Here is a 57,070-nt window from a genome sequence, read left to right as displayed (position 1 = left end):
CCGGCGTTTCTGACTCGGGGTTATAAGATAATAAGACTGGTTTAGAAAATTTCATTCCATCTACTGCACCTTCTATAATAACGGTTTCTTGAATAATCACACACCCACCCCTTTTCATAAAATTCTAAATATTGTAATAATTTCTCTGTTGATTTGTATATACCCTTGTAACAAAAAAGTAATCATCTTTTAATTTAATGGATGATTTGTTTGCTTCATACAAAGAATATTGCCATGCTGCAAATACTGTGACAGAGGCTATCATTGTTTCTCTAGACTTATCCACGAAGGCTTTGGTAAGCTATTTATGCTCGACAGCCTAAATTGCGGAGGCATTACGATGAATGAATATGAAAACCTGAAACGAGGAGAAAAAGGGGCATGGCTCAGTATCATCGCCTACCTTGTTCTGGCAGCAGTAAAATTGACCATCGCTTATATCGGGGGCTCTTCAGCTCTGCGCGCCGATGGATTAAATAATACGACGGATATCATCGCGTCACTCGCCGTCCTGATTGGCTTGAGAATCTCACGAAAACCCCCGGATGAAGACCATCATTACGGCCACTTCCGCGCAGAAACAATTGCCTCGCTGATCGCGGCTTTTATTATGATGACCGTGGGGCTCGAAGTACTTTTCGGTACCTTCCAGGCAATGTGGTTAAATGAATATAATCAGCCAAGCATGCTGACCGCCTGGACAGCCTTAGGCGGGGCTATTGTCATGATCGGTGTCTACCGCTTCAATCTATCTTTATCAAAAAAAATCGACAGTTCTTCCCTTTATGCCGCAGCCCAGGATAACCGCTCCGATGCCCTTGTCAGTCTTGGAGCTTTCACAGGTATCATTGGAGCACAATTCGGCCTGTTTTGGCTCGACCCACTCGCCGGTTTCATTGTCGGTATCATCATTTGTAAAACAGCATGGGATATCTTTTACGATTCTACACATACATTGACCGATGGATTTGATGAAGACCTGCTGCAGGATATCCGATATCATATTTCCAGAAATCAAGGTGTCTGGGAAGTAAAAGATGTTAAAGGGCGGCTGCAGGGCAACATTATCCTGATTGATGTGACCATTCTTGTCGATCCCCATATCAGTGTTCAGCAAGGCCATAACATCACGGATGAAATCGAGGATATGCTCGAGAAAGAGTTGAATATCCGTTATGCCCAAATCCACATTGAACCATATGAAGAAAAATAAAGCCATGTCCCAGGGAGGTCATTTCCCGGCGACATGGCTTTATTACTAGCACTAGAAGTTACATTCCCTTTCTGTAAAGGTAAACGGGGGTGTTAATCATATTTGGTGGTTTCTTTCACTGACAAAACAGTCTACCAGCTCATCGATATTCTTCCAGCCAAAAGCGGTCTCCTCATACGTACCTTCTCCAATTGTCACCATTTCGGCTTCAACCTGCTTCGCTCCGTATTTACGGTAAAATTCGCTGGATGGGTTATTCGTAAGCACCCAAACGAGAAGCGAGTGATAACCAGCTTCCTTCATCTCTTTCCCGAATGCTTCTAATAGCATTCCGCCAAGTCCCTTTCTTTGATAGGAATCGAGCAAATATATGGCATAGATTTCTCCATCATAACCGTAATGCTTGGTCCGCTCTTTCCCGCCTGAAACAAACCCCACGACTTCTCCCTGATCATTTTCAACGACAAGAGCAACCTGGCCGTTCACCGGCACCTTCAACACCGCTTCCCACAAGGCGATTCGGTTTTCAACGGTAATATTACTTACATCTTTTTCATCTATCAGATCTTTGTATGTAGATTTCCAGCTGCTGACATGTACATGAGCTATTTTTTCTGCATCTTCAAATACAGCTTTTCTTACTTTATACATGGGATGTCCTCCTTTTACATTAAATAGGAATGCCGGCAGCATTCGAGAAACGCTGCCAGCGATCATTCATGTTAACACTGAAAGCTGACAATACGGTCGGTGTCGATACCGAAATACACCCATTGTCTGCGACGGGGACGCCAGCGATATCCTGCAACAGATTGACGGCCAATAAACACCGGATAAAACCAGAACCGCTGTCCGTTACGTAATCTTACACGCGTCATCCGGTATAAACAGCGGTAAAAAGCAACCGGATCTACTGCATAAACGCCTGGTCCTCCCTGATATGTCTGCGGACCAAATTGAGGGACATCGGATGGTGGTGGTGGCAATTGCATTGTCTGACCTGGTCCTCCGCCTCCTGGACCCGGGAATCCGCCTGGTCCTTGACCGGGAAATCCGCCTGGTCCTCCTGGAAAACCGCCCGGTCCGCCAGGGAATCCTCCTGGTCCGCCCGGAAATCCTCCTGGGCCTCCACCGGGACCCTGACCTGGAAAGCCGCCTCCTCCTGGGCCTAAACCAGGAAATCCACCAGGACCCTGCCCCTGACCTGGGCCGCCAAAGCCTGGTAAATTAAAAAATCCTCCTTGTTGTCGATCCATATACGATCAAACTCCTTTATAGGAATAATCTCTACACTATATGCATCTCAACAAGGCGTGTGACTAGAGCGTTACCAAAAAGACAGTAGCAATCGCTCCCACTACCACAAGGATAATGTTCAATCCAAACCAAGCTAAAGCAATGGCTACTGCTCCACCGATCAGGCCGACATGAGGAGCATCGGGCTTCACCGTCATTATACCTGGAAAAATGAGAGCGCCAAGTGCTGCGTATGGAATAGCATTCAACCACCTGTCCACCCAGGCAGGGAAATTCAATTTATCTACAATGAAGGCCGGCAAAAAACGAGGTACTGCCGTTACAACTGCCATACCTATTATCACCCAGATCATTGTTCTTCCTCCCCTTTCAGCACGAAGATCCCACAGCTTCCTCCGATGATGGTGCCAAGCACAATCGCCCAGCCATCACTCATAAATAAGGAAAATAGAAAATTGATCAGCATGGCGAGTATGGCTATAAGGGCTACCTTCGTCTCTTTTTTTACGGATGGGATCAACAAACCGATAAACATTGCATATAAGGCAATTCCCATACTTTGACTGAGTCTGTCTGGTATCACATCTCCCAGTACTCCGCCTAAGAATGATCCGCCTACCCAGGATATATAAGCAGTTAAGATTAAAGCTCCATAGAACCAGGTACCATAAGGTTCCTTCGCTTCTTTATTATGCAAGGAAGAAACGGTGAACGTCTCATCGGTAAGGCCAAGTGACAAGGGCACCTTCCACTTCAAGCTAATATCACGAAGGCGGTTCATAAAAGACAAACTCATAACAAAATGACGGAAATTCAATACGAAAGTAGCGATAACAATTTCGACCATGCCAGTTCCAAGCGCAATCATATTCGCCCCCATAAACTGCGCAGCACCAGCAAAAACAAGAATACTCATTAATGTCAGTTCCAGATTAGTAAGTCCTGATTGTCTTGCCAGCACTCCATATGTAATCGCAATCGGCAAATAGCCGAGCATGATAGGAAATCCTGCAGCAATTCCCCGTTTGATCATCATCAAGCGTGCAGATTGGTTGGTTACAGCAACAGCATTAGGTTCCACGACATTCCCTCGCAATCATTAGAAAAAATTGGCATGCTGCCTTTAATTTTAACGAAATATGACATATGCCTTCTTTGTTTATAAATTGGTTTTCTTCTCAACGATAGAAAATTTCCACTATTATACACAATTATAACGGAACTTGAAAGAATTTATAGTAATTACGCTTACGAAGAAAATTTTGACATCAAGATATGCATTGACAACAATCCTTGCTTTCCTTTATATTTACTTTACAACATAAAAGCGTTTAAGTATAAAAGATTTGCATAGGAATGCCGCAGTAGTATAGTCAGAAACAGCAGTCAGAGACTGGGTGTACGCTGAAAACCCAGGTTTCTTTCTTTTACGAAATACAGCATTCGTTAAGCGTGTTTTCTTTTTCAAGAGTGGATGAACATTTGTCATCAAACAGGGTGGTACCGCGGAGTAAGCTTCGTCCCTACAGAGGGATGAAGCTTTTTCTATGTCTGCGTGCCAAATACCCTCCTGGCACATTCGCTTGATAGACCTTATTTATTAGTGGGAGGAATTGTCTTGTTACATTTACAGCCTAAGAACTTACCTCGGTTAATGGAATCTATCGGCATGCTGGCCGTCATTGTCATCCTGATCAGTTATTTCATTATCGAACTGCAGAGTGTGCCCCATGTACCGATTTTACTGGCGGTGCTGATTATGATTACGTATGGATTTGCAAGAAAGTTTTCCTTTAAGCACCTCCAGGAAGGTATGGTGCAGGGAGCTCAATCCGGGATGGGAGCTGTACTGATTTTTTTCCTGATTGGTATTCTGATCAGCAGCTGGATGGCAAGCGGGACAATCCCAGCGCTTATGGATGTATCGTTTGCTCTTGCAGGCGGCTCCTGGTTTTTGGCAATCGTATTTACAATTACAGCCATTACCGGCGTTGCACTCGGCAGTTCATTCACAACAAGCGCAACATTAGGCGTCGCTTTTCTTGGGGTAGCCCAGTCTATGGATGCTTCTCTTGCCATGACTGCCGGAGCGATTGTTTCCGGAGCATTTTTTGGAGATAAAATGTCTCCTCTCTCTGATACGACCAACCTTGCTTCTACAGTGGTCAAAGTAGATTTATTCGAACATATCAAAAACATGACCTGGACGACAGTCCCGGCCTTCATTATTAGCTTTATCTTGTTTGCTGTCTTGTCTCCTCAAAAACAGGTAGAGTCCGAAAATTTAAAAACGATCCACCAGACATTGAATGATTCTGGTCTGGTCCATTGGAGTTCATGGATACCAGTACTTGTTTTACTTGCCATGACTGTTACCAAACGGCCGGCATTCGTCGCCTTAGCTGTGAGCAGTATAACAGCGACACTCATCGCGGGAGTTCGCGATGTGTTGCCATGGGGAGAATTATGGAGTACGTGGTTCGCCGGATACAGTGCCAGCACAAATAATGAAATGGTAAACGAAATGCTTTCCCGAGGTGGGATTGAAAGCATGCTATTTACTATATCACTTGTCATTATTGCCCTGGCCCTTGGAGGATTACTCTTTGTGACCGGCGTCATTCCAGCTGTTTTATTCCATGTTCAGCGCCTGCTGCAATCCGTACGGACAATCACTTTATCGACTGCTTTTACTGCAATCGGCATCAATGTGTTTATTGGTGAACAGTACCTGTCCATTTTGTTGACTGGTGAAGCCTATCAGGACGTCTATGATCGGGCAAAGCTTGCCAGAAAAAACTTGTCACGTACACTGGAAGATGCCGGAACAGTAATCAATCCGCTTGTACCTTGGAGCGTCTGTGGTGTATTCCTTGCTGATGTCCTTGGAGTAGCAGTCATCGATTATCTTCCATTTGCGTTTTTCTGTTTGTTAAGCCCAATACTGACAATCATTTATGGACTGACCGGCAAAACAATTACAAAACAAGCATAGTTTATTTTAAAAGATAAGAAAGTATAAAATTTTAGCTGGCTAGCTTCAGCGCCCAGACTCTCGCGACATAAGCACCCCGTCTTGCGGAAGGGAAGCACACCTTCCTCCAGCCGTTTTGCTTATGCGTGTCGTGTCTTTCAGGGCGCTTACGCTTTTCCTATGCATAACATCTTTGTTTTCAATGAAGACTAAAAGAAAACAAGGAGTATGATATATGGATAAGCATGAGGAACATTTACAAGAAGGCTGGAAAATGGACCATGCGGAACCCGATATCATCAAAGAGGACCTGGCGATATACCAGACGCTGGTTGCCAATGTCTGTATGATTGGTGCTGAGGGCTCAGACGATTGGGTGTTGATTGATACCGGGATTGCCCGCTATGGAGAACGGATACAGGCAGCATGTGAAAAGCGGTTCGGAAACCGTCCTCCCAAAGCAATCATATTGACCCATGGCCACTTTGATCATGTAGGATCTGCCAAATACCTATGCAAACATTGGAATGTCCCTTTGTTTGTCCATCCAATGGAATGGGATTATGTCATTGGAAGACGGGATTATCCGGTCGGGGATTCAACCGTAGGAGGCGGGACGATCGCTTTACTCTCCCCGTTCTTCCCATCACGTGGAAAAAATCTTGCCAAGTTTGCGGAAAAATTGCCAGAAGACGGATCATTACCATTTTTACCGGATTGGCGTTATATCCATACCCCAGGTCATACACCGGGACACATTTCATTATTCCGGGAAAAGGACCGGGCCTTGATTGCAGGCGATGCTTTTGCCACCGAAAAAACGGAATCCAGTTTATCTGTTTTCACCCAGGCCCAGCATGTACACGGGCCACCTGCGTATTATACGCACAACTGGAGGGAAGCAGAAGCCTCCGTCAAACTTCTGGCGGAACTTGATCCTTCCGTCGCCATTACCGGACATGGTCTTCCAATGGAAGGAGAAGTCCTTAACAAACAATTGAATGAACTGGCAGATAATTTTCGCGAACTTGCAATCCCTAAACATAAGCGGAACATCCATTAATTCCACTCTGTTTCAGGATGAAGCAGTTCGGCAAGCTTTTTTAAGCCTTCCAATAACCGTGGAGACGGTCTGCAGTACAGTGATTCTTCGAGAACATGAATTCTATCCTCTTTTATTGCAGGCATCTCCATCCAGCCCGGTCGCTTTTTCACAAGCGCCGGGTTCATTTTTTCTTCTTTCACTCCTACCCATACCATACAGATATGGTCCGGGTTACGTTCTAAAACATCATCCCAATCTGTTTTAACATTCGCTTCCGTTTCTGTGCGGAAAATATTATACCCCCCGGCAAGTTCACTGATTTCTGTCAGCCAGTTCGCTTTGCCAGGAGTGAAAATTGGTTTCGGCCACCACTCCCAATATAATGAAGGGCGATCTTTTAGCTCCTCCGCCTTGTTACGGTAAATAGTAATCGTTTGTAAAAACTCTTCTTTCCTACCCCTGGCCTCAGCTTCTATCCCAATCGCCTCCCCAACAGTGACAAGATCCTCTCCGATCTCTTCTATTGTATTAGGATTGAGAATAATGAACGGCAGCCCCTTTTCTTTTAAGCCTTCGATGTTTTTTTCCATTCCTGGCACACTCAGTGATGCCAGTACAAGGTCGGGTTCCAGTGCTGCGACTTTATCGATATCAATCGATAAGTCAGGACCGACGCGCGGAAGCTGATTAACGCTTTCCGGCCAATCCGAATAGTCATCTACTCCGACCAGCCACTCCGTTTTCCCTAGATATTCAAGTAATTCTGTATTACTGGGGCAAATCGACACAATACGCAAAACGTCCCCTCCCATTTCTGAATTGTCAGGTATTTCATTTTCTTCCATTATAGCTTATATTTAAAGTATCGATAAACGAAAGGAAAGGGTGAAAGGATGAAGCCGGTATTATTGGAAACTTCAAACGGACTGGTTGAATTCAGGTATGAAGGACAAGGACCAGTGATATTGTTACTGAAAGGTGGCCATTGCAGCCGTGATACGGACCTTTCCCACCAAAGTCTGATCCACGAAGGTTATAAACTGCTGACCGTTTCTCGTCCAGGTTATGATAAAACCGATATTAAAGCCGGAAAGACACCGGAAGACTTTGCAGACACCCTGATAGAAATCCTGGATCACCTGGCAATCCCATCTGTCCAGGTGATCGCTGTATCCGCAGCCGGTCCAACAGGACTTGCCCTGGCTTATTATTACCCTGAGCGTGTTACTTCTCTTATATTGGAAGCTGCACTTGTCACTCCTTGGGAGGTAAGGTTTAAACGCAAAGGAAAGCTGTTGTTTGGTCCGGCGGGGACCCTCGTCTGGAAAGGACTCCGGGGATTATTGAAAGTACAGCCGGATTTCGTCATGAAAATGATGCTCAAAGAACTGACAACGGAAGATCCTGAAAAATTACTAAAACAGTTATCCAGTCAAGATCGTAAGTTCGTCTATGAGATGTTAGCCACTTCCCATTCCGGAAAGGGATTTTCCGCGGATTTGGAGCACCAGCCGATTGATTTATCTAAACTAACCGTCCCTGTATTAGGTATGTACGCCAAGAAAGATGGCAGTGTTCATTATTCGAATGCTATTCTGCTGCAATCACTTGTCCCCCATAGTGAAATTTATGAAGTACCGGCAGACAGCCACCTAATCTGGATTGGAGAACACGCAAATGCTGTCTGGCGAAAACGACTGGACTTTTTACAGCAGCATACGAAAAAGCCATCTGCAAAACAAACGGTGGAGAGCCGTTAAAAAAAGCTGTTTCCAATGGCTTAGATCAGCCTTTTGGAAACAGCTTTTTATTAATCATCTTGTTCGGTCAAAATCACAGGGCCATCGGCGGTGATGGCAACTGTATGTTCATACTGGGCCGACAAGGAACCATCAACCGTCCGTGCCGTCCAGTTGTTGGTGTCCATCTTGCTTTCCCAGCCTCCGATATTTACCATGGGTTCAATGGTTATTACCATACCCTCTTTTAAGCGAGCGCCTTTTCCGGCTTCACCAAAGTGAGGGATGTATGGATCCTCATGAATCGTTTCACCGATACCATGACCGGTGAAATCGCGGACCACTGAATACCCTTCGCCTTCCACATAACTTTGAATCGCATGACCAATATCACCAATACGGTTGCCGACACGAGCCTGCTCAATCCCTTTATATAAAGATGTCTTGGTTACGTCCATTAATTTCTGTGCTTCTTCACTGAGGTTGCCGACTGGATGGGTCCATGCGGAATCCGCCAATCCGCCGTTTAAGCGAATGACCATATCGACCGTCACAATGTCTCCATCTTTCAATTCATCTTTTCTCGGGAAACCGTGGCAGATCTCATCATTAATCGAAGCACAAGTAGCAAATTCATAGCCTTGGTAGCCTTTCTGTTCAGCTGTAGCTCCGTGCTTCTCTAAATACTTTTCGACGAAATTTTCTATATCCATCGTCGTGATGCCAGGCTTGATAAAAGTCCGCAATTCTTTATGCACCTGTGCCAGCAGTTTACCAGCTTCGTGCATTAATTCGATTTCCCGTTTGCTTTTTCTTTTTATCATATTCTGTTCCCCTCTTTCCAATATATCAATATCCTTCAACTATTATAGATAATAACGAAATATAATGTGATAGGCTAACCATACGCTATTGTATCAGATTGAGTGCTAAACACCACAATACACGCAGCTGACATACCTGTGAACGCACCAGAATCCCATCTTACTCAATTTTTACTATTTCCTCTATTTACAATAACAAAAAGATAGGCTACTGTATTCAATAAAATAAAAGAGGTGGATAACAATGGAAATACGTCGTTTGTATTCGGAAGATGCCGCCGCTTACTGGGACCTTCGCATAGAAGCACTACAGACTTCTCCTGATGCATTTATCACTACCTATGAAGATGCTGTGGCCAAGGAGAATCCCATCGCACAGGCAGCAGACCGGATGACTAGTAAAAATAATTTTACATACGGAGCTTTTATCAATTCCAATCTGGTCGGCACGGTAACCATGCTGCGTCAATCCCACAAAAAGTTTTCTCATAAAGCGGATATTCTTGCTATGTATGTCTCCCCTCACTCTCGTGGAAAGAATATAGGAAAGTGGCTGCTGCAGCAAGCTATTGAAGATGCAAGACAAACAGGCATAGAACAGTTACTTTTAGGCGTTGTGTCTACTAATGAACCAGCTGTTCGTTTATATCAATCCCTCGGATTTATGGTGTTTGGAACTGAAAAGAACGCCATTAAAGATGGCAGTATTTATTTTGATGAATATATGATGGTCCTATTTTTAACGTAATTACTATTTTCTAACCATCACTACCATACACAATGAAACTTATTTCCAGAGAAATCGTATATTAACAGGAACATAAAGAAGGTGGGATACGATTGATAACAATTAAAAACGTGACGAAAGAATATGCCGGAAAAACAGCAGTCAAAAACCTGGACTTAGTCGTCCCCGACGGAAAGATTTTCGGGTTCCTCGGTCCGAATGGAGCCGGGAAATCAACGACAATTAAAATGATTACCGGTATACTCCCAATCGACGATGGGATAATTACCGTGAACGGTTATGATATTGCCAGCCAGCCGATTGAAGCGAAGAAAATTTTTGGGTATGTACCAGACAGCCCGGACATTTTCCTCCGCTTAAAAGGGATCGAATATTTGAACTTCATCGGAGATATATTTGATATTCCAAAAGATACCCGCGAGGAAAAAATCGAGGATTTGACGAAAAGCTTCGGGATATATGAAGCGCTTGACGACCATATCCAAACCTATTCCCACGGAATGCGACAAAAAATTGTTGTCAGTGGTGTACTGCTGCACGACCCTGATGTATGGATACTAGATGAACCGTTGTCCGGACTTGACCCAAAGTCATCCTATACGTTAAAAGAAATGATGAGAGAACATGCTGCCAAAGGAAATACTGTCTTTTTTTCCACCCATGTCCTCGAAGTAGTGGAGCAATTATGTGATGAAGTAGCCATCATTAATAAAGGTAAGCTTCAGTTCAGAGGTAATATGAAGGAAATGAAGGAACAATTTGAAGCTGATGAAACACTGGAGAAAGTCTTCCTGGAGCTGACCAGTAATGAATAAGACGCTCCGCTTAATCCGAACGATGTTAAAAATGCAGTATTCTTTGGCAGGCAAAAGCAGCGGAGAAAAAATCGGATATGTTTTGTTAGCAATATTTTTGATTCCTTTCTCAGGCATTATCATCAGTGTTCTGAATGCCATCGTAGAAACACTATACGACCAGCTGGCGCCGACAGGAAATGAAAACGCACTGCTTGGTCTATTGTTCGTCGGGATGACCATTGTTCTGTTGTTTGTCAGCTTGAGCTCGGTCCTAAGCTCCTTTTATTTTGCTGAAGATATTGAGGGTTTTATTCCCTACCCTTTCCATCCCTACCAGCTGCTTGCCGGAAAAGCCGCGGCACCATTCATCAACCTGTATGTGACGAGCGGTGTCCTGATGGTACCTATCTTGACGTTATACGGAATCCATAGTGGCGCAGGATTCACCTATTACATATTTGCCCTATTACTGTTCCTTGTTTTTCCAGTCATTCCTTTTACGATGATGGCCATTCTATTGATGTTTTTCATGCGCTTTGCCAATATAGCAAAAAATAAAGATCGCACTAAAGTGTTCGCCGGTCTGCTTACTTTTGTATTTATAATCGGCTTCAACGTTATCATCCGTCTGAATCAAAATCCCGAACAGACCGCTGAAGGAGCCGCACAGCTCATTGAGCAGCAAAATGGACTATTGAATGTAATTACTGGCATGATTCCTACCGCTTATTTCAGCACAATGGCATTACAAAATGCAAAAGGGTTAAATGGATTATTTTTCCTGATGCTGATGCTCGCTATTTCTGCAGGAGCTATCTTCTTATTCCTAACTGCAGGTCAAAAGTTTTATTTCAAAGGTGTGCTCGGCCTTACAGCAGGAAGTACGAAAAAATTCGATTCTGGGAAGGTCGCTAAAAAAATTAAATCTCAGCCCGTATTTTTGGCATTACTTTTAAAAGAGTTACGGATCATTTTCAGAACACCGACATTCTTCATGCAGATTGTTGTGCAGAGTTTATTTGGACCGGTCTTTTTGATCGTTATCCTGGTTTTTGAAAGTTCCTCGGGATCAATCGGAGCACTTGGCTCCATGCTAGAACAGTTCGATGGTAAAGCTCCCCTGTTGTTATTATTTATCTTTACGTTGTTCATTTTAGGGGTCAATCCAGCCTCCTACTCATCTATTTCAAGAGATGGTCGAAGCTGGCCCGCTAATTTGTACTTGCCTGTCTCCGCAAAAACTGTAATTTTCAGCAAAGTGATGACAGCATGGCTGATAAATTTGCTTTCGATCATTTTATTAGCAGTAGTAGGCCTAACGGTCGTTCCGATGCCCCCTGCATTATTTACTGCCTGGATTGCGTTGACGTTTTTAGCAAGCTGGTTCACCAGTCTGGTAGGTACAGCGCTCGATTTGAACGACCCTAAACTCAATTGGACAGATGAACAGGAAGTATTCAAATCACGGTTTATCAGTCTCATAGCATTATTAATTGAAATGGGGACGTTCGGATGTATCGTTCTGCTATTGTGGAATATTGACTCCCTTCAAAGTCTGTGGATGACATCGCTCTTACTTGCCTTATTATTGGGCCTTGCTATTGTCATCAGTCACATAGTACTACAAAAACTAATCCGTACTAAGTTCCTTAAAACCCGTTAAACGTACAATAGCGCAAGCGCCTTGCTCACCCGCGACAAGCTGGAGCTGGATGTAACCCACTACTTAAAGTTATCTACAAAAAAGAAATTTTATAATTTCCTAGACTAAAAAACGCTTGAGCCCTCGAGAGGTTCAAGCGTTTTTATATGATTCATTTTACAATCATGACCGGACATTCGGCGCGTTTCGCCACTTTATGGCTGACACTTCCTAACACCATTTCCTGAAGCGTATTAAGACCTCGGCTTCCGATAATAACAATGTCAATATCCTCTTCATTGGCATACTTGACGATCGTTGGTCCTGGTTCTCCCCGCTTTAGAACTACTTCATAGTTGACGTTCGCTTTTTCCAGACGTTCCTCTATGGGCTTCAGACGTTCAAGCCGTTTCATATCGATCGTAGCCTGGTTCCCTTCCGCAAGTACGTCATGTTTAGAAGTATCTCCATCGACAACATAAATGACCGTAATATGGGCATTCCCCTGCAGCCTTGCAAGCTCAGCTGCCTGCTCTGCTGTACGGATCGAGTGATCTGAACCATCAGCTGCAATTAAAATATTCTTGTACATAGCTTTCTCCTTCTCAATTAAATTCATCTTTTCATTTTATCACGTTTTAACTTAAACAAAATATTTTTTTCTTATGAAATTTTTACTCCATAAACAGTAGAAACTTGATTTTGCCTTATATACGAAAGTAAAACGGAGTATATGTAAGCATGTGTCGAAATCATGCGCTTACATGCGATTACCACTTATTGTTTATGCGTGATATAATCAGTTTCGTTCTTGCCGGAAATAGCACTGTTATGGGCAGTGCGATAGTTTTAAAATATAGAAAAGAGGTGCAGCATTGAACGTAGAACCAATTAAAAATCAATGGTTTGGAAACGTGAAGAACGACGTGTTGGCAGGTCTGGTCGTAGCCATGGCTTTGATTCCAGAAGCTATCGCCTTCTCGATCATTGCCGGAGTCGATCCGATGGTGGGTCTTTACGCTTCCTTCAGTATTGCTGTTGTCATCGCTTTTATGGGTGGACGTCCGGGAATGATATCCGCTGCGACAGGAGCTATGGCGTTATTAATGGTGACATTAGTAGCAGAGCATGGATTGCAATACCTGCTGGCCGCCACTATTTTGACAGGTATTATTCAATTCGCATTAGGTGCTTTGAAAATTGGACAATTTATGAAATTCATCCCACGTTCCGTTATGATCGGTTTCGTAAACGCACTTGGGATACTGATTTTCACTTCCCAGCTTCCTCACTTTGTCGGTGAGAGCTGGCCAATGTATGCTTTAGTTATCGGGTCTTTAGGTATCATTTATCTTTTTCCTCGAATCACTAAAGCCGTACCAGCTCCGCTAGTAGCTATCATTGCTATGACAATCCTGGTCACTACCACGGGAATGAATGTGAAGACTGTAGGAGATATGGGAGAACTGACTAGTACCTTGCCAATCTTCTTGATTCCTGATATTCCGTTGACGTTCGAAACATTGCAAATCATTTTCCCAACAGCTTTAGCATTAGCTTTTGTCGGTTTGCTGGAATCTTTATTAACTGCGCAAATCGTCGATGATATGACGGATACACCAAGTGACAAAAACAAAGAAGCACGCGGACAAGGTGTTGCTAACGTCGTTACTGGTTTCTTTGGCGGTATGGCTGGCTGTGCAATGATCGGACAATCTGTCATTAATGTAAAATCAGGCGGACGCGGCCGGTTATCAACGCTTGTTGCTGGTGTGTTCCTGATGTTGTTAATTATCGCTTTCCAAAATGTATTAGTACAAATACCAATGGCCGTACTTGTCGGCGTCATGATCATGGTTTCCATCGGTACATTCGATTGGAGCTCTTTAACGAAGCTTCACATTATGCCGAAAACCGATGCCGCTGTCATGATTGTTACCGTTGTAACGGTTGTTAAAACGCATGATTTATCCAAAGGTGTCCTCGCTGGTGTCATCTTAAGTGCCATTTTCTTCGTAGCAAAAATTTCTTCGGTTCATGTTGCAAAGAAATTCGAAGAACAAACACGTACGTTGACCTATACAGTAAAAGGACAAGTATTCTTTGCTTCTGTCGATAATTTAATCAAACATTTTGATTTCAATGCAGACGCAGATTACGTTAAAATCGACTTCAGCCATTCCCATGTATGGGATGATTCCGCTGTGGCAGCCATTGATAAACTCGTGTTGAAGTTCCGTGAACAAGGTAAAGATGTCGAAATAACCGGGTTAAACGAAGACAGTTCAAAGCTTGTTAAACGACTTGGTGTTCATAATAAACCAAACGCTTCCTTATCTAACCATTAAGTGAATTTGCAATTAAATAAACAAAAGCTTAGAGTTTTTATATACTCTAAGCTTTTTTATAATGACATGAAATGTTGCATTTGACCTCCTAAAGACCATCCATTACTAGCTATTTTTTAGCTTTCTCACCCGGCTGAGCACCATCTGATACTCTTCTTCTAACTGACTGATATCCTCTCCTTGCGCTCCCATACTGATTTTACTGATCAGTTCGGTTAACTTCGTTTCAAGCGCCATTAAATCATACTCCTGCTCATCTACCTGTTTCGGCTTTCGTTTCTCTTTTTCATAAGCTTGAAGACTCCCTTCAAAACTATTGACCGTTTTGTTCTCCAGCACCCATAGATGGGTGGCTGTACGGTCTACAAACCGCCGATCGTGCGTAACGTATAAAACGGTACCCGGATAGTCACGCACGAGACCTTCCAGTGCCTCGATCGCCTCCAGATCAAGGTGGTTGGTAGGTTCATCAAGTATTAATAAATTGTAGTCGCCGGTCAGCAACCGCGCGAGAGCTACTTTGACACGTTCCCCTCCGCTCAGGACGCCAATCGTTTTATGAACATCATCCTCTTTAAAACGCAGCCTTCCAAGTATGATTCGTAATATATGTTCCGGAAGCTGGCTAGTTGACCTGACAAATTCCAGCACACTTTGCTGATTCGGTAGTTTTTCCAAAGACTGATCAAAATGCCCGACTTTCGTCCGGGCGGCAAAATCAATGGTATCTCCGCCTGCAATCAGCTGGCGGATCAATGTCGTTTTCCCACTGCCATTTACGCCAATGAGCGCTGTTTTCGACCCTGTCTTCAACTTCAAGGATGAGACCTCGTATAATTTCTTTTCTTCTATTGTTCCAACAACCTCTTTCGCAATAAGCAGCTGCTTGCGGTGGATTGGTGATTGAAGGATATAGTCCATTTTTACTTCATCCCACTCAAAAGGTTTATCTACGTTTTCCATCCGTTCAATCCGGCGTTCGATAACCTTTGATACCCGCTCAATTTTCTTTTGCTGACCGGCGGCTTTGTTTTTACCAAGCTGCCATTCCGAGTTACCCATCCTGGACGGGGGTTTACGCATTCCTTTTGCCTGGTTCCGCTTGATAGTCAACCGTTCCGTCAAACGCTGCTTCTCTTTTAAAAATTTTTCATGCGCTTCCTGCTGCTGCCTTCTCTGCTTTTCTTTTTGTGCCGCATAAAAGCTGTAATTACCCGCGTAACTTGTGATTTTCCCATCTTCCAACTCCCATATTGCGGTACATACCCTATCCAGCAAACTTCGATCATGAGAGACAATGACAAACGCTCCGTAATGGTTTTCCAATTGCTGTTCCAGCTGTCCGATGTGGTGCCAATCCAAATTATTGGTCGGCTCATCTAAAAACAATAGCTCCCTCTTTTCAGTAAATATCCGATCCAGCTTTGCTAACGTTTTTTCGCCTCCACTTAAAGAGTTCCATCTCTTGTTCTGACTACCGATATCGTCCAATTGCTGAAAACAGCTATATTGCGTATGAAAATCAACTTGCGGTTTCATTTCTGTGGCTCCGGTCAGATAATTCAATAGCAGCGTTTTTCCCTGACCATTTTTCCCTACCAGGCCGATCCGGTCGCCTTTATGAATCTTCAACTCATCTATATCCAGTAACTTTCTGATACCAATACTATATTCAATATTCATCGCCCTCATAAAAAGCATAAAAAAACCTCCCTGATTATTCAGAGAAGTGGTGTCACATCATTACTTATACAGATAGACGGAAGGACAGAATCCCTCTGCGGCGACTGGTCAAGCAATGATATCCGATTTTGGACAGACTAACCCCATCTCCGAACGAGTGAATGTGTTTATTCAAATCTCGTCTAAGTAATAGGATTAGTACTTCATTGCTCTAAACTTCAGTCCCTTCTTTTTCGTTACAACTATTATATGATGATAATGTATGCGGTTGCAACTGATTTTTGTATCACAGTTGAAGCAGGAGAGTGCGTATGGTCACAGACTCCTGCTCATTCCAGAAATCAACATTAAATTTATAAACTTTATTCCTTAATTAAATCATAGAGCTTATAAACTTTTCCGTTTTCTATTTCGTTTGGTTTATTCAAAAGATCCATTAACACAGCAGATACCGTATCAGGTCCTCGGAGTTGCCCTTCTTCTTTCAGCTGTCTGAATTTCTCTACATCCCGGAACGCTTCTTTAGGTGCGGAACGAATGACATCCTGCATGTCCGTATCCATCACCCCCGGGCTGTAGGCCAGGATATGATGATCGCTGTCTTTCAATTCAAGTTCCGCTGCCACCGTGGCTGTAAATTGATTGATTGCCGCTTTTGTGCTGTTATAAGTACTCCATCCTGGTGTTGATTTTTCAGCAGCACCAGAAGTTATGTTGACCATAGTCAGCTTTACATCATGAGTCTCGGCATATGATAAGAGACTGTTCGTCCATACAATGGGCGCCACCAGATTAACCTGAACATGCTTCGTCACCTGATCCGTATCCAAATTCCCAACCGTCTCAATCGGCTCAATCATACCAGCATTATTAATCAGATAAATATGATAGGTCTCATTGTTAAAGTGATTTTCAGCTATTTTCTCAAAGCATTCTTTCGCTTGCGCACTGTCACTCAAATCACAGGAATAATGGTGGTAATCGGCTTTCTCATTCTTTGAAAATTTCTTTAGTTCTTCACTTCCTGAACGGGAAATGCCAATGACATCTATCCCATATTCCATAAAATCTTTAGCAATGGCTTCCCCCAGGCCTCTTGATTCACCGGTTACAATCGCAAACTGCATCTAAACCCCTCCATTTTTCAGTTAAATATTCGCTTCTCTTTTACCATAAAATAAATAGATCCTATCGTCGAACTTTACATCCCAATAGGGTAAGTATATGCTTAGGAAAGCATCAGTTATTGTTATTAGCTTAAGGAGCCAGCACAATGAAGCACTTGATTCTATTTATCATTTACCTGGCAGGAATAGTAATTTCCAGTCTTGGTTTAGCTATGATTATCAAGTCAGGATTAGGCGTAGGCCCAGGCGACAGTGTGGCGGTCGGAATCTCCATGCATCTCCCTGTCTCGGTCGGTACCGTATTAATCATCAGCTTTATCATTTTATTATTAATCAACGCCAGGATCGAAAGAAAACGTCCCGTTTATGAATCTATCCTCCCTATTGTGGTCCGGGGATGGACATTAGATATTTTTCTATACAACGTACTACCTGAGGGTTATGACCTCTGGTGGTCTCAATGGCTTGTTTTCACACTCGGATTGCTGGCAATGGGAGCGGGGATCGCACTATACCTGCGCACACCGTTTCCACGAATTCCATTGGATCACTTTATGATGATTGTCAACAAACGAACAAACCAATCCAAAAGTTCTGTTCGTATATTTGCGGAATCAGGCCTTGCCCTGGTCGGGTATTTACTTGGTGCGCCTGTTGGTATCGGTACACTTATCGTTGCCTTATCGACTGGACCGGTGATTCAAATGTTTTTCGTCCTGTTCCGACCACTTATCAAACTCTGGGGCATCCACGAACGGGAAAAAATGTTATAAAAAAGAACAAAAGCAGCCTGCACGCGCAGGCCGCTTTGTTATGCTCTTGCCTTTCTTCCTCTTCTTTCCACTGGCACGCCAAGCTTATCTCGTTTAAGCAGAAACTGCAAGCCAAGGATAAGAGCGAATGCGGATAGACCAATAACATCAGAATAACCGCCAGGATAAATTAATGTCAGTCCGCCTGCTAAAGAAATGATCCGCTCAAACCACATCAGTTCACGGAACCAGTAGCCGATTAATCCGGCACCAATAGCAAGCATTCCACAAATAGCGGTAAAAATGATCCATAACAATTCTGTTGTTGTTGTATCAATCATCAATAGCTTCGGTTCTAATACAAACATGTACGGAATGATGAAGGCAGCAATTGCAAGTTTTGCGGCATTCACCCCGGTTCGAATCGGCTCTGAGCTTGCTACCCCGGATGCAGCGAATGCAGCAAGCGCTACCGGAGGCGTAATGTCTGCCACAATTCCGAAGTAGAACACAAACATGTGCGCCGGCAGGTCAGCTATTCCGAGCAGGATAAGAGCTGGTGCGGCAATCGTAGAAGTGATGATGTAGTTCGCCGTCGTTGGGGAACCCATCCCTAATATAATAGCCGCAAGCATCGTAAAGAATAGCGTCAACAGAATTTCCCCATTGGCTAATGACACTAAGCTGTTTGCAAGCTTCAAACCAAGTCCGGTTTTAGTGACGACTCCGACAATGATACCAGCAGCTGCTGTAGCCGCTACTACACCTAGGGCTGTGCGGGCCCCATCAACTAAAGCCTCGATCGATTCTTTGAAATTTCCATCAAAAAGATAACTGACCAGGATGGTTACAATTGTAGCTGTAACCAGCGAACTAGTAGCTGAAAATCCGCCTGTAAGTGAGCCATAAAGCCCCATCCCTACGGCTACGACACCAAATACGATCGGATATATTTTTCGGAATTTTTCTTCTCTCATCATACCTACCAGGATAGTAGTAAGAATTCCATAAATAGCAGCACGCATAACACTTAGACCACTGCTCAAATAGAAAACGATAGCCACAATTGGCAGGAGGAGATAAATTTTCTTGAAAACTTCTTTCCTATCCGGCATTTGATCATCTGACAATCCACTTAAGCCAGTACGCTTCGCTTCAAAGTGGGTCATGATCCAGACACCCGTAAAATATAGCAAAGCGGGTATTGCAGCAGCCTTAGCGATACTCCAGTAATCCATTCCGATGAACTCAATCATAAGGAACGCCGCGGCACCCATGATTGGAGGCATTAACTGACCACCTGTAGAGGCAGCAGCTTCTACCCCACCGGCAAATTCACGACGGTACCCTAACCGTTTCATCATTGGAATTGTGAAAGAACCGGAAGTAACAACATTGGCAACAGAACTACCACTGATTGTGCCTTGCAAGGCACTGGAAAAGATGGCGACCTTTGCAGGACCCCCTGTCCGCTTCCCGGCAAGTGTTACGGCCAAATCATTGAAGTACTGTCCGACCCCGGTCTTCACTAAAAAAGCACCGAATAATAAGAACAGGAATATGAAGGTGGATGATACCGCGATTGGTGTGCCCAGGATACCTTCTGTTGTGAAGAACATCGACTGCACCAGACTGTCCAGGTTAACACCACGATGAATCAAAAAGCCTGGCATTTGTCTTCCCCAATAGGCATAGACAAGGAAAAGCGCGGCAATGATTGTAATCGGCAAACCAACTGCTCTTCTTGTCGCTTCCAAAACGAGCAAAACAGCTAACAGGCCAACATAAAAGTCGAGTGTAGTCATGTCACCAGCACGCGTAATAATATCTTCATAAAATAGTGGCCAGTAGGCACCTACCCCAAAACCAAGTATAGCAAGGACTAAATCATACCAAGCTATTTTCCCTTTGATACGGTTTTTCTTTGTTGCAGGGAATAAAAGAAATATTAATACCAAGCCAAACCCTACGTGTATGGATCTATGAATCTGGGCAGGCAGCGGATTGAGTGTGGTTGTATATAATTGATAGATGGAAAATGCTAATAAGATAAAAAATACGATTTTTGCCAAGAGACCGGTCAATTCACGCACGGAAGACTCTGGATCGTACTTCTGCATGATTTCCTGTTGTTTTTCTGTAGATAGTGTCTCATCTTTCTTGCTCATGCACGTTCACTCCTCTCAAAAGTTCCCAGTTGTTGATATAGAGGGGCTGAATACGAACGATTGTCCCGCCATCTACATAGTCCTTCAGTGCAAACTGCAAGTCATTGTAGATGATCCTATGGTTCGCTTTAACCTGTCCGACGGAAAGATCGATGTAATCGTGTTCTCCCTTTAACCCTGTTATATAATACTTTCCATCTTTTAATTCAAAAGCTTCTCCCTCTGATGCATTCCCAGGCATCCCTACTGCTGTATCTTCGTAAATCAGCTGGACTGGTATCAGTTTATCGTCTTTCACTTTGTATTCCTCTATAACATCACTTAGATGAATCGAATGCGTAAATTTGATTTGAAAATGCTCACTTTCCTTTAAGGGAACAAAAACCGCAAATTCCTCTGTCTGTTTATTCTGGAAGGAAAGGACATATTGGCAGGGATAAAATAACCAAACAGCAAGACCGGCAAAAACAAGAAATATTATGAAACCTGCTGCTATTCCCCTATTCATATCTGCTCTTCGCATTCCGAAAATCCTTTCTCACAAGAAAAGATAGACCGATATCATATCGGTCTATCACAAGCCATAATCCTCTTTAAGGCTTTTCATTATTCGGCAGAAACGCCCGCTTCATCGAAGTATTTTTGTGCACCGGGATGTACGTCAATGCCAACACCCTTAAGGGCAGAATCAGCTGTAATCACTTCACCTTTACTATGTGTGATTTGATCCGTGTTTTCAAAAATAGCTTTCGTGATTTCATAAACAGTATCTTCATCCATATCAGAAGTTGTAACAAGCATTGCTTGTACAGCAACGGTCTGGATCGCTTCATCTAATCCGTAAGTGCCTTCAGGTATTTCATCTTCAGAATAGAAAGGTACCTTATCCATCAACTCCTGGATTTTTCCATCGCCGAATTTCACGATGTTGACATCCGTAGTTGCTGCAAGACTTTCTACCGCACCTGTTGGGGTACCCGCAGTGATAAATGCAGCATCAATAGATCCGTCCTGAATTCCGGAAGTTGAATCACCAAATTCCAAATCGCGCTTCTCGATGTCATCCATCGTCATATCATGGATTTCAAGAATGTTCTCAGCGTTCGCGTACGTACCGGATCCTGGTGCACCGACAGAGACGACTTTTCCTTTCAAGTCTTCCACTGTCTCAATGCCAGTATCTTTTGTGGTTACGATTTGAATTGTTTCCGGATATAGGGTCCCGATCGCCTGAATGCCTTCGATCGGCTCATCAAACATTACTTCGCCGTCTGCTGCATAGGAAGCAATATCTGTCTGTGTAAATGCCAATTCTCCATCGCCATCACGCAATTTTTTCATATTTTCTACAGACGCGCCAGTAGAAACTGCGTTAGCCTCTGCTCCATCTACATTCGAGTTGATGATCGTAGCGAAGCTTCCTCCAAGCGGGTAATATGTACCTTGAGACCCGCCAGTCAGAATGTTCATGAAGGATGCGCCGCCTTCATCGCCGCCACCTTCATCTCCTCCGCCTTCTTCACCGCCGCCAGCTTCTCCACCGCCGCAGGCAGCAAGGAACAAGGAAAGCGTTAACAACATCGCCATAGTTAAAAACCAATTTCTTCTTTTCATGATTAGCCCCCTCTTTCAAATAGTTGCTTAGTAAAATAATGTTAGCAAAAATTGATGAAATATTCAAACATTTCATCGGGTTTCTGCATAGGTTTCTTGCAAAAAGTGATACTTATGCAGCATATATATTCTACTATAAAAAACAGGAAATTCAAACTAAAACAAAGCAATCGCTTACTTGTAATTTTTTTCTCTCACTTTCAAATATTTCTATAGATAACGAAAAGCTCCTGCATTCCCACCTTATAAATAAATTAACCATAGATGTACACACTAAAAGGTAAAGGACCGAGTGAAGGAGCAAGTTCCATGAAACGGCGCAAAAAGAACCGGACACCAAAAGAAGATGTTCAACTGGACACCAGCCTGGCGAGAGCAATCAGCAGCGATCTTGATAGTAACCTGGCCTTCATAAAGGAAACTTTAGGCAACGGCTCCGATTTGGTTACAAGACGAATGACTCTAAACAAAAAAGCCAAAGCCAGCGGGGCTGTCATTTACATTGATGGACTGGTGGATAAAAATACGGTACAGGATTTTATCCTCGAAGTTGTCATGGTAGAAGTACCATCTGAGGATTTATCTATCTCACCTATTTATGAAGCAATAAAAGATTCCACCCTCCCTATCGGGGAAATATATGAGCTGAAACAAATGGATGAATTAATACTCCGGCTTCTTTCCGGAGAAACAATTGTAGTGCTCGACAATGAAACCAGAGCGATTGCAGCAAGCACAAAAGGCTGGAAAGACCGTGGTGTACAGGAAACCACCTCAGAAAGCGTCATTCGTGGTCCTAAAGAGGCTTTTACAGAGACTTTAAGAACGAATACCGCCATGGTGCGAAGAAAGATCAAAGATCCAAAGCTTCGCATAGACGCCAAGAAAGTAGGAAAAATGACAGTGACGGATGTCAGTGTCATTTATATACAGGATACAGCTGAAGAAAGCGTGGTGAAAGAAGTACATGCCCGATTAGATAACATCGATATCGATGGTGTGCTCGAAAGTGGCTATCTGGAGGAATTCATTGAGGACCCTCCCTATTCTCCTTTTCCAAAAGTTTATTATACGGAGCGTCCCGATGCGATTGCTGCCGGGCTGTTAGAAGGTAAAGTGGCGATCATTACAGATGGAACGCCTAATGTATTGCTCGTACCTGCCTTGTTCGTAAATTTCATGCAGTCAAGTGAAGATTATTATCAGCGCTACGATATCGGAACATTCATCCGTCTGTTGCGTTTATTCGCTTTTTGTATCGCTTTATTCATGCCATCTTTGTATATTGCTATCACGACGTTTCATCAGGAAATGATTCCTGCTCCTCTATTGATCAATTTGGCTGCCCAGCGGGAAGGTGTCCCTTTTCCTGCTTTTGTGGAAGCTGTCCTCATGGAAGCTACGTTTGAAATTCTCCGCGAAGCAGGGGTCCGGCTGCCGAAAGCTGTCGGTTCCGCCGTATCGATTGTTGGAGCGCTTGTATTGGGAGAATCAGCTGTCCAGGCAGGTCTTGTATCACCTGCTATGGTCATTGTAGTAGCAATTACTGCAATCAGCAGTTTCGTCTTCCCTTCCTATAATATGGCTATCCCTGTTCGGATGCTGCGATTTTCTTTGATGATTTTAGCCGCAACTTTTGGGCTGTATGGTATCATCCTTGGCTTAATTGCACTAGTTCTCCATCTCTGCAGTCTACAGTCATTCGGAGTTCCTTATATGTCTCCGCTTGCTCCTTTGGTACCTAAAGATCAAAAGGATGTGCTCGTTCGCTTTCCTCATTGGGGATTGTTATCGAGACCTTCCTCCACCTCTCATCAAAACGAAAAACGGACCAGCGGTCGAAAGGGGAATGGAGAATGAACAATAATTTCTCTTTTCTTCCTATTAGCAAACGGCTGTTCATCACTCTAGCTTGTCTATTATTTCTCACGGGATGCTGGAACAGCCGGGAACTGGACGACCTTGGTATAGCGGTAGCTTTGGGTATTGATAAGACACAGGAAGGAAACTACTCGCTTGTGGTACAAATGATCAATCCTTCTGAAATTGCTACAGAAGCTCCTTCAACACGCCCGCCGGTATCTCTTTATCAATCAGAGGGGGAAACCATTTTTGAAGCATTGCGAAAAATGACTTTGAGTGCACCGAGAAAAATTTATATGTCGCAATTACGATTATTAATAATCGGACCTGGCCTGGCCGAAGAAGGAATCTTACCTACACTGGACTTACTGTACCGGGATCCTGAATTTCGAACCAGCTTTTTAGTGACCGTAGCTAAAGATATCGAGGTGGAAGCTCTTCTTAGTGTCATAACGGCCTATGAGAAAATCCCAGCCAACAAAATCATGGATAGTATTATAGCAGCTGAATCCCACTGGGCTGCAACTCATGGGGTTTATATCGACCAAATCGTCTCAGATATAAGGAGCCCAGGGAAAAGTCCGATACTGACAGGTATTCTTTTAGAGGGAAGTGAAGAGGCCGGGAATAATATCTCCAATGTAGAGAACGTCGATTCTCCTGCTCGTATCCATGTTGACCACCTCAGTGTTTTCAAAGGTGACCGGATGCTTGGGTGGCTGAACGAAGATGAAAGCAAAGGCTATAATTATATCCTCGGGAATGTAAAAAGCACCTTGATCAATTTTCCCTGTGAAGAGAAAGAAAGTGGAAAGATAGGAATAGAAATTTTACGGACTAACGCCGCTATTGATGCAACAAAGACAGGCAGCAACCCCAGTATCACTGTGACGTTGGAAGCAGAAGGGAACGTGGGTGAAATCCAATGCGACTTGGATTTGACAAAACCGGAAACCCTTCAAGAGATTGCTGATAAAGCTGAAGAGGATATCAAAACGAAAATATCTGCAGCAATTACAGCTGCCAAGGAGCAGTATCAAACCGACATCTTCGGGTTTGGAAATACGATTGCCAGAAAAAACCCGACTTATTGGAAAGAGGTCGAAAAGAACTGGGATGAGCACTTCAAGGAAACAGTGGTAAAAGTGGAAGTGAAATTAGATATCAGAAGAAAAGGAACAATTGTACAGCCAGTTCAAAAGAAAGGATAGTGTGTGATGTGGCCGATTTTAGGTATTCTATCTGTTTCAACTGCCGTTTTTTTCATTGAAGTTCCTAAACTAAGAAAGAAGGATAAAAAGAAAGATTTAGTATATTTTTGTATATTCTTAGCTGCCGCCACGATTGTCAGCATTTTAGAGAGTATGGGTAAAAATCTGTATAACCCACTTGATTTGATCCAGGCTTTCTATGCTCCTTTCAATGCGTGGCTGCAAAGCATATTCCCTTGAATCTTTAAATGGAAAGTGAGGGTGGACAGTAATGGACAACAATGTAATCAGCCCACGTCAATTCATGTACCTTGTCATTCTGTTCCTAATCGGAAGCTCCATCCTCATCGTTCCTACCCCTTTAGCAAAATCAGCAGATCAAGATGGTTGGATAGCTTCTTTTCTGGGGATGAGCATAGGAGTGCTTTTCATCCTTCTTTACCATAAAATAGCAGTCACTATTGGAGATAGAACCTTTATTGAAGCTACCATTGATGTTTTTGGAAAATGGTTTGGGAGAGTCATTTGTTTTTTTCACCTTGCGTTCATTTATATCCTGGCATCTCTGGTATTGAGGAATATAGGAGATTTCATGACCACTCAAATCCTTGAAGAAACACCGCTTCAATTCACTCATATTCTGTTCATGCTTGTGGTGATTCTGGGTGCCCGTTTAGGAATTGAAGTGATTGGAAGATCAGCAGAGATGTTCATTACCTGGATTTCCCTGCTGCTACTTTTCCTATTCCTATTTCTTACCCCACAATTGGAGATGGATAATGTCCAGCCTATGTTCGGCAGTGGGATAAAGTCTATGATTCAAGGTTCGTTTACGGTTATGAATACCCCAGTTCTTGAAATGGTAGTTTTATTGATGATTTATCCAAAAGTAAAGGAAAAAACAAAGGCAAGGCAGGCTTGGCTTTTAGGGTTACTTATCGGAGGAGGATTTTTGTCGATGATCACCCTTTTCAGCATCCTTGTGCTTGGCAGTGATTTGACGGCGTTGAATGAGTATCCGGTTTATGAACTGGCAAGCAAAATCAACATTGCAGGATTTTTAGAGGGAATCGAAATCATCGTTGCAATTGTATGGATGCTCACCATATTTTTCAAGCTGATCATTCTTTATTATGGAGCGGCTTTAGGGATTGCTCAATTCTTGAATATAGAGGATTACCGGGTATTATTGCTCCCTTTAGGCATGGGACTTATCGTCCTGTCTATCATTGTGTATCCGGATGTAGCTTACTTTGAAACATTTGTCCGAAATGTCTTTCCCTATAAAATAATGCATGGGCTCTTACTGCCATTCCTGCTTTTAATTGGAGCATTAATTAAAAAGAAAACTAATCTTAAAGGGAAGCCTGCCCTAAAAGGAAAGGTAGACAGAAATGTACAGGAATAACACAATCAGCCCGCGTCAATTCATGTATTTAGTCATCCTTTTTACAATTGGAAGTTCTATCCTTATTGTGCCCGGTCCATTAGCAGCTGGGGCACAGCAAGACGGATGGATTGCTGCCTTGCTTAGCTTAGCTGTCGGCATGTTATTGATATTCTTGTATCATAAAATCGGTATCCTGTATGAAAACAAAACATTTATAGAGGTCACCATCGATAGTTTTGGCCCCTGGATTGGAAGAGGCATCAGTTTGTTTTACATTTTATTCATCTATATCCTTGCCGCACTGGTACTAAGGAATATTGGTGATTTCATGACCACTCAAATCATGCCTGAAACACCTTTGCAATTTACTCTTATCCTTTTTCTATTAGTTGTCATTATGGGAGCTCGTTCAGGCATAGAGACCATCGGGCGTTCTTCTGAAATGTTCATCAGCTTTATCGTCCTGCTTCTGTTTTTCTTATTCTTGTTTGTAACACCCCAGATAGAAACAGATAACTTTCAGCCAATCTTTGGAAGTGGCCTGAAGCCGATCATTAGTACCTCTTTCACCATGCTTGGTACTCCTATTCTTGAGATGGTCGTTTTATTAATGATCTATCCCGAGGTTAAAGAAAAGAATAAAGCAAAATACGCCTGGGTTTTTGGAATGTTGATTGGCGGTGTTTTTTTGACAATGATCACCCTCCTAAGCATTCTCGTTCTCGGAAGCGATCTTACAGCTTTGAATGCTTATCCAAGTTATGAGTTGGCGAGCAAAATTAATATTGCAGGTTTTTGGGAAGGGATCGAGATTATTGTTGCTATCGTATGGATGGTGACTATCTTTTTCAAATTAATCATCCTGTATTACGCCTCCACAAAAGGAATCGCTCAATTTCTTTTGATTGACGACTATCGCACCTTATTATTGCCTTTAGGGATGGGAATGGTCGTTTTAGCGATTGTCGCTTATCCAGATGTCGCTTACTTCGAAAATTTTGTAGGCACTTCGTGGTTCCCATACGCCTTGACCCATGGCTTGTTTATTCCAATATTGGTGTTAGCAGGAGCGCTTATAAAAAGAAAAAGGAAGTCTAAGAAATAGACATCCATTATTTAATAATTTATTCGCGCTCCCATTTTACACGTTGAAGCCCATTCATTTTCAGATCTTCTTCTATCTCTTCTTCCAAGGATAGCTTCCTTAATATCTGTCCCTCATTCAGGGGTACAGCAACCGGTCCTTCTGTTTTGACTAGTTCGCGGTCTGCCAGTTTTTCCGCGAGCTTTTCCCAAAATACTTGCTCATCATAATTTTCAATGTAACGGGAGAGCAGTCTGGACTCATAATCTACATTTAAGTCTTTACAATCGATTTCCTCGTTCTCTTCAATCAACCCTTCCATCCCAGCTTCCTTATAATACTGGAACACATGATCACGAAGCGCTTCAAATTCTTCATCCAATTCTTCTCTTGTAGTGTTGATCATCCAGCCACTTAAAAACAAGGTTTCTACAAGCTTTTGATACTGCAATGGAGTTAAATCCAACTGAAGTTTCTTCATCATCATTTCCTCCTTTATATGTGCTGCTCTTTCATTGTACAGGAGAAACCATAGCCTGTCGCCAAGTCCTGACTGCGAAAGCCTAAGTGTTTCTTATACTTTAATACTTTCACATGATTAAACTTTCTTAAAATACAAAAAAGGCGCCCAATAATAGTTTGGCCGCCTCTGCTTATTTAATGACTTTTTTTATATTGCTAATACTAGGCGTTTTGTCTTTCCACCCTTTCAAACAGTGAATTTGCCATGGGAATTCCTGCATCTTGTTCATAGGCATGCTGCAGTTCTCGCGTAATCTCACCAGGTATGCCGTTTCCTATTTTCTTACCGTCAAACTCAATGATTGGTGTAATTTCTGCCGTACTGCTGGAGATGAACATCTCGTCAGCATATTGGATATCTTCTACACGGAATGCATCTTCAACGAACGGAATATCTAAATCACGGCAAAATTGTTCTACTCGCATTCGTACGCAGCCATGAAGAATGTTTTCTTTTGCCGGATGGGTATAAACTTTTCCATCACGAACGAGATAGGCATTCGAAGAGCTTCCTTCTGTCACCAGACCGTCCTTATGCAATATCGCCTCTACACAGCCTTTCTCTTTTGCTTCCTGTTTGGCAAGCACATTGGGGAGCAGGTTCAAACTCTTGATATAACACCAGTCCCAGCGAAGGTCTTTATGTGAGATAACAGATCCGCCACTCTTCATTACTTCTAGGTTTCTCGGCAGCTCTTGAGCATACGCGTAAAAGTTAGCTTCAACATCTGCCGGAAAAGCGTGATCCCTGGCAGCTGAACCGCGAGTAACTTGCAGATACACTTTCGCATCCTTATCTACCAAGTTTTTTTCTAATAGTTGATCCAGTAACTCTTTCAGTTCGTTTTTTGAAAATGGAAGAGCAATTTTAATTGCCTCTGCTGAGCGGAATAACCGATCAACATGTTCATTCAGCAGGTAGTAGCTGCCACCATAAACGCGGATCACCTCATAAACGCCATCGCCAAATTGCAATCCTCTTTCCTCAAAGGGATAGCTCAGTTCATCGTGATTTACAAATTCTTTCCCTGACAAAATGATTGGCTTGATTGCCATGTACTCTCTCTCCTTTACCATTAAAGCGTATCTTATATTATAGTCTCCCAATTCGCACGGATTTTATAGAATTTCCTATGCATCTTCTTTCAGGGTGGAAGGATGATTGGATACAATAGTTCCGACATCTCTCCCTGAACATAATTCCTTCATGATACCCGGGTGGTCAAAATTGAATATATGCACGGGTAACTGATGGTCCCTTGCTAACAGCAATGCGGTTTGGTCCATCACCTGAATGTTTTTAAGTAATATATCATCATAATTCAAGTTCGTATACATTTTCGCTTTGCAATTTTTATTAGGGTCAGCTGTAAAGACTCCGTCTACTCCTTGCTTTGCTACCAGGATGGCATCACAATTCAGTTCCACAGCACGCTGGACACCTGGATAGTCTGTCGTCACAAACGGCTGGCCATTACCTCCCGCACATATGATTAAATAACCTTTCGCCAGGTGATGCATGGCTTTAAGACGTATATAAGGTTCAGCCACCGCAGCAATCGGTACGGACGTCATTACTCTGACTTCCTGATTGGTTTTACTTTTCAAGACACCCCGGAGCATCAAACTGTTGATGACCGTTCCCATCGTCCCGATATTATCCGCTTCTACCCGGTCGATCCCCCAGGCTTCCGCCGTCCGGCCTCTGAAAATGTTTCCTCCGCCGACTACTATTGCTACCTCGATCCCTGCATCTATAAGTGATAATATCTCATTGGCTATATGGTTTAAACGATCATGGTCAAAGTTTTCATTATTATTTCCACCTAACGCACCGCCACTGATCTTAACTAAAACGCGCTGGTACCTCATACCATTTCCTCCTATTCTCCTGGGCCAAACATGCAGCAGAACTTCCTGGCATACAAAAAAAGAGCACGGCTGGATATGCCTATGCTCTCCTGTAAATAAAGGAACGATAATGACCATGTTGACCTGCATGTTGTATTCTCCAAGGCTGTTTCATCAAGATCGCTCCTTACTTCTTCAGATTTGTTCAACCATTATAGCATATTCAGAATTTTTGAAAAGGATAACTTTTTACCCATGTTTCTTTTTAACGGTTAATAGATATATACACCTTCTAAAAGATGTAAATAATTGGCGGGTTATAAGAAAAAAGATTTAACAAGTAGGTCTTTTCACCTGTTTTTCATGATAGTTTTCTCACAAAAACCGTAAGGAATATTTCCTTTTTTCCTGTTTTGGTATAATATGAAAATAATTAAGACTCGATATTCTGAGTCTTTTGAATAAAAAACACGATGGGGTCTGATTATGCACATTGGTAATCGCATTCAAATCATGAGAAACAATCGGAAGCTAACCTTAAAGCAAACAGCAGACACTATTACTTCTTCCAGCTATCTGGCTAAAATTGAGGAAGGCAACTACCCTCCCAGGCCGCATGTGTTGCAAGCATTAGAACGAAAATTCGAAGTACACCCGGGGTTTCTGACGAATTACGAACAACGGGATGAGGATGCGGAATATATTCTGCGTCTCCTGCTCTCCAACATAGTGCTTCACCCGGATAAGGCGAAAGAAGTTATTGAAGTCATTGAAGAAAACTACTTCGAATACCTGTCACCGATCAGTCTCGAAGCCACCTATCTCTGCTTGAAATGTGCTTATTACTACAAAATCAATGATACGAAAAATGCCATTGACCTTTATGAAGAATACATCATCAACTATATGGATGAAACTGAACTTCGCTCTTATCCAAAGCTGGTAAGAGAAAGCTTCAACTATATGATGGCACTCAAGACTTTTTCAGAGAACATGATCAAGGAAAGCACTTATTATATGGAAATGTTTGTTGATTCTGTAGAGCAGGGAGCTATGAAAGCTGCAGTCATTTATAACATTGCTTTGTTATATGGTGAATTGAACTTACATAGTAAAGCAATCCAGTTCGGCTTAAAAGCTAAGTTCATGTTTGAATATACAAAGAAATATGAAACTCTATTATGCAAAACAAATAATCTTTTAGGAGTTCAACATCTATATATTGAACAATACGAAGAAGCCCTACAATACCTTAAACAGGCTGAACTAACAGCTCAAAAGTACGATTACAATCATTTACTTGCAGATATCTACTATAATAAAGGGCTTGTATACAAACAGCTTGAAGACTTTATAAATGCTGTTAATTTTTTAGAGAAATCTATAAACATTGATATTGAAGAAGAAAGCAGTTCTATATGGGAAACTTATAATACCTTAATGGATATCTATTTAAAAACAAATCAAGATATTCGAGCAGAAAACTTATTTGATATTGTATCAAATAAAGAAATGTTTGAATCTAATTATATTATCTATTTCGTTGAATTCATTTTGAAATTCAAAAAGGATGATGATTACCTTTCTAAGTTGTTCTCAGCAATTGAATGTTATGAGAAATCGAATAAGCATTCTGTGCTGATAGATGTTTACAAAACTCTTGGAGATCATCACTTCCAGGGGGGTAATTATAAACAATCAAGTATGTACTATCAAAAGACACTACATGCTACCAAAAAAATTAATTGTGGAGGAGGAGTTTAACGTGAAAAAAGCGACAAAATTGGTTCTAGTATTGGGATTGGCTGCTGTGTTCGGTCTTGGTCTGGCTGAAAGTAATGTACAAGATGAAGCTGCTGACAAACCTCGCGTAGGCGGTCTTAACTCAATCGAAATCACTGATTAATATTAATTATGAAAAAGAACGAGGCTGGGACAAAACCCAGTAAATTAAACGGAAAGTGGTCGGCATCAAAATGATGCCGACCACTTTTTTATGGTTTTCTTTTATTTTCAATAAAGAAAATAAGGACAACCTCTGATAAAATTAAAGTTACCACACAACAACCATCGGAGGTGTCCTTATGTTTAAACAGTATAACATGAACCAAGTAATCTTGCCTATGGATGTGGAAATGAAACTTCAAGATAATGATATCGCCTATGCCGTGCATGAGTTGGTGGAAAGTATTCCGGATGAAGCCTTTTCAGCATTCCTGCGTGACACGGGATGCCCGGCGTATCACCCACGCATGATGATGAAGGTCATTTTATGCGCCTACACCCAATCCGTGTTCTCTGGAAGAAAAATCGAAGGGCTACTCAAGGATAGTGTGCGTATGATGTGGCTGGCTCAAGGTTATGAGCCCAGCTATCGAACCATTAATCGGTTCCGTGTCCACCCCGCCGTCAAAGATCTTCTTCGCCAGAGCTTTGTCCAGTTTCGTTCCCGACTGGTTCAAGAAGATATCATTGATGCGGAAGCTATTTTTATTGATGGAACCAAGATAGAAGCAAACGCCAACAAGTTTACGTTCGTCTGGCGTAAGGCCGTCGAAAACTACAGCGACAAGCTAATAGAAAAGTCCAACCAAATGTATGATGAATTAGTGGAAAAGGAAATCATCCCTGAAATAGAAAGGGAAAATCCGGAGGAATTATCGGTCGACGAACTTTCTGATATAGCCGAAACATTAGATGAAAAAGTCGAAGACTTGAACCGGAAAATTGAAGAAAGCGAAGACACAAGTGAACGAAAACAAATTCGTTCCGAACGCAAAGAACCGAATCAGGCCAGGAAACAGTTCAGAGACTTTGCGGCGCGCAAGCAAAAATATGCGAACGACATGGAAATCTTCGGGAAAAGGAATAGTTATTCGAAGACAGACCACGATGCGACATTTATGCGGATGAAAGATGATTATATGAAGAATGGGCAATTGAAAGCCGGCTATAATATCCAAGTTGCGACGGAAGGTCAATACGCCCTCGCTTATGATATTTTTCCGAACCCCACAGATATGCGTACCTTCGGTCCTTTCCTTGATCGGATCGAACAGGATTACTTTGAACTTCCGAACTACATCGTCGCCGATGGGGGCTATGGGAGTGAAGAAAATTATGAAGATGTCCTGGAAAACCGGGAGCGTGAGCCTCTGATTACATACAACTCTTATCGTAAAGAGAAGACGAAGAGCTTTCAAAAAAATGCCTTCCACTCCGCGAATTGGTCATACAATGAAGAAGAAGATTCCTATACGTGTCCTAACGGAAAACAAGTGACGTTCCGTTACCGATCCCAGAAAACCGATCGAAACGGTTATACTCGGGAGTTCAAAGTGTACGAGAGCGAAGATTGTACGGGATGTCCGCTCCGTTCCCAGTGCACGAAGGCAAAAGAAGGGAACAATCGAAAAATCTATTATAATGAAAAGTGGGAGCAACAAAAAAATACGGTGAGAGAGAAGCTTTCGGATGAGAAAACCGGCGAACTCTACGGCAGACGCAAAGTAGATGTAGAGCCAGTTTTTGGATTTCTGAAGGCTAATTTGCGTTTCACTCGCATGTCCGTTAGGGGCAGCGATAACGTTGAAAATGAATTAGGTTTTGCCTTTTTGGCCGTGAACTTGAGAAAGTACACGGCCTGAAACGGAAACCGTCTAACCAATTATGAGATTGACTCAGTAAAAAAGGTTCCGGTCATCAAAATTCGATAATCGGAACCCTTTTTTTACTATTTTCGGCTAGTTATGTCCCAGACTCGTTCTTTTTTGATTTCTATTCGTCCAATTCAGAAAGTACTAGCCGACAATCACCCGCTCTTTTGGAAAGTGGTAATGTTCTTTAATTTCCTGCCCTCGAATGATGAATAAGAAAGAAAAAATACCGACCCTTCCGATAAACATCAACATCATAATTACGAATTTACTGCCCGTACTTAATTCTGGAGTAATTCCCATCGATAAACCAGTAGTCCCGAACGCAGAGGAAACTTCAAATATCATTTCTATTAATGTGAATTTATCTTCTATATGCGCGATGGTAATGAGAGCCAAGGCACATAATGTTACAGCCGTCATAATCACCACATAAGATTTCAATATATCCCGGTCATGAATTTCACGATCAAAAATTTTGATCGTTGTTTTTCCCCGGGCAAACATATACAGCGTTAAAAGGGCTATGGCAAAAGTGGTCGTACGAATTCCTCCGCCTACACTGCTTGGCGAAGCTCCGGTAAACATTAATAAAGAAACTCCAAGTAAGGTCGGGATGCTAAATTCGCTCACATCCATCGTGGACACGCCCCCACTTCTGGATGTCACGGATTGGAATAAAGAATAGAATAGGCTCTCGTGCCAGTTTTTATCTAAGAAAAAATCTCCTGCCTCCGATAAAAAGATAAATATTGTTCCTACTATAATTAAAAGAAAGAAAGTAAAAGTAGTCAGCTTCGTGTAAAGAGAAAAGCGGTAATTCTCCCCCTTATATCCAAGGAATTCTTTAACCTCGATTAATACAGGGAAGCCAATAGCTCCCAAAATGATCAATAACATATTAATGATTTGAACAAAATAATCTTCTGCAAATGGTTGGAGCGAACTTCCAGTGATATCAAATCCTCCATTGGTTGTAGCACTCACTGCACCAAATGCCCCTTGCAAATAAGCTTCCTGCCAGGTCGGAAAATAATTAAGATAATAAGTCCCTAAAATAAGAAATCCTATAAATTCTATGGTCAGCAATAAAATTAAAATTTGACGGAGTAATTTGACAAGGCCAGCTGTTTTAGACATGTTCTGGTCTGTCATAATCATCTGTCGCTCCATAATCCCGACTCGATGACCAAACATCATCCAGATAAATGTCCCAAGGGTCATAATACCGACGCCGCCGACTTGAAGAATGCATAATAATAGGACATGGCCAGTCGTACTGAACGTTTCCGCAGTTGATACTGCTGTAAGCCCCGTAACGCTTACAGCACTTACTGCAGTAAATAATGTATCTACAAAGCTGATATTTACACCCGGTCGATGGGCGACAGGCAAACTCAATAACAACGTAGCAATTATAATAGCAGCTAAGTAATATAATACAATCAACTGAACCGAGGTAAATCTATGTATCCGATCAAGACTCTTCATTTTTGGGTCGTATAACTTCATCACAGTTCACAGCTCTCTATAAATTTTTATCCTGCTATCGTTTTACGCACTATATATTTACCTCATTCGCATTCGTGTTAACCTACGGATTTTTTCTTTAAAATCCACGTCCCAGCACTACTCCCGTAAAAAATAACAGCAGACTCCCTGTTACTGTTATTACCACATATATCAAAGCTTTGTTGTCATAACTTTTTGTTATTAAATCGACAATCTCTACACTGAACGTAGAAAAAGTTGTGAAGGCTCCAAAAAAACCAATTCCTGTTACTAAAAACCACGTATCATCATAAGCATCCGCAGGAATCTCTCCATACACTAGGCCAAAAAACAAGCCAAGACCAAAAGAGCCAATCACATTGACAAGCAACATGGCTACTGGAAAAGGCGGGTTTGGAATACGTTTCATGATAAGGAGGCCAAGCAGGTATCTTGCCACCGCGCCAAAGGCACCTCCTATAGCCACTGCCAACATATTCATGATCCTCTCACCTTTCTGTGTCCTTCACTCCATTTGGTACCTAATATCAGCCCGCCAAATGCGAGCAATATGCCACCGAATAAAGAAACAGTAAGGTAAATGACGGAAGCAATTAAAGATAATTGACTACCGAGAGCGAGCGTGTCGCTAGCTAATGTCGACATCGTCGTAAAACCACCGCAAAAACCTACCCCGATACCTTTATTTATCCACTCTCGTGCGTTGCTATTCAGCATCCAGCCCGTAGCCACCCCCAGCATCAGACTCCCAGTAAGATTTTCAATAACCGTGCCTGTAGGGAGACCGGTTGATAATAACTGGAGATTAATCAAATATCTGAATATCGCTCCAATTGCACCACCAGCGCCAATAGCAGCTATATTTTTATAAATCAACGCTCTCCCTCCTTTTTGATATGGAATTAGTATACCTCAATACTCTCCAATACAAAAACCCAGGAAACAGGATTCCGTCAGGGCTTTAGCATTCACCCTTCGTATAAAAAAACAACCCCCTAGCGAAATAGTCCGCTACGGGGTTAATTTCTGTTATAAAAACTTTTTCTGCACCTTCTTGCCACTGTAACTGAACAGTACATCTTTCTTTTCGACTACCGTTTCCATGTGGACTGGACGCCCCCATAGCTGATAAATGTATGGCAGGGTCCGTTCCAAATATTCAAGATCAAGCTCGACATCTTCATAATGATGCTTCAGATATAGTTCCCCGTTTTTCAAGAAATCGCCGTCATTGACCGTGATATATGGGAATCCGCCATTTACACGCATGGTTACCAGCTGGTCTCTTACTGCTTCATAATCCTTATCGGAAATCTTATAGTCCTTTCCCTGCTTTTGGAACAGATACAAATCCTCGTTTCGGCACAAATCTTTGGTTAGATAATTTCGGATGAAAGAAATATCTGACTCGATTTCACGAACCTCAAACATTTTTTCGCGGCCTGATCCTGGTTCTACCCCTCGCTTTTTCATCTCTTCCGTTGGATTATCATAGCGTTCTTCAATATCTTCAAAGATCTTTAATCCTAAATAATATGGGTTAATTTGTGTTCGTGATGGCTGCACGACGCCTGCATTCAATTTTGCAAACTCAACCGCTTCACTACTGGTAAGATCCATTTCCCGCAGGATTCGAGCGTGCCAGTAAGAAGCCCAGCCTTCATTCATGATCTTCGTTTCGAGCTGTGGCCAGAAATATAACATTTCCTGCCTCATCATGGTCAGCACATCACGCTGCCACGGCTCTAATTCCCTGCTGTACTGTTCGATGAATAGCAAGATATCTTTCTCTGGCCTAGGTGGTAATTTTCTTTTGGTTCTTCTCTCAGGCTTTATGCTTTTGTCTGAGGATTCACTGAGCTTCCATAAATCATCATAAGGTGTCGGCTTTGATGCTGGTTCATCATCCTCTTCCACTTCTTCCACATCCTGCCACGTCCACTCTAATTTGGGCCGCACCAAGGATGGATCAATATGTTCCTGGATAGCCAGTATTGCATTTAGAAAATCTTCCACTTCTTTCTTACCATATTTCTTTTCATATGCTGATATACGTTCGGCTGTTGCTGACATACTTTCCACCATATCTCGGTTCGTATTCTGGAAACGAACATTATTTTTGAAAAAATCACAGTGTGCCAATACATGAGCAACAATCAATTTATTTTGAATCAGACTGTTGGAATTCAGCAAAAATGCATAACAAGGGTTGGAGTTGATGACTAACTCATAAATTTTACTTAACCCTAAATCATACTGAAGTTTCATTTTGTGGTATTGTTTCCCAAAGCTCCAATGGGAAAAGCGCGTCGGCATACCGTAAGCACCAAATGTATAAATGATATCCGCTGGACAAATTTCATAACGCATCGGGTAGAAGTCGAGCCCGAAACCCTCTGCGATTTCAGTTATTTCACTTATCGCTCTATGCAGTAACTGTTGCTCCTCAGATTTCAATTAGTTCTCCCCCTTATATGGTATTACTTCTAATGTATGAGGAGCCCGTATAGTTGATGAAAGATGCCAGAAAAAGAATAAATTCTTTCCTGTTTACGAAAAATATTATAATATGTTAATATTCAACTAATCAGTTGAATAGTTAATGAGAGGTGAAATTGATGGACGCAAGAGCTTTTAAAGATACGATATATAGTGAATTCACGCGCATTGGCAAGGTCTTGTCCAGTCCGAAACGAATAGAATTGTTGGATTTGCTGTCGCAGTCACCAAAGTCCGTTGAGACACTGTCCAGGGAAACAAAAATGTCTATCGCTAATACATCTAAACATTTACAGGCTCTATTGGATGCCCGGCTGGTTCGTTACCATAAAGAGAAAAACTTTGTGATTTATCAATTAGCCAATCCTAAGGTTGTTGATTTGTTATTTACCATTAAATCCATCGCGGAAGAGCAGATTGCTGATATAAACATCCTGCGGGAAGAATTTATCGTCAGAGACGATTCTTTAGAAACGATGGAGCTGGAAGAGTGGGAGAATCGTAAAGAAGAAGATAACTATGTGCTCATCGATGTCAGACCCAAAGCAGAGTATCTTAGCGGGCACCTGGAGGGGGCTATCTCCATTCCTATCGATGAATTGAATGAACACCTTAAAAAAATTCCAAAGGGCAAAGAGGTAGTCGCTTATTGTCGTGGTCCTTATTGCGTTTACGCTACCGAAGCCGTTGAGCTTCTTCAATCAAAAGGGTACCATGCATCCCGATTGGAAGCAGGGATCCATGAGTGGAACCAATTTCATGAAAGACAATTCCATTAAAGTTCCAATGAGTTTACAAATAAATGAGTTCTTCAAACCCTGATGAGGACTATCAAATTTAAGTTTCGAGAGGTGAAAAATATGGATGACACTTCAAATAAAATACAGGTGGGTGTAAAAGAAAACATCCTCCAATTCTCGCTATTAGTTGTTATCAACCTGTTTGTCGGCTCGATGGTCGGGTTAGAGCGAACGATCCTGCCCATCATTGGCGAAGAACAGTTTGGCCTGGCATCTACAAGTGTTGCTCTTTCATTTATTATTAGTTTTGGGTTTTCAAAAGCAATCGTAAATTTCTTCGCAGGGAACCTTGCCGATCGAATTGGCAGAAAGCACGTCCTTCTTCTCGGATGGGCTATTGGTTTATCCGTTCCCTTGCTTGTCATTTTTGCGCAAGCCTGGTGGGTCATCGTTTTTGCCAATGTGCTTCTGGGAATTAACCAGGCATTAACATGGTCGATGACGGTTAATATGAAGGTAGACCTTGCCAAGCCGACCCAGCGCGGATTAGCTGTTGGTTTCAACGAGTTCGCGGGTTATATCGGTGTGGCGTTGATGGCAGCAATTTCAGGTTATGTAGCTTCCACCTATTCGTTAAGCCCGGAACCTTTTTATATTGGAATTGCTATCGTCATTATCGGTTTTATTTTATCGCTCTTTGTAAAAAATACAGATAAACACGTAAAAGCCCAGGCTGAAAATGAAACACAACAACTGGCGGAAAATCTCTCCACAAAAGAAGTATTCAACCGGACTACATGGAAAAATAAAAACCTGGCAAGCGGCAGTTTTGCCGGCCTGACTACCAATTTAAAAGACGGAATGGCTTGGGGGCTGTTTCCGATATTCTTCTCTGCTGGTGGTTTGTCTGTCGGTCAAATTGGAACGGTAGTCGCTGTTTATCCAGCAGCCTGGGGATTCTTCCAGTTATTCACGGGCGTGCTTAGTGACCGCATCGGACGAAAGTGGCTGATAACGTCTGGCATGTGGCTGCAGGCCTTGTCCCTTTGGCTGATTTTACTTGTTAACACCTATCCGATGTGGCTCACTGGTGCTTTATTATTGGGACTCGGAACAGCAATGGTCTATCCAACGATTATGGCCTCGATCAGTGATGTTGCTCATCCAGACTGGCGTGCCACTTCCATGGGAGTTTACCGCTTTTGGCGGGATAGCGGCTACGCCTTTGGGGCATTGTTAGCAGGAATCATTGCAGATATGCTAGGTGTCAGCTGGTCAATCGGTCTTGTGGCATTGTTGCCATTCTTTGCTGGTTTAATGACCGCCTTTCGTCTGGATGAAACCCTTAAGAAATAACATAACACCACATATAAAAACCGATCAGCATAGGCGCTGATCGGTTTTATGTTTATTTATCAGGAAGATAAGTTTTGACTCCAGTCGATGGTCACTTCGCCTTCCAGATACTTCTCGGCATCCATAGCTGCCATACACCCTGTACCTGCAGCTGTAACCGCTTGGCGGTATTTGTTGTCCTGCACATCTCCACAGGCGAACAGACCAGGAATATTTGTGTTTGTCGTACCTGGGGTCACCTGGATATAGCCGTTTTCATCGGTATCGACTTGCCCCTTTAAAAATTCCGTGTTCGGATTATGCCCAATTGCAATGAAAATGCCGTCCGCTTCAATAACTTCCTCTTGTCCGGTATCATTATCCTTCACTTTAAGGCCGGACACTTTCATACCATCAGAGATAACCTCCACTGGTGTCTTGTTCAGACTCCATGTGATTTTTTCATTGTTTTTCGCCCGATCCTGCATGATCTTAGAAGCACGGAGTTCATGTCGGCGGTGTACGACATTCACTTCACTTGCGAACTTCGTCAGGAAATTGGATTCTTCCATTGCAGAATCCCCGCCCCCGACAATCAATACTTTTTTATCCCGGAAAAAGAAGCCGTCACACGTAGCACATGTACTGACACCTTTCCCCATATTCTCTTTTTCTCCTGGAATGCCGAGCATTTTTGCTGAAGCCCCGGTGGAGACAATTACGGTCTCAGCTTCCAATTGTCCAAGTCCGTCTACAGAAAGCTTGAATGGACGTTCTGACGTATCCACATCTGTCACCCAGCCACGCTCGAAAGTTGCTCCAAAACGCTGGGCTTGTTTTTTCATATTATCCATCAGTTCCGGTCCCATGATGCCATCCGGGAAGCCGGGATAGTTCTCTACTTCTGTCGTCAATGTCAATTGTCCGCCTGGTTCCGGTCCCTCGATGACCAATGGTTCCATATTCGCACGAGCCAGGTAGACAGCAGCCGTCAACCCGGAAGGCCCAGTTCCTAAAATGATCGCTTTATGTGCCATTCGTTATTCCTCCTAACAATTGCTTGGTTAGTTGATAGTATGCCCAACAACTGTACACTTTTACTGAACTGCTTGTTTTGGTTCCATTATAACTATTAACCAAGCTGGATATTTTCAAAACATGTTAAGCCATTCTCCTTTAAAAACTCAACTTGCCCCCGTGTCCTGCGAAAGTTCAAAAAAGCACCCCGGATCCAGCTTTGTTTATTCTCCTTCTTCGGCAAAACGTTTGATGCGTGCTTCAATTTCATCACGGACCCGCTGGAAGACCGCCCATTTCTCCTCTTCGGTGCCTTCAGCTTTAGCTGGGTCATCAAATCCCCAGTGATAACGTGTCACATGCGGTAGAGTCATGGGACACTTATCATTTGCATCCCCACACAAGGTAATAGCATAAGCGGCATTGTTCAGGATATCGTTATCAATAATATCAGAGGTATGATCGCTGATATCAATATCAACTTCCTTCATTGCTTTCACTGCATTCGGGTTCAAACCATGGGCTTCGATCCCTGCTGATAATACTTTATACTGATCACCCAGGTACTTCTTTCCGAAACCGTCCGCCATTTGGCTGCGGCAAGAGTTTCCTGTACATAAGAAATAAATGACTGGCTTTTTAGACATAATGATTCTCCTTTGTTAACAAAATTTATATTAATAATAGCCATAGATATAAACCGACTAACGTAATGAAAAGGGTTGGGACAGTCAAAATAACCCCCACCTTGAAATAGTAGCCCCACGAAATTTTTACACCTTTTAAAGAAAGCACATGGAGCCATAATAAGGTAGCAAGTGAACCAATTGGTGTAATTTTCGGTCCTAAGTCAGAACCGATGACATTCGCGTAAATCAATGCTTCCCTGATTGTACCACTGGTATTTGTATCTGCGATCGCAAGGGCGTCAATCATGACCGTCGGCATATTGTTCATGATGGATGATAAGATAGCCGCAATGAAGCCCATTGAAATGGTAGCTGCGAACAGACCAGTATCCGCAGTCGCCTGTATGACATTAGCCAGGACATCAGTTAAGCCAACGTTCCGAAGTCCATACACTACCACATACATCCCGATGGAAAAGAACACAATTGCCCATGGTGCTTCTTTCACAACTTTTGCCGTTTCCACAGCTGGACTTCTTCGTGCCATAACCAGGAAGAAAATAGCGACGATACCAGCAATAATCGATACGGGAATCCCGATGAATTCACTGGCAAAATACCCAACCAGCAAGACACCTAATACGCTCCAGGAAAGTCGGAACATTTTATGGTCTTTGATGGCCTCTGCCGGTTTTTTCAATTGATCCACATCGTAATTAGCCGGGATATCCTTTCGGAAAAATAAATACAATACCAGGATACTTGCCCCTAAAGAAAAGAAGTTAGGTATGATCATACGAGAGGCATATTCAGCGAAACCGATATTAAAAAAGTCTGCCGATACGATATTAACAAGGTTGCTCACTACTAAAGGCAAAGAAGTCGTATCAGCGATGAACCCACTGGCCATAATGAACGGCAGAATCATGGTTTCCTTGAAATTCAAATTACGCACCATTGCAAGAACGATTGGTGTAAGAATCAATGCTGCTCCGTCATTGGCGAATAATGCGGCAACAATTGCACCGAGCAAGGTGACATATACAAACATCCGTACTCCGTTTCCTCTAGCGATGCGCGCCATATGAAGTGCGGACCATTCAAAGAATCCGATTTCGTCTAATATCAAAGAAATAATAATGATAGCAATAAATGCTAAGGTTGCATTCCAAACAATTCCTGTCACCGTCACGACGTCATTAAAGTCCACAACGCCGACGAGCAGCGCAAGAATTGCTCCTCCTACCGCTGTCCAGCCAATGCCAAGCCCTTTCGGCTGCCAGATGACCAGGACAAGCGTAATGATAAATATAATCGTAGCTAATAATACGGAAGCCAAAAACTATTCCTCCTGTCAATCACATTTTATCCGTTTACCAGATTTCTCTAATGCTTCTAACTTTTCTTTTTGGTCCGGGATATGTTCCAGAACACTTACTACTAGTGGAAAGATATCACTATTCTCATTCAATTTATAAAAAATCCAGTGACCTTTGCGTTCTTCCTGAACAAGCCCTGCATCCCGAAGCTTTCTAAGGTGCTGACTGATTGCAGGCTGGCTCATTTGTAAAATCTCGACAAATTCACAGACGCAGCATTCATTACCTCGAAGAAGTCCAATAATTGTCAATCGGGTTTTGTCACCGAGGAGCTTTAGCGCAGTTGTTGCTCGCTCAATGTCCACCATTGTTCTTTCCATTGCTCCACCTCCGATAAAAATCACTATATAAGTATATGCTTATATTTGCAAGTAAAAACAATATATTTTACATTTCTTTAACATTATTGCTCTGTTAGTTATGAATTACCAAAAAAGCGTCCCGTACAAGGACGCTTTCCTTATCAATGAGATTTCGGTTCAAATGTCTTACAGTCGGTTTCTTTTTGATCTTCCGCTTGTTTTCCAGCATGACTGACTACATAAATTTCTGATGCACTGCACCGGTTACCTTCTACGTTATACACACAGTTATTTACTTCACAAAGTACATCTTGAGCCATTCTCAATCACCTCCCCTGCTTATATTTTGCACGCTTACTTTATTCACATGCCCCATAAGAACAGAGAGTTTTTCCCAATTAAAAACAGGCTGTTTCAAACAGCCTGTTTCGTAATTATTCTGCATCCGGGAAGATACGATCGACCATTTCACCGAATTGACGGAAGAAACCTTCAACCGGCTCTCCGTTATCTACATCATTGACATAGTTATCGGTCAATTCAGCAAAATCAGCATTAGCGGATACATAAACGTTATCAATGTCATTATTTTGGTTCTTCACGATATCAGCGATTTTTTTCTTCATTTCATCACTTACATCACCGTTTTCGTTCTGACCAATATCCATTCCACCATCGTCTCTCACACCTTCAGCGTTATTCATCTGGTTCCCCAGGTCAGCGTTGTTGTTCTTTGCATCCTGAGCATCCATAAAAACAGCAACATAAGCATTATTATTAGTAGTCAATACGATGGCGCGCTTGACACCCTCCACCTGATCAGCGATGGTTTCTGCTGCCTGTTCGGCAACCTCATAGTTATTGTTGCGATTGTCATCACGATCATTGACATTCATATTGTCACGGTTTGCCATGTCTTCCCCGTCTCTTTCAAACTGAGTGTTTTCAATTCCATCGTTCAGGTTATCGTTTCGAGCTCCTTCATCATTAGCCTGGCAGGCAACCAGCGCAGAAGTCGCAAGCAGTCCAAGTGCAATTGCTTTTATTTTCATTTCCTGTTTCCTCCTTCTTATGGTTAGATATCGTTGATTATCTTTCCATAAAAAAAGGAAAATATACCGGTGAATTTTTTAATTATAATTTGCTTTTTCAAAAGAGAAAATCACCGAGGAAATGAGACTTAAAAAAAGATGGAGGAAACATCCTCCACCTTGTACAGTCAGGCTGTCAGCCCCCACCACATATTCAAAAAGACCATGTACAAAGTCAGCAAGGCATTTATAAACAGGAATACTGCCGGAACGACTTTTAATACATTATCTATCCTCGAATAGGAAAGTCTTATAAATACTACAGAAGCAATCAGGAATATATAATATGTAATGAATAATAGCCAGTAATTGCTCATTGGCTCACCAAGCCCAATCTCATAACCGATCGCAAAGATTGCCCAGACACTCAAAAAAGATACAACTGCAATTGAAAACCAGCGCCGTTCGCCTGTAAAATAAATAATCCCGGCAATCCCCGCAGCTAATGTCACAACACCAAATATTTCCGTCAATATCACCATGACACGTAAAGCTGTATCAGTGCCGGCTACTGTAAAAGTGAATAACAGGAATAACCCAAACACAGCAATTCCCCAGACATTTGCAAAATACAATTGGTCTTTCCTGTCCATTCCCGTAAATAGTTGTTTTGCTCTCTCCATTTCCATGGCTGACTCAGCTCCTCCCCAACACGGATGTAATCAAAATGATTATACCATAAATTAAGCTGGTTACTCCGGGAAAACTCCCAGAGTAACACCAGCGGAATCAATGTGTTTTTTTCGCTTTTGGTCCTTTTTTAGAGCGGTATTCTTTTCCTTTATTCTGGTCTCCTGAAGCAATTTCTTTACCGAACTCTTCGTTAATTTTTCCACCTGGAAGTTTACCGGTACGTTTGGGTGAACTTTGGTTTTTGCTTCCTTTACTTCCATTATGACTTGTCATAGTATCTGCTCCTTTCAATGGATTACCCTTATTTTCTGCCAGTAAAACCGTTTCATTCCGTTAAGTGTTGGCATTTTTAGTACCAATCAACAAGGAAGATAGAAGAGAATCCCGGATATAATAAAAGCAACCCTTCGCTTTAGAAAGGGGCGGAATAACAATGCATTACAGTGACTATGACAAAGCTTTATATTACACGCTTTGGGGACAATGGGACGACTTGTTGATTTTGATGGTACGGACGGAGGACCAATTCTTATCGAAGAAAATTGAAGTCTTCCTTCACGCATTTCATTATCACTCGACGGAAAAAGAAGTACTGGAATCCCATGAAAATTTACTCTCCTATATCGACCATGCGATGGTATCGACAGCACCTGTCATGACGGTTTAACATTAGAAAAAACTTGGCTTAGTCCTTTATGACGAAAGCCTCTTATAAAAAAAGCAGCCTGTGAGGGCTGCTTTTTTTATGGTCTAGGGTAGGTTTGTGTCAGTGGATGCAAATGTAATTCGTCAATTAGCATATGTTTTGGCACACCTGCCATATAGACGATCGACTCGGCAATATCTTCCACTTTAAGCCATTTTTCTTTTTCAGGAAGTCCCTGTTTACTATTCGCAAAATACGTATCGACCATACCGGGATTAATGGTTCCGATGCGAATACCTTCTTCGCGGACCTCCTGTGCCACTGCTCCCATGAACCCTTGTACCGCATACTTAGTGGACGTATATAAGGACCCCGCTTCAGGGATTGTATAACGGGAAACATCTGAAGCTACTGTAATAATCGTGCCGAATTGATGTTTTTTCATGATCGGCAAGACGGCTTTTGTGGCAAGGAAGACACCCTGGACATTGATGGAAAACGTTTTTTCCCATTCTTCAACTGTAACATCTTCTACTTTTTTAAAAGCCCCGATTCCAGCATTATTAATGAGTATATCAATTTTCCCGTAGGCTTTTTCTGTCGCTTGAACGACACGTTCTACGTCATTTTCTTTACTGACATCTGCGACAAAGGACTGGATGTTTTCATAACCTTCTTCTTTTAAGCCTTCTGCTGTCTCATGTATATCCTGGGAACTTCCGAGAATGGCAAGTTTCACACCCTTTTCTGCCAACTGCCTTGCCACTTCTCTTCCTATTCCACGTGAGGATCCAGTTACAATGGCAACCTGATCTTTTAACATCGAATCTTCCTTTCTTTACGTACGTTCTGGTTTCACCACGGTGTCTAATTTATAATCCAAATCAAATAAATCCCTTCTGCGATCATGGAGTTGTCGTACGGTTCCTGATTTTCGCTGTCGCCTTAAGATTTCCAAATCGACATCACCGACAACGACGGTTTCCACATTGGCATTACATTCGCCAACAATGCCGTCTCTTGCAAATTCAAAATCAGACGGAGTGAAAATCCCGGACTGGGCATACTGGATGTCCATATTTTCTACTTGTGTCAAGTTGCCAACTGTCCCAGCAATAACCGTGTACACTTGATTTTCAACCGCACGCGCCTGGGCACAATAGCGGACACGTAAATATCCTTGGCGGTCATCCGTACAGAACGGCACAAAAATGATATTCGCTCCTTTATCGACAGCATAGCGGGCGAGTTCAGGGAACTGGATATCATAACAGATTTGAATGGCAATTTTACCGCAGTCCGTATCGAATACTTTTACAGCATCTCCCGGCTGGATTCCCCACCACTTTCGCTCATTTGGAGTGACATGAATTTTATACTGTTTTTCTATCGTACCATCTCTGCGGAACAGATAGGAAATATTATAAATATGGTCGTCCTCTTCTACAAAATGTGATCCGCCGATGATATTAACGTTGTATTTCACCGCCAAATGGGTAAACAGCTCAATATAATCTTCGGTAAATTCCGATAACCTGCGAACCGCCTGTGATGGGACTTTTTCTTCAAGAAAGGACATCAACTGAGTGGTGAAAATTTCCGGGAACACAGCAAAGTCAGAACCAAAATCCGCCGCGACATCTACATAATATTCACACTGTCTTGCAAATTCTTCAAACGAATCGATATTCTTCATCATGTACTGAATGACCATGATCCGGACCGGGTAGCTAGTCTTAAAATGACGCTTCGTTCTGGCACGATAATCAACATTATTCCACTCCATTAAAGTAGCATACTTGGAAGACTGTGTATCATCCGGCAAGTAGTTCGGGTTGATTCGCATGACAGTAAACCCATTCATTACCTGAAACGTTAGAACCGGGTCATAGATGCTTTTATTTAATACTTCTTCTACATACTCCCGCGGCGACATCTCCTGTTCGTATTTATGATAGTTAGGGATTCTGCCGCCAATAATGATACTTTTGAGATTAAGTTGTCTTGCCAGTTCTTTCCTTGCTTCATAGAGGCGCCGGCCGATTTTCATCCCTCGGAATTCCGGGTGGACCATGACCTCAATGCCATATAAATTGTAGCCTTCATCATCATGATTCGTGATATACCCTTCATCAGTAATATCATCCCATGTATGCTTATCGTCATATTCATCAAAATTGACAATCAAACTGGAACAGCTCCCGATAATTTCTCCGTCATATTCCACGACGAACTGCCCTTCCGGGAAATGACGTAGGTGGCTTTCCAAATGCTCCCGCTTCCATGGTTCCATATTTGGAAAACAGATCGACTGCAATTTCAATATCGAAGCGATATCTTTATCCTGGAGATTCCTGACCGCCAGTTTCTTTTCAAATTGGGATAAATCAAGTTTGGACATGCAATTTTATCCTTTCCTGGTAATCGTTTTAGTCATAATATAGCTTACTGAAAAATGGATTCCTTTGTCTAGTTTTACCCATTTACAGGTTTCCGTAACTGCTTTTTATTTGCAACAATTAATTGATTGTATCGAGCAAATCCATATAGCTTAAACTTAATAAAATTCATAAAAGAGTACAAACTAGGATTAAGGAGGCGATCTATATGGCTGAACAAGTAGTGGCAGTAAGAAAAAATGGTGATGGGGATATCATAGAACTGAAGCTGTCTTCCGGCCAGGTTGTCGATTATAAGCAGGCCCAGCAGATGGCAGATAGTGGGGAGATCGAGCATGTGAACACCTTCCGAGGTAAAGATGGAGATAAACATCTAAGAAGTGATGCAGACGGAGATCCAACCAACAACCTCGATAACCTGCCAACATTTTAATACCAAAAAAAGAGCCTGCACACAAGCAGGCTCTTAATTATGGCCCAATGTTTCCTTACCGGCACGGACGATATTTGCCAGCTCCCCACTATAGTCGTTGGCGGGAAAATGAAGCAAGTCTTTCATCCCTCCATCAAAAACAAGCTCCCCTTTATCCATCAATAACAGTCGTTTACTCAGCCTGGTAAGCTCATACCAATCATGACTGATATAAACGAGTGTTACACCAGCTTCATTCAACTTTTTCAGCCAATCAATGATTTCAACTTTGGCGGCGATATCTATTCCAGCCGTAGGCTCGTCTAATAGACAAATTTCCGGCTTGTGCAATAACCCAATACATAAATGGAGTTTTCGCTTCCATCCTCCTGATAAATCCTTCGTCCGTTGGTTCATCACCTCATCGAGTCGTAATACTTCCAGCATATTATCTACGTAAGTATCATCAATTGCTGATGAACTTAGTTTACACCAGGAATTGATTTGCTCCTTCACTTTCAACCCTTCGAACAAAGCGATTTCCTGGGAGATATAACCTATGCGTTTTCGAATATTTTTCACCTGATTCCTGTAAGGGTGATCTTCAAAAAGCAACGTTCCGCTTGTCGGCTTTTCAATCGTAGCGAGCACTTTCAATAACGTTGTTTTACCTGCTCCATTCGGGCCAATGATGCCAAGCGATTCCCCAGGTTTAATATGAAAGGTCAGATCATGAAGAATCGGTTTTCTTTTATAACTTTTAGTAATCGCTTCTGATCGGATCATACGAGTCCCTCCAGCCAAATTTGATGGAACAGCCATCCGTGCGGCAGCCATTTTTCCAAAAAAACACTATCCACACTCTCTAAAGGTATACCTCCTAAAAGAAAGGAAACCACAATAATAACAGCAGTGATGCTGATAAATACTCTGTGATTTTTAACGAATATTGCCAGCACCAGCCAGCATGCATGGACAATACTGATGACACCTGCAACTTTTAGCAGCGAGGGGAGCAGCAAAGTCCAGGAAATTTGAAATACGAAAGTAACCAGTGTAAGCACTATAAAAGTAACACCAAGTAATAGGCTAAACGACAACAGGAACAACACGGCGTAGTAAGAATAGACATGGCCACTAGTCAGCTTCATCCGCGTCAATAAACCTGTGCGGCGATCATGGAATAGTGGTAAGTAAAGATAAGTAGCTGCCCCCATGAGATAAACAAGTAAAATGGAGAACACTCCCTGCACCACCAAAGGAATTGTTTCTTTCTCCTTCTCAAGCCCGCTGACCCAATGGAAATCCATTTGAAAAAGTGGCTCTGGCTGCCAATAACTATCCGCTTGTGTAAACGTTTCTTCCCAAACCGAATCCCCCTGATACTCCGCAGCGAATTGAGCGGCTTTACTGTTAAGGAGGAGACGGGTCACTTCTGAAGCGACTTTTTCTTTTGCAAAAGCGTCGAATGTGGAATCTTCAGAGCGAAGCCAACGGATTTTCTCCTCAGTTTCCCCGGTTCTCAGTTGTTCTTCAAAACCAGCATCCATAAGGAAAGCTGCCTCTAACTCTCCGATCTGTACCAGCCTTTTTGCTTCCTCCAAATCGAGTTTTTTCAGGTTAAGGTGTTCATTTTCTCCAAGCCGCTCATAGACGAGTGAAGAAAACTGCGTATTATCCTTATCCACCCATCCAACTGGAATTTGACTTCCCGATAGAGTTGCAGAAAGAAACGGATAAACTCCAACAACACACACGAATGGAAAGAAAATCAGAAATAACAGGCTTCTCCAACGTTGCATCAACCAGATAGATTGCAGTCTAAGCTGGGTACCCATGGCGCTTCTCCACCTTCCGAATAATCAGCCATCCTGTAAGGACCAGTGTCAGTCCCCACCCAGAGGGAACAAGCAAGAAAAATGGGGATGTATCCTGCAGCCCCTGATAGATATGAGGCCAAGGTAAAACAGCCTGCGCATGACTCAGCCACTCAGGCAAATAACTGCGTGGAATTAACACTCCGCTTGCCAAGAGTAAAGGAAGTGATAAGACAGCATACCATAAAGCAGCTTCCACTTTTCTTCTGGTAACAGCAAGGAAAAAAGCTGCCAGAGCCGCTTGTACCAGTGCATGAAACAAAAGCAGCAACTGAGAGGATTGCAGTGCTTCTTCGACATAGAAACCATAACTGAAGAAAAATATCTCATTCCCAATTAAAGTAAAAATAAAGAATAAGGCGGCATGGACAAGATAAATACGTCCTCTTCCTATATCCATGGCTTGCAGCCGATCCCTCACGCCCCCGTGCAGCAACGACTGTCGGGAAGCAATGAATAAGCTAAGCGCCACCCACGAACCCATCATCCAGGCAGCTATTGCAGCATGATTCTTCCACCCAATAGATGCTCCTCGCTCTATGTTTTCCGTCACAAACAGACCATTCCGATCGAGCGCCTCCAATGTAAAAGTAATGATGACCTGCTGCATCAATTGTTGCCGCTCTTCCGAATTTTCCATAGGTTTTATTACTGATTCATAAACAGCATTGACGCCACTTTGCGCGGCAGATATGTAACTTGCTGCACTGTCCATTAATAACTGCACAACACCTGACTCTAACGGTTGTTTGTCATTAAGCCATACTTCCATTGGAGTGTTAGTACCGTTTCTTAAATCAGCAGTGAACCCTGCTGGAATGATTACGGCCCCTGTCCATTCCCCGTTACGGATCCCTTTTGTTACTTCATTCATTTCTCCCGGTATAAAACGTAATTGATCGTTTAATGTCTCGTCTTCCTGCAGCTGGTTGATCAGGGACTTCGTTTCAAAGGTCTGGTCCTCATCAACTACAGCAACCTTAATCGGCTCATTCTCTCCATTCAGGAACCCTGCTGCCCCATATCCTAACAATCCTAAAAGTAAATATGGTGCAAATACACACAAAAAAAGAAGGAGCGGCCGTCTGGCAGCCGCTCTGATTTCTAGCAAAAAAAGCGAGATGCTTTGCACGACCGTTCCTCCTTCACTCTTTAAAAGGCTCCCAGCCCTCCAAAGTTACCGAACATATCCATATAATATTTTTGCAGGTTCATTTCTATTTCCTGCATAATTGATTCCATTTCCTGATCACTTGCTTCCATTACATTCACTGTGCCGGTTTCTGCAAGGTCAGGAAAATCCAATGCATCTGTAAATTCGGTATCGGTAATGATATTAAGTTCAACCATACCACTGACTGGGCCTGTCATTGGGTCCTCCATAGCGAAATCTATACCAACATCCAGGTTTTGATTTGCCTTATCCCCATCTAATTCAGAAGCTGTATTGATATACCCACTCAGTTCAGGAACGGGCCCCCCGGCAAAAGCGGCGCCTTCCATTATTATATCAAAAGTTGTTTCGCTGCTTGCCCCTTCCAGAACAGAAGAAAGCGTTACTCCTATAGTAGAGGGCTGGCCTTCCTCTTCCATCGAAAAGGAAATATCATGATCCACATGAAGCGCTTCTTCGGCTTTTTCCCCCTTTTCATCCAGACGGAAGGAGAATATTCCATCTTCACTGGATGGTACAACGTCCATTGCTACCTTAGAAGTATAAGCTTCATCCTTTTCCTCATAATTCGTATGGAATGAGATAGCAGCTGATTCCTCAGCTTCTGCATGACTTATCGTAAAATTGATATCCCGATAAGCAACTAAATCCCCGTCAAGATAGGCTTCCAGCTTGAAACCATCTGGCATTTGAATATTATCTACTTCTTTTTCCAAGTCTTCTACAACGGATTTACCATCCTCGACATCCCCTGCAGCCATATTCAATTTCATTTGTGCATCAACCAAATTCCAAATACGCTCATCATCTTTCAATTTATTTAACAATACTTTTATAAGATCTTTTGATTCTTTCTCCGAAAGGTTCAGGGTTACTTTGTCATACTTTTCGTTTTCATAACGTACCCCGTTTTCCATTTCGAATTGATCTTTGTCCAGTTCTTTGAGCAATGTTGTCGTATAGTCTTTTGCAATCTCATTCAATTCATCAGCTGTCAAAGTAGCAGATTGGTATTCCGCCAGGTTCGGCAGTTCTTCCATACCGGCCGCCTCTTCCCCGTGCTTACGCAAAAATTCACCCAGTTGATCGTTTGGTAAGGTGAAATAGTCTTCATAGAGAAAGGGAACCTTTAAAGCTGCTTGACTTTCGTTCTGGTAAAGTTCTGCATTTCCCAGGCTTTGACCTTGGAACAGCAAGTCTAACGCCATGAACGTCTCTTTAGAACCAGGATCCATCATATGCTCTGTCTCTAATTTAGCGGACGAAACCATTCCTTTAATCATTGGGAGCATGGCACCGAATTCCTGAGCCCCTTCCTCGACATTAAAATCTGCTGTTACCGTAGAAGAACTGTAATAAGCACTTTCGGTCATTTTCTCTTTCAATTCTTCCAATTCTTCCATTTGTTCCGATTGACTTTTCAGAAAAGTCATCTGTTTCTCGATGGTATTCTGCTCCGCTGTCAAATAACGAGCCATTGGATCTTTATCCTTCATGACACCGAAAGCAGTTGCGCCAATTCCCGCAACAATGATAACCGTCACCACTATAAATATCCAGTTTTTCATCCCGCCTCTTCCTTTAGCGGTCCCCTTGTTTCGTTGGTTGCTCATGTTTCTCCCCCTATTTTGTGTAATCATTCATCCTAATTGTTATACGACTCTGGCTACTAAAAGTTTCATAAAAATACTAAATATTACAAGTTGATGTCAGTATACTATTTTCCAAGAAAAATAGATATATGTATTTGCTTGTCCTGTTAATATTTATTCACGTTCATTGAAATCCATGTTAAAAAAGGTAAACGAATATAGTTAATCTTTATAGCCCACGGAAAGCGATCCGTTTTCCCAGCCACCATAATCGCTACCTAACGTCTCGAAACTGAGTCTTCAGCAATTGGGAGCTTTTCTATAAAATAAATACGCAGATTTAACCGGACCAATAAGCAAAACCGCAGGTTAATCCCTACGGTTTTGCTTATTTTTTATTCTCTTTTTTAGATTGTCCTGGTGGCTGTTTGTCTTTATTTGAATCTCTCTTCTTATGACCAGGTGCTTGTTTTTCCTTACCAGTATCTTTTTTCATATGACCAGGCGGTGTCTTATACTGACCTGATTCCTTAGAGGAGTTTTTATTCTTCTTTTTATCTCCACCAGAAGGAGAATGACCCTTCTTTTTTTCTTGACCAGGTGCCTGTTTTTCTTTCACCTTGTCGTTAGCTTTACTGGAAGGTTCATTCCCTTTTGTATGATTATCTTTTTTCTCATTTGTATTTTTTTCAGGCTTTTCCTTTTCAAGCCCTTTTCCTTGGCCGGGATGATCGTTCTTCTTCTCGACAGGCGATGACTTTTGGCCTCTATCCTGTTTTTCCTGACCAGGAGGAGTTGTTTGTTTCGCTTTTTCAGTTTTAACCGGCTTGTTCTTTGACCCCTCTTCCTTTTTCTCCACGGGGTCCTTTGGTTCTTCTGATTTATAAAAAGATTGAATAATATCTTTATCTTCCCCATCCAGCTGTTGAACCTCGCTGGTGGAAACATCCTCGTCTTGAACAGTGGAACTGTCGGCCGATATTGTTTCAGCCATATATTGGTTGACCGGCTTGTTCACTTCTTTCGCCTTGGTACGGATACTTTCCGGTACAACAAAAGCCGCTACACTTAAAGTGGCTAATTGTTCATCGACATAATCTTCGATCTCTTCGGTAAAATCAAATTCCAGCTCTTCGTTCAAATAACTGACCCCTACAAGGACACTGTCAAGCTCATTCATCATCCCTTGTTTTTCACTAAGCTCTACAAACCGGACAATCACTTCTTCTGCAGTTTTATGCTTCCATGAGGAAAATTCATCGAGCAGTTTAGCTGCATCCTCATTATGGGGAATCATGTTCAGTACCTGTCTATCTTCATTAATTTCCAGTTCAACACTTGGGTTGATATCGACATTCACATAAGCATATGCTTTATTACTGTCATACCAGGAATATAAAGGTAAAAATGCAAGGAGAATTGCCGTTGCCATTGCTAGTATCCGCAGCTTGGCATGCTGCTTTTTCAACAGAAAAAATCCAGCTGATCCCTTTCTTTCCGGCAGAAGCTCGTAATGGGATTCCATTCCGACTTCTACATCATTCAGTGGTTTTGCTTTGTGAAAAGTACCAAACTCGGTAAGAACAATGGTATAACCACGGTGGTGTTCCATGACAATTCCTTTTCTCACAACCCCACCCCCTTAATATAGTCTTTTAGGTACACATATTCTTCACTAAGAATGATAACCATCGCCAGAATAAATTTCCGATTCCGTTCCAGCGTTTTCTTACTGACATCCACACGGCCAACGAGATCTTTGATTGGCAGTCTGCCCTTTTTCAAGACTTTTTCCCTTAGTTCTGCATCTCCATAAATTACCCTGGCTACCCGAATCGCTGATTCACGGGCGTCCCGGTGCTGAGGAGATACTTCGGTAAGTTCTTTGAAAGATAGCTTGTACTGCTTCAACTTCAATTGAAAATCCTTGATCTCTTCCCGTCGGTACCATGCTTCTGTCTGGCGTTCATATTGCTCTTTAGCGGCCGTAATTTCAGATGGGTTCTCCATCTGTTCTTCATTCTCATAATCTTCATCAAGGGAAGCAGCCATCAAATGGCGCTGCTCATTCCGGATAAAATCAATCACCTTGCGCTTAATGACCAGGCGCGCAAAAGATAAGAATGAGCTCCCCTTTTTGGAGGAGAAGGAGTCGATCGCTTCATTGAATGCCATCAGCCCTATGCTGAATTCATCATCCTTATGTTGGTCAATGTACCGTTTACATACTTCAGAAACATTTTTGGCGATAAAAGGTTGATATTGTTGTAAAAGGTGATTACGAATTTCTTCGTCTCCCGCTTGTGCTAATGTCACTTGCTCATTGAGGGAGGTGTCAGTTTTCTTATCAAACAGACTCCTGATCAACCTTTACCACCTCCAGCTATTAAGAAATTTCGTGAGAGCCTTTTATTTTATGGGTGTTCTTATCAAAATTCTTTCAATTATGTTACAAAGATGTTTCAACCAACCTTATTTCTGAAGTATAACCTAACTATATTAAGGGGCCTATTCTATTACTAAAATGTTCAACGTGACTATCTTATCGAATTATCATCCTGTTATCTAGCACAGGTTGTTTACATTTTATTAAATGATGATTTCAAAATATAGGCCCAATTTCCTGTGGACAAAATCCAGGTAAGAAAAAAGCCCCACCACCTGGTGAGGCCTTAAACTATATTCGTATTACTGCCAATAGGGTTCTTTGCGATATTTTCGATAAATCATCTCTTCGAATTCTTTTGACACTATTTGGTCTTTCTCATAATTAGGACCTTCTTCAATCGTTTCCAGTTTTAGATCTATATAAAAATCATTCGCTAACCAATCTACCGATTGCAGCCAATCCGGCGATAACAGCACCCGTTCATTTGTAGACCATTCGCTCGTATCTACAAGTAAATATCTTATTCTCCAAGTATCCTCATCAATCATGATATCTTTTATATAGCCGATTTGGCCATTTTCTCCGTGCACAACTCCGTGTTTAAACTCACCTTTAATGTTTTCGGCGCTGCGCAGTTTATCATTCCTGCCATGAACATTATCATTGATAGGGGGTTCCTTTGTCGTTTGGGGCTCAGCTGCTCTCGCTGGTTCCTCCATCGGGTCCATCGGTGTCAAATAGCCGCCCCATAGAAATTCCCCTGTCCAATATTGTTTCCAACCAAAGGTATCGGACAATTCCATTTCTTTCTCATAAGAAAAGTCCTGCTTTTCTTCCAAGGCCGCATTATTCCGTATATCTTCTTTATTATTTTCCACATGGATTACTTGTTCTTCAGTGTCGATTGCCTTTACCCCGGAAGGAGAGACTACCACTTTCTTTCCAGGCAGCCATTTCCTTGTATCAGCCACTAAGTAGCGGACCGTCCATTTCTTATCATCAAAATATAAGTCTTTCACTTTGCCAAGCTCCCCATCATTGGCCTGGATATTATAGTTTTTTAATGTACTTGCAAAATATAACATGTAACCCCTCCTCATAAAAGACTGGTGATTTATAATTATTTTTCCCTTTGTCATATATAGTAAAACTTGGGAGGTAAGTTATTCCGAGTGGTTTAGCTCTTTTTCATAACAGGTATAAACACAGTAAGATTGTTGGCGAAAGGAGGGTAAGGATTGAAAGCTGTTCTATTAAATACGACATTAAAACGAGGAACAGACGCCAGTGAAACAGAACAATTACTTCATGAAGCAACAAAAATATTACAGAGGGAACAGATTGATACGAACCGGATTCATTTAAGGGATTTCCATATCTCTTTCGGTATCACCGACCGTCTCGATGGCGATGATGATTGGCCATTCATATTTAATAAGATCAAGGAAGCCGATATCGTAATTATCGGGACACCGATTTCCATGGGAGAAAAAAGCAGCATCGCCAGTCTTATACTGGAACGGCTTCAAGGTTATCAAAAGTTGCAAAATAAAAAGGGACAGTCCCTTTTTTATAATAAAGTTAGCGGGGTTGTTGTAGCCGGTGCAAAAGAAGATGGCGGCCGCTCTGCTGCTCAATCGATTTTCTATCAACTTTCTATGATTGGATTTACCATCCCTCCCCATGCGCACGCCACCTACGAGGGGCGACATGAATCAGGTCAAGAAGAAGCAGTGGATATCTCCCGAGATCATGTGGCACTCGACAATATCGAACGAATGACTTACAATTTGATTCATTTTGCTGAATTATTCAAGTTCCACCCCATCCCCACCCTGGGAAACGTGATAGAATCATGAGTTCCTATATTCCTAACTATTCCAAAAGAGCCCCGTTACACAGGTAACGGGGCTCCTTCTATTTATTGCCTGATATT

Annotated in this window: 60 protein-coding genes (2 of these 60 only partly in view); 22 read left to right on the top strand and 38 right to left on the bottom strand. The window is 42.3% G+C overall.

Translation table 11 applies throughout. From position 1 onward, the window contains the following. Positions 1–100 carry the 5' end (the start) of a hypothetical protein gene (locus tag B9Y67_RS11465; protein WP_085506860.1) on the bottom strand. It extends 119 nt beyond the left edge of the window, so only the first 100 of its 219 coding nucleotides appear in the window; the start codon lies at positions 98–100; the stop codon falls past the left edge of the window. Between the two features lie 240 nt (positions 101–340). Here B9Y67_RS11465 and B9Y67_RS11460 point away from each other — a divergent pair, with 240 nt between their 5' ends. Continuing rightward, positions 341–1,213: a cation diffusion facilitator family transporter gene (locus B9Y67_RS11460; protein WP_085506859.1), complete on the top strand. Its 873-nt coding sequence runs from the start codon at positions 341–343 to the stop codon at positions 1,211–1,213. 96 nt (positions 1,214–1,309) lie between these two features. Here the strand turns inward: B9Y67_RS11460 and B9Y67_RS11455 are convergent, their stop codons facing one another. The 4 genes from B9Y67_RS11455 to B9Y67_RS11440 all read right to left on the bottom strand — a co-directional run bounded on the left by B9Y67_RS11455 (position 1,310) and on the right by B9Y67_RS11440 (position 3,506). After that, positions 1,310–1,864 (bottom strand): GNAT family N-acetyltransferase, encoded by a 555-nt coding sequence (locus B9Y67_RS11455; protein WP_085506858.1) that lies wholly within the window; start codon positions 1,862–1,864, stop codon positions 1,310–1,312. A 71-nt stretch (positions 1,865–1,935) separates the two neighbouring features. After that, complete coding sequence (locus tag B9Y67_RS11450; RefSeq protein ID WP_085506857.1) at positions 1,936–2,469, bottom strand: hypothetical protein; 534 nt, start codon at positions 2,467–2,469, stop codon at positions 1,936–1,938. Between the two features lie 63 nt (positions 2,470–2,532). Next, positions 2,533–2,823 carry an AzlD domain-containing protein gene (locus tag B9Y67_RS11445; RefSeq protein WP_085506856.1) on the bottom strand — a complete coding sequence of 97 codons (291 nt, stop codon included), beginning with the start codon at positions 2,821–2,823 and terminating at the stop codon, positions 2,533–2,535. Further along, positions 2,820–3,506 (bottom strand): AzlC family ABC transporter permease, encoded by a 687-nt coding sequence (locus B9Y67_RS11440; protein WP_085509160.1) that lies wholly within the window; start codon positions 3,504–3,506, stop codon positions 2,820–2,822. The genes B9Y67_RS11445 and B9Y67_RS11440 overlap by 4 nt, the downstream gene beginning before the upstream one ends. A 582-nt stretch (positions 3,507–4,088) precedes the next feature. On the opposite strand from B9Y67_RS11440, the gene nhaC reads away from it, so the two are divergent. Next, positions 4,089–5,465 carry a Na+/H+ antiporter NhaC gene (gene nhaC, locus B9Y67_RS11435; RefSeq protein WP_176223979.1) on the top strand — a complete coding sequence of 459 codons (1,377 nt, stop codon included), beginning with the start codon at positions 4,089–4,091 and terminating at the stop codon, positions 5,463–5,465. Between the two features lie 214 nt (positions 5,466–5,679). Then, positions 5,680–6,507: an MBL fold metallo-hydrolase gene (locus tag B9Y67_RS11430; protein WP_085506855.1), complete on the top strand. Its 828-nt coding sequence runs from the start codon at positions 5,680–5,682 to the stop codon at positions 6,505–6,507. On the opposite strand, the gene B9Y67_RS11425 is transcribed toward B9Y67_RS11430, so the two are convergent. Then, positions 6,504–7,286, bottom strand: a complete 783-nt coding sequence (locus B9Y67_RS11425) for a cobalamin-binding protein (RefSeq protein WP_085506854.1) — start codon at positions 7,284–7,286, stop codon at positions 6,504–6,506. The two genes, B9Y67_RS11430 and B9Y67_RS11425, sit on opposite strands and share 4 nt — an antisense overlap. Before the next feature lie 96 nt (positions 7,287–7,382). Between B9Y67_RS11425 and B9Y67_RS11420 the strand changes: the two genes are divergently transcribed. Then, on the top strand, positions 7,383–8,249 hold the full coding sequence (locus B9Y67_RS11420; protein WP_085506853.1) for an alpha/beta fold hydrolase: 867 nt from the start codon (positions 7,383–7,385) through the stop codon (positions 8,247–8,249). A gap of 50 nt (positions 8,250–8,299) precedes the next feature. Here B9Y67_RS11420 and map read toward each other — a convergent pair whose 3' ends face one another. Beyond that, entirely contained in the window at positions 8,300–9,052 is a 753-nt protein-coding gene (gene map, locus B9Y67_RS11415) for a type I methionyl aminopeptidase (protein WP_085506852.1), read from the bottom strand. Between the two features lie 244 nt (positions 9,053–9,296). On the opposite strand from map, the gene B9Y67_RS11410 reads away from it, so the two are divergent. From B9Y67_RS11410 to B9Y67_RS11400, 3 genes are all read left to right on the top strand, one after another. Continuing rightward, positions 9,297–9,800 (top strand): GNAT family N-acetyltransferase, encoded by a 504-nt coding sequence (locus B9Y67_RS11410; RefSeq protein ID WP_085506851.1) that lies wholly within the window; start codon positions 9,297–9,299, stop codon positions 9,798–9,800. A gap of 92 nt (positions 9,801–9,892) precedes the next feature. After that, complete coding sequence (locus B9Y67_RS11405; RefSeq protein WP_085506850.1) at positions 9,893–10,615, top strand: ABC transporter ATP-binding protein; 723 nt, start codon at positions 9,893–9,895, stop codon at positions 10,613–10,615. Next, positions 10,608–12,260, top strand: a complete 1,653-nt coding sequence (locus B9Y67_RS11400) for a putative ABC transporter permease subunit (RefSeq protein ID WP_085506849.1) — start codon at positions 10,608–10,610, stop codon at positions 12,258–12,260. Before B9Y67_RS11405 ends, B9Y67_RS11400 begins: the two co-directional genes overlap by 8 nt. A 151-nt stretch (positions 12,261–12,411) precedes the next feature. Here B9Y67_RS11400 and B9Y67_RS11395 read toward each other — a convergent pair whose 3' ends face one another. Then, complete coding sequence (locus tag B9Y67_RS11395) at positions 12,412–12,831, bottom strand: universal stress protein (RefSeq protein ID WP_085506848.1); 420 nt, start codon at positions 12,829–12,831, stop codon at positions 12,412–12,414. 283 nt (positions 12,832–13,114) lie between these two features. On the opposite strand from B9Y67_RS11395, the gene B9Y67_RS11390 reads away from it, so the two are divergent. Beyond that, on the top strand, positions 13,115–14,587 hold the full coding sequence (locus B9Y67_RS11390) for a SulP family inorganic anion transporter (protein ID WP_085506847.1): 1,473 nt from the start codon (positions 13,115–13,117) through the stop codon (positions 14,585–14,587). A 105-nt stretch (positions 14,588–14,692) separates the two neighbouring features. Here B9Y67_RS11390 and abc-f read toward each other — a convergent pair whose 3' ends face one another. Together abc-f and B9Y67_RS11380 are read right to left on the bottom strand one after the other, a co-directional pair. After that, the gene (abc-f, locus tag B9Y67_RS11385; protein ID WP_085506846.1) at positions 14,693–16,288 is read right to left on the bottom strand and encodes a ribosomal protection-like ABC-F family protein; all 1,596 of its coding nucleotides are present in this window, start codon (positions 16,286–16,288) and stop codon (positions 14,693–14,695) included. Between the two features lie 344 nt (positions 16,289–16,632). Next, positions 16,633–17,397: a (S)-benzoin forming benzil reductase gene (locus tag B9Y67_RS11380; protein WP_085506845.1), complete on the bottom strand. Its 765-nt coding sequence runs from the start codon at positions 17,395–17,397 to the stop codon at positions 16,633–16,635. 146 nt (positions 17,398–17,543) lie between these two features. Here B9Y67_RS11380 and B9Y67_RS11375 point away from each other — a divergent pair, with 146 nt between their 5' ends. Next, positions 17,544–18,170, top strand: a complete 627-nt coding sequence (locus tag B9Y67_RS11375; RefSeq protein ID WP_062444066.1) for a YczE/YyaS/YitT family protein — start codon at positions 17,544–17,546, stop codon at positions 18,168–18,170. A 38-nt stretch (positions 18,171–18,208) separates the two neighbouring features. On the opposite strand, the gene B9Y67_RS11370 is transcribed toward B9Y67_RS11375, so the two are convergent. The 3 genes from B9Y67_RS11370 to B9Y67_RS11360 form a co-directional block, all read right to left on the bottom strand. Continuing rightward, a complete protein-coding gene (locus B9Y67_RS11370; protein WP_085506844.1) occupies positions 18,209–20,317 on the bottom strand; it encodes a TRAP transporter permease in 2,109 nt (702 codons plus the stop codon). Continuing rightward, complete coding sequence (locus B9Y67_RS11365; RefSeq protein ID WP_176223978.1) at positions 20,301–20,825, bottom strand: DUF1850 domain-containing protein; 525 nt, start codon at positions 20,823–20,825, stop codon at positions 20,301–20,303. Before B9Y67_RS11365 ends, B9Y67_RS11370 begins: the two co-directional genes overlap by 17 nt. A gap of 98 nt (positions 20,826–20,923) precedes the next feature. Continuing rightward, positions 20,924–21,931 (bottom strand): TAXI family TRAP transporter solute-binding subunit, encoded by a 1,008-nt coding sequence (locus tag B9Y67_RS11360; protein WP_085506842.1) that lies wholly within the window; start codon positions 21,929–21,931, stop codon positions 20,924–20,926. A gap of 309 nt (positions 21,932–22,240) precedes the next feature. On the opposite strand from B9Y67_RS11360, the gene B9Y67_RS11355 reads away from it, so the two are divergent. Genes B9Y67_RS11355 through B9Y67_RS11335 form a run of 5 tightly spaced genes read left to right on the top strand, consistent with a single transcriptional unit; the run spans position 22,241 to position 27,500 of the window. Next, a complete protein-coding gene (locus B9Y67_RS11355) occupies positions 22,241–23,791 on the top strand; it encodes a spore germination protein (RefSeq protein WP_085506841.1) in 1,551 nt (516 codons plus the stop codon). Continuing rightward, on the top strand, positions 23,788–25,005 hold the full coding sequence (locus B9Y67_RS11350) for a Ger(x)C family spore germination protein (RefSeq protein ID WP_085506840.1): 1,218 nt from the start codon (positions 23,788–23,790) through the stop codon (positions 25,003–25,005). Before B9Y67_RS11355 ends, B9Y67_RS11350 begins: the two co-directional genes overlap by 4 nt. 6 nt (positions 25,006–25,011) lie before the next feature. Continuing rightward, positions 25,012–25,245 (top strand): hypothetical protein, encoded by a 234-nt coding sequence (locus B9Y67_RS11345; RefSeq protein WP_085506839.1) that lies wholly within the window; start codon positions 25,012–25,014, stop codon positions 25,243–25,245. Between the two features lie 31 nt (positions 25,246–25,276). Further along, complete coding sequence (locus B9Y67_RS11340; protein WP_085506838.1) at positions 25,277–26,413, top strand: GerAB/ArcD/ProY family transporter; 1,137 nt, start codon at positions 25,277–25,279, stop codon at positions 26,411–26,413. After that, positions 26,400–27,500, top strand: a complete 1,101-nt coding sequence (locus B9Y67_RS11335; protein ID WP_085506837.1) for a GerAB/ArcD/ProY family transporter — start codon at positions 26,400–26,402, stop codon at positions 27,498–27,500. The genes B9Y67_RS11340 and B9Y67_RS11335 overlap by 14 nt, the downstream gene beginning before the upstream one ends. A gap of 19 nt (positions 27,501–27,519) precedes the next feature. Here the strand turns inward: B9Y67_RS11335 and B9Y67_RS11330 are convergent, their stop codons facing one another. The 3 genes from B9Y67_RS11330 to pyrH form a co-directional block, all read right to left on the bottom strand. Then, positions 27,520–27,960, bottom strand: a complete 441-nt coding sequence (locus tag B9Y67_RS11330) for a hypothetical protein (RefSeq protein ID WP_085506836.1) — start codon at positions 27,958–27,960, stop codon at positions 27,520–27,522. Between the two features lie 203 nt (positions 27,961–28,163). Continuing rightward, a complete protein-coding gene (gene dat, locus B9Y67_RS11325) occupies positions 28,164–29,057 on the bottom strand; it encodes a D-amino-acid transaminase (protein ID WP_085506835.1) in 894 nt (297 codons plus the stop codon). 75 nt (positions 29,058–29,132) lie between these two features. Next, complete coding sequence (gene pyrH / locus B9Y67_RS11320; protein ID WP_085506834.1) at positions 29,133–29,873, bottom strand: UMP kinase; 741 nt, start codon at positions 29,871–29,873, stop codon at positions 29,133–29,135. Positions 29,874–30,338: 465 nt separating this feature from the next. On the opposite strand from pyrH, the gene B9Y67_RS11315 reads away from it, so the two are divergent. From B9Y67_RS11315 to B9Y67_RS11310, 3 genes are all read left to right on the top strand, one after another. Continuing rightward, on the top strand, positions 30,339–31,616 hold the full coding sequence (locus B9Y67_RS11315; protein ID WP_085506833.1) for a helix-turn-helix transcriptional regulator: 1,278 nt from the start codon (positions 30,339–30,341) through the stop codon (positions 31,614–31,616). Position 31,617: 1 nt separating this feature from the next. Further along, a complete protein-coding gene (locus B9Y67_RS20695; RefSeq protein ID WP_176223977.1) occupies positions 31,618–31,758 on the top strand; it encodes a hypothetical protein in 141 nt (46 codons plus the stop codon). A gap of 178 nt (positions 31,759–31,936) precedes the next feature. After that, complete coding sequence (locus B9Y67_RS11310; protein ID WP_085505220.1) at positions 31,937–33,499, top strand: IS1182 family transposase; 1,563 nt, start codon at positions 31,937–31,939, stop codon at positions 33,497–33,499. 153 nt (positions 33,500–33,652) lie between these two features. Here B9Y67_RS11310 and B9Y67_RS11305 read toward each other — a convergent pair whose 3' ends face one another. From B9Y67_RS11305 to B9Y67_RS11290, 4 genes are all read right to left on the bottom strand, one after another. Further along, the gene (locus B9Y67_RS11305) at positions 33,653–34,999 is read right to left on the bottom strand and encodes a TrkH family potassium uptake protein (protein ID WP_085509158.1); all 1,347 of its coding nucleotides are present in this window, start codon (positions 34,997–34,999) and stop codon (positions 33,653–33,655) included. 118 nt (positions 35,000–35,117) lie between these two features. Then, positions 35,118–35,501 carry a fluoride efflux transporter CrcB gene (gene crcB, locus B9Y67_RS11300; RefSeq protein WP_085506832.1) on the bottom strand — a complete coding sequence of 128 codons (384 nt, stop codon included), beginning with the start codon at positions 35,499–35,501 and terminating at the stop codon, positions 35,118–35,120. Next, on the bottom strand, positions 35,498–35,896 hold the full coding sequence (locus B9Y67_RS11295) for a fluoride efflux transporter FluC (RefSeq protein WP_254901787.1): 399 nt from the start codon (positions 35,894–35,896) through the stop codon (positions 35,498–35,500). The genes crcB and B9Y67_RS11295 overlap by 4 nt, the downstream gene beginning before the upstream one ends. Positions 35,897–36,049: 153 nt before the next feature. Continuing rightward, the gene (locus B9Y67_RS11290; protein ID WP_085506831.1) at positions 36,050–37,477 is read right to left on the bottom strand and encodes a SpoVR family protein; all 1,428 of its coding nucleotides are present in this window, start codon (positions 37,475–37,477) and stop codon (positions 36,050–36,052) included. A gap of 161 nt (positions 37,478–37,638) precedes the next feature. Here B9Y67_RS11290 and B9Y67_RS11285 point away from each other — a divergent pair, with 161 nt between their 5' ends. Beyond that, positions 37,639–38,298, top strand: coding sequence for a metalloregulator ArsR/SmtB family transcription factor (locus B9Y67_RS11285; protein ID WP_085506830.1), 660 nt, complete (start codon positions 37,639–37,641; stop codon positions 38,296–38,298). Positions 38,299–38,379: 81 nt separating this feature from the next. Next, positions 38,380–39,615 carry an MFS transporter gene (locus B9Y67_RS11280; protein ID WP_085506829.1) on the top strand — a complete coding sequence of 412 codons (1,236 nt, stop codon included), beginning with the start codon at positions 38,380–38,382 and terminating at the stop codon, positions 39,613–39,615. A gap of 59 nt (positions 39,616–39,674) precedes the next feature. Here B9Y67_RS11280 and trxB read toward each other — a convergent pair whose 3' ends face one another. The 8 genes from trxB to B9Y67_RS11240 all read right to left on the bottom strand — a co-directional run bounded on the left by trxB (position 39,675) and on the right by B9Y67_RS11240 (position 44,918). Beyond that, the gene (gene trxB, locus B9Y67_RS11275) at positions 39,675–40,631 is read right to left on the bottom strand and encodes a thioredoxin-disulfide reductase (RefSeq protein ID WP_085506828.1); all 957 of its coding nucleotides are present in this window, start codon (positions 40,629–40,631) and stop codon (positions 39,675–39,677) included. Positions 40,632–40,835: 204 nt separating this feature from the next. Beyond that, positions 40,836–41,258, bottom strand: coding sequence for an arsenate reductase (thioredoxin) (gene arsC, locus B9Y67_RS11270; RefSeq protein ID WP_085506827.1), 423 nt, complete (start codon positions 41,256–41,258; stop codon positions 40,836–40,838). 25 nt (positions 41,259–41,283) lie between these two features. After that, complete coding sequence (locus tag B9Y67_RS11265) at positions 41,284–42,579, bottom strand: arsenic transporter (RefSeq protein WP_085506826.1); 1,296 nt, start codon at positions 42,577–42,579, stop codon at positions 41,284–41,286. 15 nt (positions 42,580–42,594) lie between these two features. Continuing rightward, positions 42,595–42,939 carry an ArsR/SmtB family transcription factor gene (locus tag B9Y67_RS11260; protein ID WP_085506825.1) on the bottom strand — a complete coding sequence of 115 codons (345 nt, stop codon included), beginning with the start codon at positions 42,937–42,939 and terminating at the stop codon, positions 42,595–42,597. Positions 42,940–43,082: 143 nt separating this feature from the next. Continuing rightward, positions 43,083–43,241, bottom strand: a complete 159-nt coding sequence (locus tag B9Y67_RS11255; protein WP_085506824.1) for a DUF1540 domain-containing protein — start codon at positions 43,239–43,241, stop codon at positions 43,083–43,085. A gap of 114 nt (positions 43,242–43,355) precedes the next feature. Beyond that, positions 43,356–43,973 (bottom strand): YhcN/YlaJ family sporulation lipoprotein, encoded by a 618-nt coding sequence (locus B9Y67_RS11250; protein ID WP_085506823.1) that lies wholly within the window; start codon positions 43,971–43,973, stop codon positions 43,356–43,358. Positions 43,974–44,140: 167 nt separating this feature from the next. Beyond that, on the bottom strand, positions 44,141–44,641 hold the full coding sequence (locus B9Y67_RS11245) for a hypothetical protein (protein ID WP_085506822.1): 501 nt from the start codon (positions 44,639–44,641) through the stop codon (positions 44,141–44,143). A 100-nt stretch (positions 44,642–44,741) separates the two neighbouring features. After that, positions 44,742–44,918 (bottom strand): imidazoleglycerol-phosphate dehydratase, encoded by a 177-nt coding sequence (locus tag B9Y67_RS11240; RefSeq protein WP_085506821.1) that lies wholly within the window; start codon positions 44,916–44,918, stop codon positions 44,742–44,744. A gap of 160 nt (positions 44,919–45,078) precedes the next feature. On the opposite strand from B9Y67_RS11240, the gene B9Y67_RS11235 reads away from it, so the two are divergent. Continuing rightward, positions 45,079–45,312: a YhdB family protein gene (locus B9Y67_RS11235; RefSeq protein ID WP_085506820.1), complete on the top strand. Its 234-nt coding sequence runs from the start codon at positions 45,079–45,081 to the stop codon at positions 45,310–45,312. 76 nt (positions 45,313–45,388) lie between these two features. On the opposite strand, the gene B9Y67_RS11230 is transcribed toward B9Y67_RS11235, so the two are convergent. Both B9Y67_RS11230 and B9Y67_RS11225 read right to left on the bottom strand, forming a co-directional pair. After that, entirely contained in the window at positions 45,389–46,114 is a 726-nt protein-coding gene (locus B9Y67_RS11230) for an SDR family oxidoreductase (RefSeq protein WP_085506819.1), read from the bottom strand. Between the two features lie 15 nt (positions 46,115–46,129). After that, positions 46,130–47,692 carry a bifunctional GNAT family N-acetyltransferase/carbon-nitrogen hydrolase family protein gene (locus B9Y67_RS11225; RefSeq protein WP_085506818.1) on the bottom strand — a complete coding sequence of 521 codons (1,563 nt, stop codon included), beginning with the start codon at positions 47,690–47,692 and terminating at the stop codon, positions 46,130–46,132. A 206-nt stretch (positions 47,693–47,898) separates the two neighbouring features. Here B9Y67_RS11225 and B9Y67_RS11220 point away from each other — a divergent pair, with 206 nt between their 5' ends. Next, complete coding sequence (locus B9Y67_RS11220) at positions 47,899–48,123, top strand: DUF3892 domain-containing protein (RefSeq protein WP_085506817.1); 225 nt, start codon at positions 47,899–47,901, stop codon at positions 48,121–48,123. A 33-nt stretch (positions 48,124–48,156) separates the two neighbouring features. Here B9Y67_RS11220 and B9Y67_RS11215 read toward each other — a convergent pair whose 3' ends face one another. The 7 genes from B9Y67_RS11215 to B9Y67_RS11185 all read right to left on the bottom strand — a co-directional run bounded on the left by B9Y67_RS11215 (position 48,157) and on the right by B9Y67_RS11185 (position 56,219). After that, positions 48,157–48,888: an ABC transporter ATP-binding protein gene (locus B9Y67_RS11215; RefSeq protein WP_176223976.1), complete on the bottom strand. Its 732-nt coding sequence runs from the start codon at positions 48,886–48,888 to the stop codon at positions 48,157–48,159. Further along, positions 48,885–49,940, bottom strand: a complete 1,056-nt coding sequence (locus B9Y67_RS11210) for an ABC transporter permease (RefSeq protein ID WP_085506815.1) — start codon at positions 49,938–49,940, stop codon at positions 48,885–48,887. The genes B9Y67_RS11215 and B9Y67_RS11210 overlap by 4 nt, the downstream gene beginning before the upstream one ends. Next, positions 49,924–51,090, bottom strand: a complete 1,167-nt coding sequence (locus B9Y67_RS11205; RefSeq protein WP_176223975.1) for an ABC transporter permease — start codon at positions 51,088–51,090, stop codon at positions 49,924–49,926. Before B9Y67_RS11205 ends, B9Y67_RS11210 begins: the two co-directional genes overlap by 17 nt. Before the next feature lie 41 nt (positions 51,091–51,131). Continuing rightward, positions 51,132–52,766 (bottom strand): DUF6583 family protein, encoded by a 1,635-nt coding sequence (locus B9Y67_RS11200; protein ID WP_085506813.1) that lies wholly within the window; start codon positions 52,764–52,766, stop codon positions 51,132–51,134. 367 nt (positions 52,767–53,133) lie between these two features. Further along, on the bottom strand, positions 53,134–54,375 hold the full coding sequence (locus B9Y67_RS11195; protein WP_085506812.1) for an anti-sigma-I factor RsgI family protein: 1,242 nt from the start codon (positions 54,373–54,375) through the stop codon (positions 53,134–53,136). Then, on the bottom strand, positions 54,372–55,112 hold the full coding sequence (sigI, locus tag B9Y67_RS11190; protein ID WP_085506811.1) for an RNA polymerase sigma factor SigI: 741 nt from the start codon (positions 55,110–55,112) through the stop codon (positions 54,372–54,374). Before sigI ends, B9Y67_RS11195 begins: the two co-directional genes overlap by 4 nt. 321 nt (positions 55,113–55,433) lie before the next feature. Then, complete coding sequence (locus B9Y67_RS11185; RefSeq protein WP_176223974.1) at positions 55,434–56,219, bottom strand: PRC-barrel domain-containing protein; 786 nt, start codon at positions 56,217–56,219, stop codon at positions 55,434–55,436. Between the two features lie 153 nt (positions 56,220–56,372). Here B9Y67_RS11185 and B9Y67_RS11180 point away from each other — a divergent pair, with 153 nt between their 5' ends. Beyond that, the gene (locus B9Y67_RS11180; protein ID WP_085506809.1) at positions 56,373–56,993 is read left to right on the top strand and encodes a flavodoxin family protein; all 621 of its coding nucleotides are present in this window, start codon (positions 56,373–56,375) and stop codon (positions 56,991–56,993) included. Between the two features lie 62 nt (positions 56,994–57,055). Here B9Y67_RS11180 and B9Y67_RS11175 read toward each other — a convergent pair whose 3' ends face one another. After that, positions 57,056–57,070, bottom strand: the 3' end of a protein-coding gene (locus B9Y67_RS11175) for a S1C family serine protease (protein WP_085506808.1). Its footprint extends 798 nt past the window's final position; only the last 15 of its 813 coding nucleotides appear in the window; its start codon lies beyond the right edge, outside the window; the stop codon is at positions 57,056–57,058.

The organism is Thalassobacillus devorans (assembly GCF_900176565.1).
In the GTDB taxonomy this organism is placed as follows: domain Bacteria; phylum Bacillota; class Bacilli; order Bacillales; family Halobacillaceae; genus Thalassobacillus; species Thalassobacillus devorans_A.
Note: the sequence above shows the minus strand (reverse complement) of the source record. Positions and strands in the feature narration are given on the sequence as shown.

Excerpts from the sequence above, each read along its gene's own strand:
- B9Y67_RS11460 (WP_085506859.1), top strand. The coding sequence starts at position 341 with ATGAATGAATATGAAAACCTGAAACGAGGAGAAAAAGGGGCATGGCTC.
- B9Y67_RS11455 (WP_085506858.1), bottom strand. The coding sequence starts at position 1,864 with ATGTATAAAGTAAGAAAAGCTGTATTTGAAGATGCAGAAAAAATAGCT.
- B9Y67_RS11450 (WP_085506857.1), bottom strand. The coding sequence starts at position 2,469 with ATGGATCGACAACAAGGAGGATTTTTTAATTTACCAGGCTTTGGCGGC.
- B9Y67_RS11445 (WP_085506856.1), bottom strand. The coding sequence starts at position 2,823 with ATGATCTGGGTGATAATAGGTATGGCAGTTGTAACGGCAGTACCTCGT.
- B9Y67_RS11440 (WP_085509160.1), bottom strand. The coding sequence starts at position 3,506 with ATGATGATCAAACGGGGAATTGCTGCAGGATTTCCTATCATGCTCGGC.
- B9Y67_RS11430 (WP_085506855.1), top strand. The coding sequence starts at position 5,680 with ATGGATAAGCATGAGGAACATTTACAAGAAGGCTGGAAAATGGACCAT.
- B9Y67_RS11420 (WP_085506853.1), top strand. The coding sequence starts at position 7,383 with ATGAAGCCGGTATTATTGGAAACTTCAAACGGACTGGTTGAATTCAGG.
- map (WP_085506852.1), bottom strand. The coding sequence starts at position 9,052 with ATGATAAAAAGAAAAAGCAAACGGGAAATCGAATTAATGCACGAAGCT.
- B9Y67_RS11410 (WP_085506851.1), top strand. The coding sequence starts at position 9,297 with ATGGAAATACGTCGTTTGTATTCGGAAGATGCCGCCGCTTACTGGGAC.
- B9Y67_RS11400 (WP_085506849.1), top strand. The coding sequence starts at position 10,608 with ATGAATAAGACGCTCCGCTTAATCCGAACGATGTTAAAAATGCAGTAT.
- B9Y67_RS11395 (WP_085506848.1), bottom strand. The coding sequence starts at position 12,831 with ATGTACAAGAATATTTTAATTGCAGCTGATGGTTCAGATCACTCGATC.
- abc-f (WP_085506846.1), bottom strand. The coding sequence starts at position 16,288 with ATGCTTTTTATGAGGGCGATGAATATTGAATATAGTATTGGTATCAGA.
- B9Y67_RS11380 (WP_085506845.1), bottom strand. The coding sequence starts at position 17,397 with ATGCAGTTTGCGATTGTAACCGGTGAATCAAGAGGCCTGGGGGAAGCC.
- B9Y67_RS11375 (WP_062444066.1), top strand. The coding sequence starts at position 17,544 with ATGAAGCACTTGATTCTATTTATCATTTACCTGGCAGGAATAGTAATT.
- B9Y67_RS11370 (WP_085506844.1), bottom strand. The coding sequence starts at position 20,317 with ATGAGCAAGAAAGATGAGACACTATCTACAGAAAAACAACAGGAAATC.
- B9Y67_RS11365 (WP_176223978.1), bottom strand. The coding sequence starts at position 20,825 with ATGAATAGGGGAATAGCAGCAGGTTTCATAATATTTCTTGTTTTTGCC.
- B9Y67_RS11360 (WP_085506842.1), bottom strand. The coding sequence starts at position 21,931 with ATGAAAAGAAGAAATTGGTTTTTAACTATGGCGATGTTGTTAACGCTT.
- B9Y67_RS11355 (WP_085506841.1), top strand. The coding sequence starts at position 22,241 with ATGAAACGGCGCAAAAAGAACCGGACACCAAAAGAAGATGTTCAACTG.
- B9Y67_RS11350 (WP_085506840.1), top strand. The coding sequence starts at position 23,788 with ATGAACAATAATTTCTCTTTTCTTCCTATTAGCAAACGGCTGTTCATC.
- B9Y67_RS11345 (WP_085506839.1), top strand. The coding sequence starts at position 25,012 with ATGTGGCCGATTTTAGGTATTCTATCTGTTTCAACTGCCGTTTTTTTC.
- B9Y67_RS11340 (WP_085506838.1), top strand. The coding sequence starts at position 25,277 with ATGGACAACAATGTAATCAGCCCACGTCAATTCATGTACCTTGTCATT.
- B9Y67_RS11335 (WP_085506837.1), top strand. The coding sequence starts at position 26,400 with ATGTACAGGAATAACACAATCAGCCCGCGTCAATTCATGTATTTAGTC.
- B9Y67_RS11330 (WP_085506836.1), bottom strand. The coding sequence starts at position 27,960 with ATGAAGAAACTTCAGTTGGATTTAACTCCATTGCAGTATCAAAAGCTT.
- dat (WP_085506835.1), bottom strand. The coding sequence starts at position 29,057 with ATGGCAATCAAGCCAATCATTTTGTCAGGGAAAGAATTTGTAAATCAC.
- pyrH (WP_085506834.1), bottom strand. The coding sequence starts at position 29,873 with ATGAGGTACCAGCGCGTTTTAGTTAAGATCAGTGGCGGTGCGTTAGGT.
- B9Y67_RS11315 (WP_085506833.1), top strand. The coding sequence starts at position 30,339 with ATGCACATTGGTAATCGCATTCAAATCATGAGAAACAATCGGAAGCTA.
- B9Y67_RS11310 (WP_085505220.1), top strand. The coding sequence starts at position 31,937 with ATGTTTAAACAGTATAACATGAACCAAGTAATCTTGCCTATGGATGTG.
- B9Y67_RS11305 (WP_085509158.1), bottom strand. The coding sequence starts at position 34,999 with ATGAAGAGTCTTGATCGGATACATAGATTTACCTCGGTTCAGTTGATT.
- crcB (WP_085506832.1), bottom strand. The coding sequence starts at position 35,501 with ATGAATATGTTGGCAGTGGCTATAGGAGGTGCCTTTGGCGCGGTGGCA.
- B9Y67_RS11285 (WP_085506830.1), top strand. The coding sequence starts at position 37,639 with ATGGACGCAAGAGCTTTTAAAGATACGATATATAGTGAATTCACGCGC.
- B9Y67_RS11280 (WP_085506829.1), top strand. The coding sequence starts at position 38,380 with ATGGATGACACTTCAAATAAAATACAGGTGGGTGTAAAAGAAAACATC.
- trxB (WP_085506828.1), bottom strand. The coding sequence starts at position 40,631 with ATGGCACATAAAGCGATCATTTTAGGAACTGGGCCTTCCGGGTTGACG.
- arsC (WP_085506827.1), bottom strand. The coding sequence starts at position 41,258 with ATGTCTAAAAAGCCAGTCATTTATTTCTTATGTACAGGAAACTCTTGC.
- B9Y67_RS11260 (WP_085506825.1), bottom strand. The coding sequence starts at position 42,939 with ATGGAAAGAACAATGGTGGACATTGAGCGAGCAACAACTGCGCTAAAG.
- B9Y67_RS11255 (WP_085506824.1), bottom strand. The coding sequence starts at position 43,241 with ATGGCTCAAGATGTACTTTGTGAAGTAAATAACTGTGTGTATAACGTA.
- B9Y67_RS11250 (WP_085506823.1), bottom strand. The coding sequence starts at position 43,973 with ATGAAAATAAAAGCAATTGCACTTGGACTGCTTGCGACTTCTGCGCTG.
- B9Y67_RS11245 (WP_085506822.1), bottom strand. The coding sequence starts at position 44,641 with ATGGAAATGGAGAGAGCAAAACAACTATTTACGGGAATGGACAGGAAA.
- B9Y67_RS11240 (WP_085506821.1), bottom strand. The coding sequence starts at position 44,918 with ATGACAAGTCATAATGGAAGTAAAGGAAGCAAAAACCAAAGTTCACCC.
- B9Y67_RS11235 (WP_085506820.1), top strand. The coding sequence starts at position 45,079 with ATGCATTACAGTGACTATGACAAAGCTTTATATTACACGCTTTGGGGA.
- B9Y67_RS11230 (WP_085506819.1), bottom strand. The coding sequence starts at position 46,114 with ATGTTAAAAGATCAGGTTGCCATTGTAACTGGATCCTCACGTGGAATA.
- B9Y67_RS11225 (WP_085506818.1), bottom strand. The coding sequence starts at position 47,692 with ATGTCCAAACTTGATTTATCCCAATTTGAAAAGAAACTGGCGGTCAGG.
- B9Y67_RS11220 (WP_085506817.1), top strand. The coding sequence starts at position 47,899 with ATGGCTGAACAAGTAGTGGCAGTAAGAAAAAATGGTGATGGGGATATC.
- B9Y67_RS11215 (WP_176223976.1), bottom strand. The coding sequence starts at position 48,888 with ATGATCCGATCAGAAGCGATTACTAAAAGTTATAAAAGAAAACCGATT.
- B9Y67_RS11210 (WP_085506815.1), bottom strand. The coding sequence starts at position 49,940 with ATGGGTACCCAGCTTAGACTGCAATCTATCTGGTTGATGCAACGTTGG.
- B9Y67_RS11200 (WP_085506813.1), bottom strand. The coding sequence starts at position 52,766 with ATGAGCAACCAACGAAACAAGGGGACCGCTAAAGGAAGAGGCGGGATG.
- B9Y67_RS11185 (WP_176223974.1), bottom strand. The coding sequence starts at position 56,219 with ATGTTATATTTTGCAAGTACATTAAAAAACTATAATATCCAGGCCAAT.